Source organism: Mycobacterium stomatepiae, from assembly GCF_010731715.1.
Classification (GTDB): domain Bacteria; phylum Actinomycetota; class Actinomycetes; order Mycobacteriales; family Mycobacteriaceae; genus Mycobacterium; species Mycobacterium stomatepiae.
The window spans coordinates 3,497,342-3,555,012 of the sequence record NZ_AP022587.1; the positions used below are offsets into that span (position 1 = coordinate 3,497,342).

The 57,671-nt window shown below is 67.4% G+C and carries 49 protein-coding genes and 3 pseudogenes (2 of these 52 running past the window's edge); 24 read left to right on the forward strand and 28 right to left on the reverse strand.

The window, feature by feature from the left end:
• Together G6N54_RS16470 and G6N54_RS16475 are read right to left on the reverse strand one after the other, a co-directional pair.
• Positions 1-245, reverse strand: partial view of a flavin reductase family protein gene (locus G6N54_RS16470; RefSeq protein ID WP_163791046.1) — the 5' portion only. It extends 244 nt beyond the left edge of the window; only the first 245 of its 489 coding nucleotides appear in the window; the start codon lies at positions 243-245; the stop codon falls past the left edge of the window.
• Positions 242-1,291, reverse strand: a complete 1,050-nt coding sequence (locus tag G6N54_RS16475) for an isopenicillin N synthase family dioxygenase (RefSeq protein WP_163794777.1) — start codon at positions 1,289-1,291, stop codon at positions 242-244. The genes G6N54_RS16470 and G6N54_RS16475 overlap by 4 nt, the downstream gene beginning before the upstream one ends.
• Positions 1,292-1,501: 210 nt before the next feature.
• On the opposite strand from G6N54_RS16475, the gene G6N54_RS16480 reads away from it, so the two are divergent.
• The gene (locus tag G6N54_RS16480; protein WP_163791047.1) at positions 1,502-3,337 is read left to right on the forward strand and encodes an acyl-CoA dehydrogenase; all 1,836 of its coding nucleotides are present in this window, start codon (positions 1,502-1,504) and stop codon (positions 3,335-3,337) included.
• Between the two features lie 310 nt (positions 3,338-3,647).
• Here G6N54_RS16480 and G6N54_RS16485 read toward each other — a convergent pair whose 3' ends face one another.
• A complete protein-coding gene (locus G6N54_RS16485; protein WP_372513179.1) occupies positions 3,648-4,988 on the reverse strand; it encodes an acetyl-CoA C-acetyltransferase in 1,341 nt (446 codons plus the stop codon).
• A 129-nt stretch (positions 4,989-5,117) separates the two neighbouring features.
• Between G6N54_RS16485 and G6N54_RS16490 the strand changes: the two genes are divergently transcribed.
• Together G6N54_RS16490 and G6N54_RS16495 are read left to right on the forward strand one after the other, a co-directional pair.
• Positions 5,118-6,482 carry a 3-oxoacyl-ACP reductase gene (locus tag G6N54_RS16490; protein ID WP_163791049.1) on the forward strand — a complete coding sequence of 455 codons (1,365 nt, stop codon included), beginning with the start codon at positions 5,118-5,120 and terminating at the stop codon, positions 6,480-6,482.
• Between the two features lie 26 nt (positions 6,483-6,508).
• Positions 6,509-7,354: a MaoC/PaaZ C-terminal domain-containing protein gene (locus tag G6N54_RS16495; RefSeq protein ID WP_163791050.1), complete on the forward strand. Its 846-nt coding sequence runs from the start codon at positions 6,509-6,511 to the stop codon at positions 7,352-7,354.
• 8 nt (positions 7,355-7,362) lie between these two features.
• Here G6N54_RS16495 and G6N54_RS16500 read toward each other — a convergent pair.
• The 3 genes and pseudogenes from G6N54_RS16500 to G6N54_RS16510 all read right to left on the reverse strand — a co-directional run bounded on the left by G6N54_RS16500 (position 7,363) and on the right by G6N54_RS16510 (position 10,487).
• Positions 7,363-8,630: pseudogene (locus tag G6N54_RS16500) on the reverse strand (chloride channel protein).
• Between the two features lie 9 nt (positions 8,631-8,639).
• Positions 8,640-9,269: a TetR/AcrR family transcriptional regulator gene (locus G6N54_RS16505; protein WP_163791051.1), complete on the reverse strand. Its 630-nt coding sequence runs from the start codon at positions 9,267-9,269 to the stop codon at positions 8,640-8,642.
• 66 nt (positions 9,270-9,335) lie between these two features.
• Positions 9,336-10,487 (reverse strand): glycoside hydrolase family 3 N-terminal domain-containing protein, encoded by a 1,152-nt coding sequence (locus tag G6N54_RS16510; RefSeq protein WP_163791052.1) that lies wholly within the window; start codon positions 10,485-10,487, stop codon positions 9,336-9,338.
• A gap of 127 nt (positions 10,488-10,614) precedes the next feature.
• On the opposite strand from G6N54_RS16510, the gene G6N54_RS16515 reads away from it, so the two are divergent.
• From G6N54_RS16515 to G6N54_RS16535, 5 genes are all read left to right on the forward strand, one after another.
• Positions 10,615-10,875, forward strand: a complete 261-nt coding sequence (locus G6N54_RS16515; RefSeq protein ID WP_163791053.1) for a DUF2613 family protein — start codon at positions 10,615-10,617, stop codon at positions 10,873-10,875.
• 87 nt (positions 10,876-10,962) lie between these two features.
• Positions 10,963-11,169 (forward strand): DUF2613 family protein, encoded by a 207-nt coding sequence (locus tag G6N54_RS16520; RefSeq protein WP_163791054.1) that lies wholly within the window; start codon positions 10,963-10,965, stop codon positions 11,167-11,169.
• 85 nt (positions 11,170-11,254) lie between these two features.
• Positions 11,255-11,428: a DUF2613 domain-containing protein gene (locus G6N54_RS16525; protein ID WP_065443914.1), complete on the forward strand. Its 174-nt coding sequence runs from the start codon at positions 11,255-11,257 to the stop codon at positions 11,426-11,428.
• 118 nt (positions 11,429-11,546) lie between these two features.
• Positions 11,547-15,794: an alpha-(1->3)-arabinofuranosyltransferase domain-containing protein gene (locus G6N54_RS16530; RefSeq protein WP_179969077.1), complete on the forward strand. Its 4,248-nt coding sequence runs from the start codon at positions 11,547-11,549 to the stop codon at positions 15,792-15,794.
• 86 nt (positions 15,795-15,880) lie between these two features.
• A complete protein-coding gene (locus tag G6N54_RS16535) occupies positions 15,881-17,320 on the forward strand; it encodes a lipase maturation factor family protein (protein WP_163794779.1) in 1,440 nt (479 codons plus the stop codon).
• Between the two features lie 68 nt (positions 17,321-17,388).
• On the opposite strand, the gene G6N54_RS16540 is transcribed toward G6N54_RS16535, so the two are convergent.
• On the reverse strand, positions 17,389-17,856 hold the full coding sequence (locus G6N54_RS16540) for a PaaI family thioesterase (protein ID WP_163791055.1): 468 nt from the start codon (positions 17,854-17,856) through the stop codon (positions 17,389-17,391).
• Between the two features lie 146 nt (positions 17,857-18,002).
• Between G6N54_RS16540 and G6N54_RS16545 the strand changes: the two genes are divergently transcribed.
• Together G6N54_RS16545 and G6N54_RS16550 are read left to right on the forward strand one after the other, a co-directional pair.
• Positions 18,003-18,953, forward strand: coding sequence for a R2-like ligand-binding oxidase (locus G6N54_RS16545; protein WP_163791056.1), 951 nt, complete (start codon positions 18,003-18,005; stop codon positions 18,951-18,953).
• The gene (locus tag G6N54_RS16550; RefSeq protein ID WP_163791057.1) at positions 18,950-19,846 is read left to right on the forward strand and encodes an HNH endonuclease; all 897 of its coding nucleotides are present in this window, start codon (positions 18,950-18,952) and stop codon (positions 19,844-19,846) included. Before G6N54_RS16545 ends, G6N54_RS16550 begins: the two co-directional genes overlap by 4 nt.
• 28 nt (positions 19,847-19,874) lie before the next feature.
• On the opposite strand, the gene G6N54_RS16555 is transcribed toward G6N54_RS16550, so the two are convergent.
• The 3 genes from G6N54_RS16555 to G6N54_RS16565 form a co-directional block, all read right to left on the reverse strand.
• Positions 19,875-21,029, reverse strand: a complete 1,155-nt coding sequence (locus G6N54_RS16555) for an NAD-dependent formate dehydrogenase (protein WP_163794780.1) — start codon at positions 21,027-21,029, stop codon at positions 19,875-19,877.
• 97 nt (positions 21,030-21,126) lie between these two features.
• On the reverse strand, positions 21,127-22,044 hold the full coding sequence (locus G6N54_RS16560) for a LysR family transcriptional regulator (protein WP_163791058.1): 918 nt from the start codon (positions 22,042-22,044) through the stop codon (positions 21,127-21,129).
• A 5-nt stretch (positions 22,045-22,049) separates the two neighbouring features.
• Positions 22,050-23,696: an acetolactate synthase large subunit gene (locus tag G6N54_RS16565; RefSeq protein ID WP_163791059.1), complete on the reverse strand. Its 1,647-nt coding sequence runs from the start codon at positions 23,694-23,696 to the stop codon at positions 22,050-22,052.
• A 79-nt stretch (positions 23,697-23,775) separates the two neighbouring features.
• On the opposite strand from G6N54_RS16565, the gene G6N54_RS16570 reads away from it, so the two are divergent.
• Positions 23,776-25,152, forward strand: coding sequence for an NADP-dependent succinic semialdehyde dehydrogenase (locus G6N54_RS16570; protein ID WP_163791060.1), 1,377 nt, complete (start codon positions 23,776-23,778; stop codon positions 25,150-25,152).
• Between the two features lie 14 nt (positions 25,153-25,166).
• On the opposite strand, the gene G6N54_RS16575 is transcribed toward G6N54_RS16570, so the two are convergent.
• Entirely contained in the window at positions 25,167-26,102 is a 936-nt protein-coding gene (locus G6N54_RS16575; protein WP_163791061.1) for a R2-like ligand-binding oxidase, read from the reverse strand.
• Positions 26,099-26,788 carry a TetR/AcrR family transcriptional regulator gene (locus G6N54_RS16580; protein ID WP_163791062.1) on the reverse strand — a complete coding sequence of 230 codons (690 nt, stop codon included), beginning with the start codon at positions 26,786-26,788 and terminating at the stop codon, positions 26,099-26,101. Before G6N54_RS16580 ends, G6N54_RS16575 begins: the two co-directional genes overlap by 4 nt.
• Positions 26,789-26,929: 141 nt before the next feature.
• Here G6N54_RS16580 and G6N54_RS16585 point away from each other — a divergent pair, with 141 nt between their 5' ends.
• Entirely contained in the window at positions 26,930-27,547 is a 618-nt protein-coding gene (locus G6N54_RS16585; protein ID WP_163791063.1) for a TetR/AcrR family transcriptional regulator, read from the forward strand.
• A gap of 65 nt (positions 27,548-27,612) precedes the next feature.
• Positions 27,613-28,314 carry an MIP/aquaporin family protein gene (locus G6N54_RS16590; protein WP_332107600.1) on the forward strand — a complete coding sequence of 234 codons (702 nt, stop codon included), beginning with the start codon at positions 27,613-27,615 and terminating at the stop codon, positions 28,312-28,314.
• Positions 28,315-28,532: 218 nt separating this feature from the next.
• On the opposite strand, the gene G6N54_RS16595 is transcribed toward G6N54_RS16590, so the two are convergent.
• A complete protein-coding gene (locus tag G6N54_RS16595; protein ID WP_163791064.1) occupies positions 28,533-30,242 on the reverse strand; it encodes an acyl-CoA dehydrogenase in 1,710 nt (569 codons plus the stop codon).
• A gap of 120 nt (positions 30,243-30,362) precedes the next feature.
• Here G6N54_RS16595 and G6N54_RS16600 point away from each other — a divergent pair.
• From G6N54_RS16600 to G6N54_RS16610, 3 genes and pseudogenes are all read left to right on the forward strand, one after another.
• A pseudogene (locus tag G6N54_RS16600) lies at positions 30,363-31,342 on the forward strand (phosphotriesterase family protein).
• The gene (locus tag G6N54_RS16605; protein ID WP_163791065.1) at positions 31,335-32,816 is read left to right on the forward strand and encodes an AMP-binding protein; all 1,482 of its coding nucleotides are present in this window, start codon (positions 31,335-31,337) and stop codon (positions 32,814-32,816) included. The pseudogene G6N54_RS16600 and the gene G6N54_RS16605 overlap by 8 nt, the downstream one beginning before the upstream one ends.
• Positions 32,817-32,865: 49 nt before the next feature.
• Positions 32,866-33,345: a YbjN domain-containing protein gene (locus G6N54_RS16610; RefSeq protein WP_163791066.1), complete on the forward strand. Its 480-nt coding sequence runs from the start codon at positions 32,866-32,868 to the stop codon at positions 33,343-33,345.
• Here the strand turns inward: G6N54_RS16610 and G6N54_RS16615 are convergent.
• Positions 33,342-34,454 (reverse strand): acyltransferase family protein, encoded by a 1,113-nt coding sequence (locus G6N54_RS16615; protein ID WP_276056331.1) that lies wholly within the window; start codon positions 34,452-34,454, stop codon positions 33,342-33,344. The genes G6N54_RS16610 and G6N54_RS16615 overlap by 4 nt on opposite strands.
• Before the next feature lie 153 nt (positions 34,455-34,607).
• Between G6N54_RS16615 and G6N54_RS16620 the strand changes: the two genes are divergently transcribed.
• Both G6N54_RS16620 and G6N54_RS16625 read left to right on the forward strand, forming a co-directional pair.
• On the forward strand, positions 34,608-35,894 hold the full coding sequence (locus G6N54_RS16620) for a DUF3068 domain-containing protein (RefSeq protein ID WP_163791068.1): 1,287 nt from the start codon (positions 34,608-34,610) through the stop codon (positions 35,892-35,894).
• A 42-nt stretch (positions 35,895-35,936) separates the two neighbouring features.
• On the forward strand, positions 35,937-37,652 hold the full coding sequence (locus tag G6N54_RS16625) for a hypothetical protein (RefSeq protein ID WP_163794782.1): 1,716 nt from the start codon (positions 35,937-35,939) through the stop codon (positions 37,650-37,652).
• Here the strand turns inward: G6N54_RS16625 and G6N54_RS16630 are convergent.
• Positions 37,636-38,799, reverse strand: a complete 1,164-nt coding sequence (locus G6N54_RS16630; RefSeq protein ID WP_163791069.1) for a glycosyltransferase family 4 protein — start codon at positions 38,797-38,799, stop codon at positions 37,636-37,638. The genes G6N54_RS16625 and G6N54_RS16630 overlap by 17 nt on opposite strands.
• Before the next feature lie 40 nt (positions 38,800-38,839).
• On the opposite strand from G6N54_RS16630, the gene G6N54_RS16635 reads away from it, so the two are divergent.
• Positions 38,840-39,610: a class I SAM-dependent methyltransferase gene (locus tag G6N54_RS16635; RefSeq protein WP_163791070.1), complete on the forward strand. Its 771-nt coding sequence runs from the start codon at positions 38,840-38,842 to the stop codon at positions 39,608-39,610.
• Between the two features lie 92 nt (positions 39,611-39,702).
• Positions 39,703-41,172, forward strand: a complete 1,470-nt coding sequence (locus tag G6N54_RS16640) for an aldehyde dehydrogenase (RefSeq protein ID WP_163791071.1) — start codon at positions 39,703-39,705, stop codon at positions 41,170-41,172.
• Positions 41,173-41,244: 72 nt separating this feature from the next.
• On the opposite strand, the gene G6N54_RS16645 is transcribed toward G6N54_RS16640, so the two are convergent.
• Positions 41,245-42,069 (reverse strand): crotonase/enoyl-CoA hydratase family protein, encoded by an 825-nt coding sequence (locus G6N54_RS16645; RefSeq protein WP_163791072.1) that lies wholly within the window; start codon positions 42,067-42,069, stop codon positions 41,245-41,247.
• A 228-nt stretch (positions 42,070-42,297) separates the two neighbouring features.
• On the opposite strand from G6N54_RS16645, the gene G6N54_RS31130 reads away from it, so the two are divergent.
• Both G6N54_RS31130 and G6N54_RS16650 read left to right on the forward strand, forming a co-directional pair.
• Positions 42,298-42,429, forward strand: a complete 132-nt coding sequence (locus G6N54_RS31130; RefSeq protein ID WP_264078200.1) for a hypothetical protein — start codon at positions 42,298-42,300, stop codon at positions 42,427-42,429.
• Positions 42,430-42,485: 56 nt separating this feature from the next.
• The gene (locus G6N54_RS16650; RefSeq protein ID WP_232073793.1) at positions 42,486-43,094 is read left to right on the forward strand and encodes a TetR/AcrR family transcriptional regulator; all 609 of its coding nucleotides are present in this window, start codon (positions 42,486-42,488) and stop codon (positions 43,092-43,094) included.
• 3 nt (positions 43,095-43,097) lie between these two features.
• On the opposite strand, the gene G6N54_RS16655 is transcribed toward G6N54_RS16650, so the two are convergent.
• The 9 genes from G6N54_RS16655 to G6N54_RS16695 form a co-directional block, all read right to left on the reverse strand.
• Entirely contained in the window at positions 43,098-43,394 is a 297-nt protein-coding gene (locus G6N54_RS16655; protein WP_163791073.1) for a hypothetical protein, read from the reverse strand.
• Between the two features lie 17 nt (positions 43,395-43,411).
• Complete coding sequence (locus G6N54_RS16660; RefSeq protein ID WP_163791074.1) at positions 43,412-44,938, reverse strand: class I adenylate-forming enzyme family protein; 1,527 nt, start codon at positions 44,936-44,938, stop codon at positions 43,412-43,414.
• A gap of 69 nt (positions 44,939-45,007) precedes the next feature.
• Positions 45,008-45,787 carry a crotonase/enoyl-CoA hydratase family protein gene (locus G6N54_RS16665; RefSeq protein ID WP_232072852.1) on the reverse strand — a complete coding sequence of 260 codons (780 nt, stop codon included), beginning with the start codon at positions 45,785-45,787 and terminating at the stop codon, positions 45,008-45,010.
• A 148-nt stretch (positions 45,788-45,935) separates the two neighbouring features.
• A complete protein-coding gene (locus tag G6N54_RS16670) occupies positions 45,936-47,345 on the reverse strand; it encodes a WS/DGAT/MGAT family O-acyltransferase (RefSeq protein ID WP_163791076.1) in 1,410 nt (469 codons plus the stop codon).
• 44 nt (positions 47,346-47,389) lie between these two features.
• Positions 47,390-48,595, reverse strand: coding sequence for an alpha/beta hydrolase (locus G6N54_RS16675; protein ID WP_163791077.1), 1,206 nt, complete (start codon positions 48,593-48,595; stop codon positions 47,390-47,392).
• The gene (locus G6N54_RS16680; RefSeq protein ID WP_232072853.1) at positions 48,592-49,221 is read right to left on the reverse strand and encodes a hypothetical protein; all 630 of its coding nucleotides are present in this window, start codon (positions 49,219-49,221) and stop codon (positions 48,592-48,594) included. The genes G6N54_RS16675 and G6N54_RS16680 overlap by 4 nt, the downstream gene beginning before the upstream one ends.
• A 1-nt stretch (position 49,222) precedes the next feature.
• Positions 49,223-50,467, reverse strand: a complete 1,245-nt coding sequence (locus tag G6N54_RS16685; RefSeq protein WP_163791078.1) for a molybdopterin-dependent oxidoreductase — start codon at positions 50,465-50,467, stop codon at positions 49,223-49,225.
• Positions 50,464-51,120 carry a class I SAM-dependent methyltransferase gene (locus tag G6N54_RS16690; protein WP_163791079.1) on the reverse strand — a complete coding sequence of 219 codons (657 nt, stop codon included), beginning with the start codon at positions 51,118-51,120 and terminating at the stop codon, positions 50,464-50,466. The genes G6N54_RS16685 and G6N54_RS16690 overlap by 4 nt, the downstream gene beginning before the upstream one ends.
• Positions 51,121-51,348: 228 nt before the next feature.
• Entirely contained in the window at positions 51,349-52,179 is an 831-nt protein-coding gene (locus tag G6N54_RS16695; protein WP_232072854.1) for an alpha/beta fold hydrolase, read from the reverse strand.
• Positions 52,180-52,266: 87 nt separating this feature from the next.
• On the opposite strand from G6N54_RS16695, the gene G6N54_RS16700 reads away from it, so the two are divergent.
• Complete coding sequence (locus tag G6N54_RS16700) at positions 52,267-53,160, forward strand: alpha/beta hydrolase (protein WP_163791080.1); 894 nt, start codon at positions 52,267-52,269, stop codon at positions 53,158-53,160.
• Here G6N54_RS16700 and G6N54_RS16705 read toward each other — a convergent pair.
• The 3 genes from G6N54_RS16705 to G6N54_RS16715 are packed head-to-tail and all read right to left on the reverse strand — an operon-like array spanning position 53,157 to position 56,667.
• Positions 53,157-54,458, reverse strand: a complete 1,302-nt coding sequence (locus G6N54_RS16705; RefSeq protein WP_163791081.1) for an amidohydrolase family protein — start codon at positions 54,456-54,458, stop codon at positions 53,157-53,159. The genes G6N54_RS16700 and G6N54_RS16705 overlap by 4 nt on opposite strands.
• Entirely contained in the window at positions 54,452-55,639 is a 1,188-nt protein-coding gene (locus G6N54_RS16710) for a CoA transferase (RefSeq protein WP_163791082.1), read from the reverse strand. The genes G6N54_RS16705 and G6N54_RS16710 overlap by 7 nt, the downstream gene beginning before the upstream one ends.
• 11 nt (positions 55,640-55,650) lie before the next feature.
• Complete coding sequence (locus tag G6N54_RS16715) at positions 55,651-56,667, reverse strand: MaoC family dehydratase (RefSeq protein WP_163791083.1); 1,017 nt, start codon at positions 56,665-56,667, stop codon at positions 55,651-55,653.
• Between the two features lie 75 nt (positions 56,668-56,742).
• On the opposite strand from G6N54_RS16715, the pseudogene G6N54_RS16720 reads away from it, so the two are divergent.
• A pseudogene (locus tag G6N54_RS16720) lies at positions 56,743-57,671 on the forward strand (acyl-CoA dehydrogenase family protein) (it continues 198 nt past the right edge of the window).

Genomic DNA, 57,671 nt, shown 5'->3' on the forward strand with positions numbered 1-57,671 from the left:
TCGTGCGCCTCGCCGAGCACGCTGATGCCCAACATCGGCAGGTCCTTGAGCTTGGGCCAGGTGGTCGACGTGTTCTGCACGCAGAACGACACCAACGGCGGCTCCAGCGAGACGGGGACAAAGGTGCTGGCGGCCAGGCCCACCCGGACTCCCGCAACCTCGGCGGCGATCGCCACCACGCCGGACGGAAAGTGGCCGAAGGCCTCACGCAGTGAGGTCGGAGTCAGCTTGTTCGATGCATTCACTGGACTTCATTCGCCCCTTGATCCGACGACGGATTCGCCTGTCTGACCCTACCGTTCGAATATCCGTGCGCGTCGGCCACATCCGGGTGCGCCCGCAGCCTGCTCTTCCAGGCATTTCGCCCGTAAACCGAGAAGATCGGGTCCGACGGGTTGTCGGTCGGTGTCCACGACTTGTCGGTACGCGCCGCGAGTGCCAATAGCTCCGGGGGGAGCGACAGCACCGGTAGCTGCGCGTCCAGCCGGGGATTGAAGAAGAACGGCACCGAAATCCGCTCGGCGACCTGGCCGTCCAAATTTACCCGGTGCTCGATGGCCCGCAGATAGCCGCCGGTCGCGACCTCGAGCAGCTCGCCGATGTTGACGATGAATGCCCCCTCCAGCGGCGCGACATCGACCCAGCGGTCGCGGCGTCGCACCTGCAGCCCCCGACTGCCGGGCTCGGCCAGTAACAACGTCAGCACCCCGGAGTCCCGGTGCGCGCCCACGCCCTGCGGGCTCGCCGCGCGGGCGGGATAGCGGATGACCTTGATCAGGGTGGCCGGCGTCTCGGCGAAAGCGGCGTCGAACACCTCGGGCGGACTGCCCAGCGACGCCGCCCAGTGCCGTAGCAGGGTGCGGGCCACCACCGACAGGGCGGCGTCCCACTCGGCGATGACCGCCGGCAACTCGGGCAGCGCTGCCGGCCACTGGTTGGGGCCCTGCAACCAGAGGTATTCCGGCCGTCCGGGCCCACCCACGGGCTGGCGTTCGGGCCCAATATCAATCTGCATATCAATCTGCTCGCGCCAATCCACCTCGCCGAGCGTGAGCTCGCCACCCAGCCGGGTGTAACCGCGGAAATGCGGGCTGCGCACCATCGCCACGGCATCCTTATCGGCTTGCGGTAGCGAGAACAACGCGCGGGCCGCCGCGAGCACCCGCGCGACGAGCGCCTGAGGTACGCCGTGGCCGGTCAGGTAGAAGAAACCCACCTCATGTGCGGCCTCGCGCAACACACCGGTATCGGCCGTCAAGTCCACGACAGGCAAGGCGGTGACGCTCTTCACACTTGTCACGGTTCCATTATCGCCGCAGGTAAAGCACCTGTCGAAGCCGTGACCTGGGACTTCCCAACCGGTTGGTTAATTAGGCAATGAAATCTAGCTCACATTGACTTGCGCCGACCGATCCAGCAGCTATATTTAGCGGTGTTACTGGTGGGTAACTTAGCCGAAGCACCCAACCACACCGTGGCATTCTCAACGAGGAGGAGAGTAGTGAGCCACTACAAGAGCAACGTCCGCGACCAGGCATTCAACCTGTTCGAGGTGTTGGGCGTCGACCAAGCGCTCGGCCAAGGCGCATTCAGCGACCTGGATGTCGACACCGCCCACGAAATGCTGACCGAAATGAGCCGGCTGGCCGAGGGGCCGATCGCCGAGTCGTTCGTCGACGGCGACCGCAATCCGCCGGTTTTCGACCCCAAGACGCACACGGTGACGCTGCCGGACTCGTTCAAGAAGTCGATGCGCGCTCTGTTCGACGGCGGCTGGGACAAGGTCGGCCTGAAAGAGGAGCTCGGCGGCATGCCGATGCCCCGCGCGCTGCAGTGGGCCCTGATCGAGCACATCCTCGGCGCCAACCCCGCGGCCTACATGTACGCGATGGGCTCGGGCATGGCCGAGATCTTCTACAAGAACGGCACTGACGAGCAGAAGAAGTGGGCCGTGCTCGCTGCCGAGCGCAATTGGGGCGCCACCATGGTGCTGACCGAGCCGGACGCGGGCTCCGACGTCGGCGCCGGCCGCACCAAAGCGGTCCAGCAGGAGGACGGCACCTGGCACATTGACGGCGTCAAGCGGTTCATCACCTCCGCCGACTCCGACGACTTGTTCGAGAACATCATGCACTTGGTGCTGGCCCGCCCCGAGGGCGCGGGACCTGGGACCAAGGGGTTGTCGCTGTTCTTCGTGCCGAAGTTCCACTTCGATCACGAGACCGGCGAGCCGGGTGAGCGTAACGGCGTGTTCGTCACCAACGTCGAGCACAAGATGGGTCTGAAAGTCTCCGCCACCTGCGAGCTCTCGCTGGGCCAGCACGGCGTGCCCGCAGTCGGCTGGTTGGTGGGCGAGGTGCACGACGGTATCGCGCAGATGTTCGACGTCATCGAGCAGGCCCGAATGATGGTGGGCACCAAGGCTATTGCCACCCTGTCGACCGGCTACCTGAACGCACTTGAGTACGCCAAGGAGCGCGTGCAGGGTGCCGACATGACGCAGATGACCGACAAGACGGCTCCGCGCGTAACCATCACGCACCACCCGGACGTGCGGCGCTCGCTGATGACCCAGAAGGCGTACGCCGAGGGTCTGCGCGCGCTGTACCTGTTCACCGCGACCTACCAGGACGCGGCCGTCGCCGAAGCGCTGCACGGCGTGGACGCCGACCTCGCGGTCAAGGTCAACGACCTGATGCTGCCGATCGTCAAGGGCGTCGGCTCCGAGCAGGCCTACGCAAAGCTGACCGAGAGCCTGCAGACATTCGGTGGGTCCGGTTTCTTGCAGGACTACCCGATCGAGCAGTACATCCGCGACGCGAAGATCGACTCGCTCTACGAGGGCACCACGGCGATCCAGGCGCAGGACTTCTTCTTCCGCAAGATCGTCCGCGACAAGGGTGTGGCGCTGGCGCACGTGTCCGAGCAGATCCAGAAGTTCGTCGACGCCGAGACCGGTAACGGCCGGTTGAAGACCGAGCGCGAGCACCTGGCCAAGGCTCTGGAAGACGTCCAGGCCATGGCGGCCACCCTGACCGGTTACCTGATGGCCGCGCAGGAGGACGTCACCAGCCTGTACAAGGTGGGTCTGGGCTCGGTGCGCTTCCTGATGAGCGTCGGCGACCTGGTGATCGGCTGGTTGCTGCAGCGTCACGCCGCGGTGGCCGTGGCCGCGCTTGACGCCGGCGCCAGCGGCGCCGAGCGGTCCTTCTACGAGGGCAAGATCGCGGTGGCGTCGTTCTTCGCGAAGAACTTCCTGCCGCTGCTGGCCGGGACCCGCGAGGTGATCGAGACGCTGGACAACGACATCATGGAGCTCGACGAGGCCGCCTTCTAAGCGACTCGCCTGAGCAGGCAAAATCCCCCGCTTCCACGCTGAAGCGGGGGATTTTGGGTCGTGGGGACGGGATACGAAAAAGACCGCCGCTGGATCCCCTCAAACCAGCGGCGGCCCTTTTCGTACGCCCGTCGTTTTTCATACCGGCGGTCGAATCAGGGATGCCCCGTGTTGCCGTCGGGGTCGGGGGGTCAGACCACAACACGGGACAATCCGCAGGAACGGTTACCCATCCCTTGCCATTGCTAACCCGCTGTGACGAACGTCATCGCCGCCGCGGTGCGCCGACAGGCCGCCTGCGGGGCGTAGGTCAGGCCTCCAAAATGGCGGCCACACCCTGCCCGCCGGCCGCGCAGATCGAGATCAGCGCGCGCACCGGACCAGTACTCTCCGCCTTCTTCTCGGCCAGCTGCTTGGCGGCCTGGGCGAGAATCCGCCCGCCGGTGGCTGCGAACGGGTGGCCGGCGGCCAGCGACGAGCCGTTGACGTTGAGTTTGGACCGGTCGATCGACCCCAGCGCGGCGTCCAGCCCCAACCGCTCCTTGCAGTACTCCTCGGACTCCCACGCCTGCAGATGCGCCAGCACCACCGACGCAAAGGCCTCGTGGATTTCGTAGAAGTCGAAATCCTGCAGCGTCAGCCCGTTGCGGGCCAGCAGCCGCGGTACCGCGTACGTCGGGGCCATCAGCAGCCCGTCGCGTCCGTTGACGTAGTCGACCGCGGCGGTCTCGGAGTCCACCAGGTAGGCCAGCGCGGGCAACGAATGCTCGGCGGCCCACTCCTCGGTGGCCAGCAGGGCGACGGAGGCACCGTCGGTCAACGGTGTCGAGTTACCGGCCGTCATCGTCGCGTCGCCGGCCTTCACCCCGAAGACCGGGCGCAGCGTGGCGAGCTTCTCGGCGCTGGAGTTGGCCCGCAGATTGTCGTCGCGGTACAGCCCCAGGAAGGGTGTGACCAGGTCGTCGAAGAAGCCGCGGTCGTAGGCGGCGGCCATGTTGTGGTGGCTGGCAACGGCCAACTCGTCCTGGTCCACCCGCTTGATCCCCATCTGCTTGGCAGTGATGGCGGCATGCTCGCCCATCGACAGCCCGGTGCGGGGCTCGCTGTTCGCCGGAATTTCGACGCCCAGGGTGGCGGGCAGCGTGCCCACCAGCTTCAGCCGTTGCAGGTTTGACTTGGAGCGGCGCAACTTCAGCAGGGTGCGGCGCAGGTTGTCACCCAGCCCGATCGGCGGGTCGGACGTGGTGTCCACGCCGCCGGCCGCGGCGACGTCGTAACGGCCCGACGCGATCCCGTCGGCCGCCGCAATGGCTGCCTGCAGGCCGGTGCCGCATGCCTGCTGGATATCGAATGCCGGTGTGTAAGAAGACAATTCGGCGCCCAGCACGCACTCGCGCATCAGGTTGAAGTCGCGGCTGTGCTTGAGCACGGCTCCGCCGACGACCACGCCCAGTCGCTGGCCACCCAGTCCGAACCGGTCCACCAGCCCACCCAGGGCCGCGGTGAACATGTCCTGATTCGACGCCTCGGCGTAAGCGCCGTCTGATCGCGCGAACGGAATGCGACTGCCGCCCAGCACGGCGACCCGGCGCCGGGACTTCACACTCGCCTGAGCAACCGAATCACTTGTCGCAGAACTTGCAGGGGCCACGTTCATCTCCAATTTTCAGTTTGGGGGATTGGCCGTTGGGGCCCATACTACCCACGGTTGTTACTCTGCAGTAAGTTCGTCCTCGATACGGTTGCCCTGTACGGCACTCAAGAAACGGAAGGCAGCTCAGTGGCTCCCAATCGTTCGTCCGATCTGTTCTCGCAAGTCGTCAACTCCGGCCCCGGATCCTTCCTGGCAAAGCAACTTGGTGTTCCACAACCCGAGAACCTGCGCCGTTACCGAGCCGGTGATGCGCCGCTGTCCGGATCGTTGCTGATCGGGGGTGACGGCAGGATCGTCGAGCCGCTGCGGGCGGCGCTGGACAACGACTACGACGTGGTCGGCAACAATCTGGGTGGCCGCTGGGCCGACCGGTTCGGCGGGCTGGTTTTCGACGCCACCGGCATCACCGCGCCCAGCGGGCTGCGTGCGCTGCACGATTTCTTCACACCGCTGCTGCGTAATCTTGGCCACTGCGCCCGCGTCGTCGTGGTCGGCACCACACCCGATGCCGCGGGCAGCACCGACGAGCGGATCGCGCAGCGCGCACTGGAGGGCTTCACCCGATCGCTGGCCAAGGAGCTGCGCCACGGCTCTACCGTGGCGCTGGTTTACCTGTCGCCGGAGGCCAAACCGGCCGCGACAGGCCTGGAATCGACTCTGCGGTTTATCCTTTCGGCGAAATCGGCCTACGTCGACGGCCAGGTCTTCTACCTGGGAGCCGACGACGCCACTCCGCCGGCGGACTGGGACAAGCCGCTGGATGGCAAGGTTGCGATCGTGACCGGCGCCGCCCGCGGCATCGGCGCGACGATCGCCGAAGTATTCGCCCGCGACGGTGCCCGCGTCGTCGCGATCGACGTGGAATCCGCCGCCGAGGCGCTGGCCGAAACCGCGAGCCGGGTGGGCGGCACGGCGCTGTGGCTCGACGTCACCGCCGACGATGCCGTCGACAAGATCACCGAGCACCTGCGCGACCACTACGCCGGGCGTGCCGACATCCTGGTCAACAACGCCGGCATCACTCGCGACAAGCTGCTGGCCAACATGGACGACGCGCGCTGGGACGCCGTCCTGGCCGTCAATCTGCTTGCTCCGCGACGTCTTACCGAAGGCCTGATCGAAAACGGCAGCATCGGAGAAGGTGGCCGGGTGATCGGTTTGTCGTCGATGGCCGGCATCGCCGGCAACCGCGGGCAGACGAATTACGCCACCACCAAGGCCGGGATGATCGGCCTCACTCAGGCGCTAGCGCCGGGACTGCACGAGAAGGGCATCACGATCAACGCCGTGGCGCCGGGCTTCATCGAAACCAAGATGACAGAAGCCATTCCGCTGGCCACCCGCGAGGTGGGCCGCCGGCTGAACTCGCTGTTCCAGGGTGGGCAACCGGTCGACGTCGCCGAGACGATCGCCTATTTCGCCAGCCCGGCGTCAAACGCGGTGACCGGCAACGTTATTCGTGTCTGCGGCCAGGCCATGCTGGGCGCGTAGGTTTCTCAAGGCTTGAGGAGAACGCGATGAATCAACCAAGCGGCCTGCGTAACATGCTGCGAGCGGCCGCCGGGGCGCTTCCGCTGGTGTCCCGGTCGGATCAGCTGCCCAGCCGCATCGTGACCGTCGACGAGCTGCCTATCGACCAGACGAACGTGGCCGAGTACGCCGCGGTTACCGGTCTGCGCTACGGCAACAACGTGCCGATTACCTATCCGTTTGCGTTGACCTTCCCAGCGCTGATGTCTTTGGTGACGGGGTTTGACTTCCCTTTCGCCGCAATGGGTTCGGTGCATACCGAGAACCACATCACGCAGTATCGTCCGATCGCGGTGACCGACACCGTCGGGGTGCGGGTGCATGCCGAGAATCTGCGTGAGCACCGCAAGGGCCTGCTGGTCGACCTGGTGACCGACGTACGTGTCGGCAACGAAACCGCGTGGCACCAGGTGACGACCTTCCTGCATCAGCAGCGCACCAGCTTGTCCGACGAACCCAAACCGCCACCCCAGAAACAGCCAAAGCTGCCGCCGCCGCCCACGGTGCTGCGCATCACGCCGGGCCAGATCCGCCGCTACGCCGTCATCGGCGGCGATCACAACCCGATCCACACCAATCCGATCGCCGCCAAACTATTCGGGTTCCCGACCGTCATTGCGCATGGAATGTTCAGTGCCGCAGCAGTATTGGCTAATATCGAAGCTCGAATCCCGGACGCGGCGAAGTACTCGGTGCGGTTCGGCAAGCCGGTGATCCTGCCCGCGACCACGGGCCTCTACATCGACGAAAACGACCAGGGGTGCTGGGAGCTTTCGCTGCGCAATATCGCCAAGGGCTATCCACATCTGACCGGCAACATCCGGCCCCTGTAGTACTCGGCTCAGCCGGCGCGTTCGTCATGCTTCTGCGCGCGCACACTCAGCAGCTTTTTCAGTCCGTGCGCACCGGTGGCGGTCAACAGAAAAACAAAGAACAGCCATAGCGGCGGCCGGGCCAGCTCCCAGACGAAGATCGCGGCCCAGATCGGTGAGCCCTGGGTAACCGCGAGCACCCCGGCGGCACCGGCCAATGACACCGCCGGCACGTGCAGGTGTGTCCCGGCAAGCCAATTGATCGTCAACACCAGCAGGGTGCCCGTTGCAGCGCCGGTGGCCAGCGACGGTGTCAGCATGCCGCCGGCCCCGCCGGCGCGCAGGAACAGCGCGGTCAACAATGGCTTCAACACCAGGATCGCGGCCGCCGCCGTCAGCGTCAGACCGCTGGCCAGGCTGACCGTCAGGATGCTGCGGCCATTGCCGGGCAGTTCGGGCCACCAGTGCGAGCAGATGCCCATCACCAACCGGCGCCGGCCAGCCCGGGGATCAGCACCCAGCTGCGGATCTGTGGGGCGGGGCGCGCCGCCTCCATCAGCCGGTTGAACGCCAGCCCCACCGCGAGAGCGAACGGGGCCAGCAGCAGCCCGTGCGCGGTCAGCAGGTAGGTGGACTCCCCGATCGGCCAGTTCAGGTTGGGCTGATCGCGGGTGTCGGCCGAGCCGATCGCGACGGCCAGGCTGGAGGTGAGGACGGCCGCACCCAGCGCCCTGGGATGCCAGGTGTTGAGCATGATCCGCGCCGAGAACAGCGCGCCGGCCAGCGGCACGGCGTACACCGCGCCCAAGCCGGCGCCGGTCGCGCAGGCCAGCAGGATCTCGCGGTCGCGTACCGACAGCCGCTTGAGCCAGCCAGTCGCGAAATCGCCGAGCGCCGCGGCTAATTGGCGGGGAGCCCCCTCCCGGCCCAGCGATGCCCCCGAGCCGACCAGCAGCACCTGCAGCATGGCGTCGATGCTCCAGGACAGCCGCGGTATCGAGTCATGGCGGGCGATGGTTCCGGCCAGTGGTGGCACGTCGGCACGGCGCCGCAGGATCCACCAGCCCAGTCCGGCCAGCCCGGCACCGACCATCGGCCCTAGCACTCGGCGCACCGGACTGCTGCCGGCGACTCCGGCCAGCAGGGTGCCGAAACCGTAGTTGTAGGTCAGGTGCTCAACGAAGCGCAGCACGAACGTCGTCGACAACCCGGCGACCCCGGCCAGCAACCCAACAATGACCACGGCACAGAAGAAGTCGACATTGCGGCCCGAGCTGGCGGCGGGGACGCGGGGCACTGCATGAATCTAGCCCGCGGTGCGGGTCGAAGCGCTGACGTCCGGATCCACCGGCACTCCACGCAGGCCGTGCCAGAACAGGTCGATCATCAGCTCCGCGGCCTCGTCGACGTCGATGTCGCCGGTGGACAGCCGGTTGGCCATCGCCTCGCCGGCGCCCACGAGCGCAACGGCCATCATCTGGTGCTCGGCGTCGGTCCGCGGCGCGCGGCTGTTCTCCCGCACCAGACCCGCAACCAGCTCGATGATCTGCTCGCGTCCCTCGCGCACGGTGTGGGCGAACGCCTGCGAGCTGATGGCCTGGGTATACATCACGATCCAGGACGCCCGGTTGGCGTCGATGTAGCGCAGGAATGACCCGATGGTGTTCTGCAGCAGGTCGCGCGGGCTCTGGGTGAAATCGATGTCGGCGCGCACCGCCTCGATGAACCGGGTCAGCTCGCGGGTCAGGCAGGCGCCGAACAAGTCCTCTTTGGAGCCGTAATACAGGTACAGCATCGGCTTGGAGATCTCCGCCGCGGCGGCGATGGTGTCCATCGAGGTCTCGTGGTAGCCATTGACCGAGAACATCTGCACGGCGGCGTCGAGCATCTGCTGTTCCCGGACAGCGCGCGGTAGCCGCTTGGTACCACCTGCCATCGCTGCGCCCTTTCGAGCCCTTCGGGCTCTGCCAATCTGACTACAGGGTAACGATCGGGCAGCGGATCAGTGTCCACACGTCCGAGCGGGTCCCTTCATCGTCGCCACCCGCACCAGCGATTGGTCGACCGCCGGCAACGCCAATTCGCCTGCGGATACCGCCTTTTCGAGCCGGTCCAGGACGGCGGGGACTTCGTCGGTTGTCACCCACAGCGCGACGTCGGTGCCCGCCTGCAAAGTCCGCAGCACCGCTTCGGCCACGCCGAACCGGTCGGAGATCGCCGCCATGCTGGACAGGTCGTCGCTGAACACCGGACCGTTGAAGGGCGGTGCCCCGTAGCCGATGCCATCGCGCAGCAACTGCACCGCCGGACGGCTCAGGCTGGCCGGGTCGTCGCCGGTGAGCCCGGGAACCTGCAGGTGACCCACCATGACGGCGACCGGTGTCACGGTGGTCAGCGTCCGGTACGGCACCAGATCGCTGGTTTGCAGGTCGGCCAGCGACGGCGTGAGCACCCCGCCCTTGTGCGAGTCGCCGGACCCGTGCCCGTGGCCGGGGAAGTGTTTGAGCACCGGCAGCACTCCGGCGTCGCGCAAGCCTTGCGCGTAGGCCCCGGCGTAGGCGGTGACGGTCGCCGGGTCATTGCTGAACGAGCGGTTGCCGATCACGGCGTCGTCGGGCTCGTCGGAGACATCGACCACCGGCGCGAAGTCGATCGTGATGCCCAGGTCGCGCATCTTCTTGCCGCGCTGTGCCGCCTGTTCGCGGACCTGCTCGACGGTCTGGGTCTTGGCCAGCTCGCGCGGCGACGGCGCCGTGCCGATCAGCGACTTCAGCCGGGACACCCGGCCACCTTCCTCGTCGACGCTGACGGCCAGCGGCAGCGGCCCCGCGCTGCCCGCGATCTCTGCCAGCGGGCCCTGATAGATGCCCAGGTCCGTCCAGCTGCCGATGAAGATGCCGCCGACGTGGTAGCCGTTGACCACGGCGCGGGCGTCATCGGCGTCTTTCACACCAACCATCAGCAGCTGGGCCAGCTTGTCGCGGATCGACAGTTTGCCTGGCAGCGACGTGGGGTCGGAGCAGACCGGCGGCGCCGGCGGTGCGGCGAGCACCTTGCTGCTGGTGGTCGCGGGGGGCCGGGCGGCGTCGTGGCCACATGCGACCAACAACGCCGAAGCCGCGGCCAGCACGGCCAGAGTGCGCGGAAAAGCCATCGGAACATGGTGTCACGACGGGTACGCGCATCGGTCGGCCCCATCGGGCGGATTCCACGCGCACCGGCGCCGGCCGGGGTTAGGTTGGCGACAAGGCCATCACCGACCGGTAAGGGAGGAGCCAGCGATGACCGCTTTCACGCTGGCAGCCGCGGCAGGCATCGCCGCGGGTCTGGCAATCGGCGCCGTCGCCACCGTTGGCGTCACACTCACCGCCGAGGACCGCACCCTGGTCCCGGCCCGAGCCCCGTCCAGCCCGTCCTCGCCCTATCTCGTGCAGTACGGCGACCGCTGCGTCGGTGGGTATTGCCTGCCGTGCAACAGTCCGGAGGACTGCCTGAACCAGATACCGCCGGTGCCGGGACTGCCGCCGGAACTGCAGCCCTGACGCGACTCGCGGTTCGGCGGACAACGGCGCTCGTCGCCCGGCGCGGTTAGGTTGGCCACAGACTCACTGGCAAGGGAGGAGCCAGCGATGGCGGGTTTCGCGCTGGCCGCGGCGGCCGGTATCGCGGCGGGGCTGACGATCGGAGCCGCCGCGACCGTCGGCGTCACGTTCGTCGTCGAGGACCACCGGGTGGTGCCGGTGCAGACCGCACCGGCGACTCTGAACCCCGCGGGCCCGTATCTGGTGAACTACGGCTCTCGGTGTTGGCACGGACATTGCGTGCCGTGGCCGTGAGTCGCCGGCCGGGAGGCGAACAGCCCTTCTGCTAGGTTGACTTTTGGGTAGTCCCCCGTGACCACCGCGAAACCCGAGGAGACCGATGAACCGGATCATTGCGCCCGCCGCCGCGAGCGTGGTGGTTGGTTTGTTGCTGGGCGCGGCCGCGATCTTCGGAATCACCCTGATGGTGCAACAGGACACGAAGCCGCCACTTCCCGGGGGCGATCCGCAGTCGTCAGTGCTCAACCGGGTCGAATACGGCAACCGTAGCTAGCGGCGATCGCAAGCGCGGCCGTGGCGATCGCAAGCGCGGCGTAGCCGGGCGCAGCGGGTCGTCGCCATCCGGCCCAGCGGAGGCCCGTACTCCGCCTGCGGCGGACTCGGCCGCGGGCTTGTCGGTTACTCCACTGTCGCGGCGCTGGCTCTTTCTGGTCGGCGCAATCTCCCTGGCGCTGACGTTCGCGCAGTCGCCCGGTCAGGTGTCCCCCGATACCAAGCTGGACCTGACCGCCAACCCGCTGCGCTTCCTGGCCCGCGCCACCAACCTGTGGAACAGCGAGCTGCCGTTCGGCCAGACGCAGAATCAGGCCTACGGCTACCTGTTTCCGCACGGCGCCTTCTTTGCGATCGGCCACCTACTCGGCGTGCCCGGCTGGATGACGCAGCGGCTGTGGTGGGCGTTGCTGTTGACGGCCGGCTTCTGGGGATTGCTGCGGGTCGCCGAGGCGCTGGGGATCGGTAGCCCGTCGTCGCGGGTGATCAGCGCGGCCGCGTTCGCACTGTCCCCGCGGGTGCTGACCACGCTCGGCTCAATCTCGTCGGAGACCTTGCCGATCATGCTGGCGCCGTGGGTGTTGCTGCCGACGATCCTCGCGTTGCGAGGGACCCCGGGCCGGTCGGTGCGCGCGCTGGCCGGCCAGGCCGGGCTGGCGGTCGCGCTGATGGGCGCGGTGAATGCGATCGCCACGCTGGCGGGTTGCCTGCCTGCGGTGATCTGGTGGGCCTGTCATCGGCCCAATCGGTTGTGGTGGCGCTACACCGCGTGGTGGGCGTTGAGTCTGGTGCTGGCGATGCTGTGGTGGGTCGTCGCGCTGGTGATGCTGCGTAACGTCAGCCCGCCGTTCCTGGACTTCATCGAATCCTCGGGGGTGACGACGCAGTGGTCGTCACTGGTCGAGATGCTGCGCGGCACCGACAGTTGGACGCCGTTCGTGGCCCCGAATGCGACCGCGGGCGCGCCGCTGGTGACCGGCTCGGCGGCCATCCTGGCGACCTGCCTGGTCGCGGCGGCCGGTTTGGCCGGACTGGCCAGCGCCGCGATGCCGGCCCGCGGACGGCTGGTGACGATGCTGCTGGTCGGGGTGGTGTTGATGGCCGTCGGCTACAGCGGCGGGCTGGGCTCGCCGCTGGCGCATCAGGTGCAGCTGTTCCTGGACGCCGCGGGCGCACCGCTGCGCAATGTGCACAAGTTGGAATCGGTCATCCGGATCCCGATCGTGCTGGGTGTCGCGGCGTTGCTGGGCCGGGTGCCTCTTCCTGGTTGGGGGCCGGGCAGTGCGCCGAGAGCGCAGTGGCTGCACGCGTTCGCCCACCCCGAGCGCGACAAGCGGGTCGCCGCGACGGTGGTAGTGCTGACCGCGCTGACGGTGAGCACCTCGCTGGCGTGGACCGCGCGGCTCACTCCGCCGGGCACGTTCAGCGCCATCCCCCGCTACTGGCACTACGCCGCCGATTGGCTTACCGCGCACAACACCGGGGCGCCCACCCCCGGGCGAGTGCTGGTGGTGCCGGGGGCGCCGTTCGCCACGCAGACGTGGGGCACCACCCACGACGAACCTCTGCAGGTGCTCGGCAGTGGCCCGTGGGGTGTGCGCGACTCGATCCCGTTGACCCCGCCGCAGACCATCCGGGCGCTGGATTCCGTGCAACGCCTGTTCGCCGCCGGCATCCCGTCCGCCGGGCTGGCCGATACCCTTGCTCGCCAAGGAATTTCGTATGTCGTGGTGCGCAACGACCTGGATCCCGACTCGTCGCGTTCGGCGCGCCCGATCCTGGTGCACCGCACCCTCGACGGATCGCCGCGACTGGAGAAGGCGGCGCAGTTCGGTGAGCCGGTGGGCCCCGGGACGCTGCCCGGGTTCGTCGCCGACAGCGGTCTGCGCCCGCGCTATCCGGCCGTCGAGATCTACCGAGTGGTGACCCCCGGCAATCCCGGCGCACCCTACTTCGCCGACATCGACGGATTGGCGCGCGTCGACGGCGGGCCCGAGGTGCTGTTGCGTCTCGACGAGCGGCGCAGACTGTTGGCCCGGCCGCCACTGGGTCCGGTGCTGCTGACCGCCGATGCCCGCGGCGCAGGGCTGCCGGCGCCGGTCGTGACCGTGACCGACACCCCGGTGTCGCGTGAGACCGACTACGGCCGCGTCGACGAGCACTCGTCGGCGATCAGGGCCGAGGGCGACGCCAGGCACACCTTCAACCGGGTGCCCGACTATCCGGACCCCGGCGCCGACGTGGTGTACGGCGCCTGGAACGGCGGGCGGATCACGGTCTCGAGTTCGTCGTCGGATTCCACCGCCATGCCCGACGTCGCCCCGGCGACCTCCCCCGCTGCGGCGATCGACGGCGACCCGGCCACATCGTGGGTGACCAATGCCCTGCAGGCCGCCGTCGGGCAGTGGCTGCAGGTCAACTTCGACCATCCGGTGACCAACGCGGCGCTGACCCTGACACCCAGCGCGACGGCCGTCGGCTCCCAGGTGCGACGCATCGTGATCGACACCGCCACCGGCAGCACCACGCTGCGCTTCGACCAGCCCGGTAAGCCGCTCACCGTGGCGCTGCCGTACGGCGAAACACCGTGGGTGCGAATCACCGCCGCCGGCACCGACGACGGATCCAGCGGCGTGCAGTTCGGCGTCACCGACCTGTCGATCACCCAGTACGACGCCTCCGGTTTCGCGCATCCGGTCGACCTGCGGCACACCGTGCGGGTGCCCGGGCCGCCAGGGGGTTCGGCGATCGCGGGCTGGGACCTGGGCTCGGAACTGCTCGGCCGGCCGGGTTGCGCCGCGGCCGGCGACAGCGTGCGCTGCGCGCCGTCGATGGCGCTGGCCCCGGAGGAGCCGGTCAATTTCAGCCGCACGCTGACCGTTCCCGCGCCGATATCGGTGACCCCACGGTTGTGGGTACGGCCTCGGCAGGGCCCCAACCTCGCCGACCTGATTGCCGAGCCGAATACCACTCGTGCCCAGGGCGATTCGGATACTGTCGACGTCCTCGGCTCGGCTTACGCGGCCACCGACGGTGATCCCGCCACCTCCTGGACCGCGCCGCAGCGGGTGGTGCAACACAAGAGCGCCCCAACCCTGACGCTGATGCTGCCGCGACCGACCGAGGTCACGGGGCTGCGGCTGCTGCCCAGTCGCTCGACGTTGCCCGCCCAGCCGACGGTGGTGGCCGTCAACCTCGGCGACGGCCCGCAGGTCCGCAAATTCGCGCCGAGCGAACCGGGGGGCGAGCCGCACACGCTGTCGCTGTCGCTGCGACCCCGGGTGACCGACACCGTCACCGTCAGCCTGCTGGACTGGCAAGACGTCATCGACCGCAATGCGCTGGGCTTCGACCAACTCAAGCCGCCCGGGCTGGCCGAGGTCGCGGCGCTGGGACCCGACGGCAACCCGATCGCCCCCGCCGACGCGGCGCGCAACCGGCCGCGCGAGATCGTCGTCGACTGCGACCACGGCCCGGTCATCGCGGTCGCGGGCCGGTTCGTGCACACCTCGATCCGGACCACCGCGGGTTCGCTGCTGGCCGGCGAGCCGATTCCCGTCAGCGCCTGCGATTCCACTCCGATCGCGCTGCCGGCGGGGCAACAGGAATTGTTGATCAGCCCCGGCGCCCGGTTCGTCGTGGACGGGGTGCAGCTTTCTACCCCGAACACCACCGAATTGCCCTGTGGCACAAGTCTTTCGGCGGTGCCCGCCGCGACCGGCGGGTGGGGACCCGACCGTCGCGAGGTCCGGGCCCCGGCGTCGCCCACTTCCCGAGTGCTGGTCATTCCCGAGAGCATCAATCCGGGCTGGGTGGCCCGCACCAGCACCGGCGCCCGGCTGACGCCCGTTGCCGTCAACGGGTGGCAACAGGGCTGGGTAGTGCCGGCCGGAGATCCCGGCACGATCACGCTGAGCTTTGCGTCCAACTCGCTGTACCGGGTCGGCCTGGCCGCGGGCCTGGCCTTACTGCCGCTGCTGGCCGCGCTCGCGTGGTGGCGCCGGCGCGGAGGTTCCGACGACCCACCCGCATCGCCGTGGTCGCCCGGCCCCTGGGCGGCGGTGCCATTGCTGGCGGCCGGAGCGCTGATCGCCGGCGTTGCCGGGGTCGTGGTGATCGGCAGTGTCATCGGCCTGCGGTACGCGCTGCGCCATCGCGAGGGGCTACGCCACCGGGTCACCGTCGCCGCCAGTGCGGGCGGATTGATTCTGGCCGGGGCGGCACTGTCGCGACAGCCCTGGCGATCGGTCGACGGGTACGCGGGCCATTCCGCGAGTGTGCAACTGCTTGCCTTGATTTCGTTGGCTGCGGTCGCCGCCTCGGTGGTCGCGTTGCCGGATCATGGACGGGCGGCACACAACGAGTAGCCTCTGCGGCTTTGGCTATCCGTTTATCGGCTGGTTGACTGGATACGCGGAATGGTGTGACGGTCACCATCCGGGGAGCTATGGCCATGGAATGGTTTGCGGCATCCGACGACTGGTTGGGCAGATTCGTGCTCGAGCGCGGCGTGGCGGCCATCTACCTGATCGCGTTCGTCGCGGCCGCGCTGCAGTTCCGCGCACTGATCGGCGAGCACGGAATCCTGCCGGCACCAAGGTATTTGGCACAGCAGTCGTGGTGGCGGACCCCGAGCATCTTCCAGCTGCACTACTCCGACCGGCTATTCGCCGGCGTCAGCTGGTTCGGGGCGGCGTTGTCGGCGGCCGTTGCCGGTGGCGTGGCCGACGCGGTTCCGTTGTGGGCCGCGATGTTGGTGTGGCTGACGCTGTGGGTGCTCTACTTGTCGATCGTCAACGTCGGGCAGGCGTGGTACTCGTTCGGCTGGGAATCCCTGCTGCTGGAAAGCGGCTTCCTGATGATCTTTCTCGGCAACGATCGAGTCGCGCCGCCGGTGCTGACGTTGTGGATGGCACGACTGCTGCTGTTTCGGGTCGAGTTCGGCGCCGGCCTGATAAAGATGCGCGGCGACCCGTGCTGGCGCGACCTGACCTGCCTGTACTACCACCACGAAACCCAGCCGATGCCCGGGCCGCTGAGCTGGTTCTTTCATCACCTACCCAAGCGGTTGCATCGAATTGAGGTGGCGGGCAATCACTTCGCGCAGCTGGTGGTGCCGTTCGGGTTGTTCGCGCCGCAGCCGGTGTCCAGCGCGGCCGCGACGATCATCGTGGTCACGCAGCTGTGGCTGGTGGCCTCCGGCAATTTTGCGTGGCTCAATTGGCTGACGATCATCCTGGCGTTCGGCGCCATCGACGACTCTCGCGCGGCGCAGCTGTTGCCGATACCCGGACATTCGCCGCCGCCGGCGCCGCCGTTGTGGTTCGTCGGCGCGGTGGTCGCGTTCGCGGCTTGTGTGCTGTTCCTGACCTACTGGCCGGTGCGCAACATGTTGTCCCCGCGCCAGCGAATGAACATGTCGTTCAACTCCTTTCATTTGGTGAATGCCTACGGCGCGTTCGGCAGCATCGGCCGGGTCCGCCGGGAGGTGGTAATCGAGGGAACCGACGAGCCGCGACTCACCGCGCAGACGGTCTGGAAGGAATACGGATTCAAAGGAAAGCCCGGGGCGGTCGGACGGGTGCCGCGCCAATGGGCGCCCTATCATCTGCGGCTGGACTGGCTGATGTGGTTCGCCGCGATCTCGCCGGGCTACGCCCAGCCGTGGCTGAAGCCGTTCTTGCAACGGCTGCTGCGCAATGACCGGGCCACGCTACGGCTGTTGCAGCACAATCCCTTTCCCGACTCACCACCACATTACGTGCGGGCGCAGCTCTACCAGTACCGCTTCACCACACCGGCCGAGCTGCGGAGCGATCGGGTGTGGTGGCATCGTGCGCTGGTGAGCCAATATGTTTCGCCGATGACGCTGGCTTCTCCCCCTGCCGGCTGAGCCGCCGATCCTGACACGCTCCGGCAGCAGTATGGCCGCTAGCCCTGAGCCATCAGTTGCACGTGCGATCAGCCAAGTCTGCTGATGTCCGTAATGAGCTGGGACACCACCGAGATCGTGGCAATTCGCCGACCCGTATCGTCATCGAGGTCCGCGCCCAGAACGGCGTTCGTCTTCGTCAGCTTCAGCACTCGGCCTGTCGCCAGATAGGATTTCGCCGTTCCGCCGCGCAGGATCGTGACCGTCATGCTCAACGTCGGGCACGGGCAGCCTGTCACCAGCGAGCCGCAATGGGTGGCCGTCTGATCCAGCATCTCGGCCATCGACCCGCCGCTGAGTTGAGCGAAATTGAAGGCGCCGGGCCCCGGTTCATAAGACATACGCAGCCATCGCTCCTCGCGGCTGCCGTCGAGAAACCTCGCATTCAGCGCCGAAAGGTTCGGTGTCAGGTGTTTGTTGGCATGCGCAACCCAGTCCGCATCGGACAGCGCGGCGCCGGGTTGGCCGAATAGACCCAGGTATCCAGTGACATCCACGTCTGTCAGGTTAGAACGATTGAACTTTCCGCCGTGGCTGATGCGCTTGACGTATCAAGTCGTGCGTGTTCTGTCCAAGCGCTTGGCCATCGTCCCGGCCCGGCGTCACCATCGAATCACAGCACACGGCTGAGGGGGTCTGTCAGATGACACGTAGACATTCGGGCTCGCTGCTGGCGGGCGGATTCAACTGGGATAGCTTGCCGTTACGGCTATTCGCCGGGGGCAACGCCAAGTTCTGGGATCCCGCCGACATCGACTTGTCCCGTGACCGCGCTGACTGGGAACAGCTGACCGATGAGGAACGGCGCCTCGCCTTGCAACTGCGCGTCCAATTCGTTGCCGGGGAGGAGGCGGTGACCGAGGACATTCAGCCCTTCATCGCGGCCATGCGGGCCGAAGGCCGGCTGGGTGACGAGATGTATTTGACGCAGTTCGCCTTCGAGGAGGCCAAACACACCCAGGTGTTCCGCATGTGGCTCGATGCCGTCGGAGAGACCGACGATCTGCAGGCCTACCTCGAGCCGCTGTCCGCGTACCGGCGCATCTTTTACGAGGAGCTGCCAAAATGCCTCAACGCGTTGACAATCGACCCGTCACCGGTCGCGCAGGTAAGGGCATCCGTGACCTATAACCACGTCGTCGAGGGCATGATGGCGCTAACCGGCTACCACTCGTGGCACAAAATCTGCGCGGGACGCAACATTCTTCCCGGCATGCGGGAACTGGTTCGGCGCATCGGCGACGACGAGCGACGGCACATGGCCTGGGGCACCTTCACCTGCCGGCGCCACGTCGCCGCCGACGACGCCAACTGGGCCGTGTTCGAGGCGCGGATGAACGAGCTCATCCCGCTGGTCATGCAAGCGACCGAACAGGCGTATGCCACGTTTAGCGATCCCGTCCCGTTCGGCTTGGACCTAGACGAGTCGCGCCAGTACGCCTCCGACAGGGGTATGCGACGGTTCGGCACCATCGCCAGTGCCCGCGGCCGACCGCTCGGCGAGATCGACGTCGACTACTCGCCGCTGCAGCTAGAGAACGCCTTCGCCGACGAGGACGAAAAGGCCCTGACGGCAACGGCATCGGTGAGATGAGAGTCATCGGGATTGCGGCGGCGGCCGCCATTGCGTTGGCACCGTTCTCGGTGTTGGCAACGGCAGCCGGCGTGGCGCAGGCGGCGCCGGTTGCGCAATATCGCATACCGACCGGCCCCACACTGCCGACGCCCACCGACTACCGTGACGCAGGCGCAGACCCTACCGGTCATTCCGCCAACTCCTCGGCGCCCGAATACAATTCCGACGGGCACGCTGAAGAGGATACGAGTCCGTCCTGGTGGCCCTCGGCGCTGCACTACGGGGTATTGATGACAGCGGTGGGCCTTGCCGCCTGGGCTATCGGATTGTCGTCACATCGCGCCGCTGGCACACCTCGGATCCGGCCCCGACCGGAGCGCCGCCGGGCGCCCAGTGCTGCATCGACCGTCAGACCCGCGCCCGCGTTTCCGACGATTGATCCGCCGGACTCGGAGACAAAGAGAAGGGTGCTGGTCGAGGCGGCCCATCGATGCGCGATCCCCACCTGCCGGCGTCCAACGACCGAGATAGCGCACATCGTGTCTGAGTCGCAGCGCCGTGGCGAGTCGTTCGAAAACCTCATCACGTTATGCCCGGACTGCCAAGAGAAAGAAATCGATCCGCGGTCGATCCGCATGTACAAGCGCAATCTCGGGATCTTGAACAGTCGCTACTCTGATTTCGAACGCCGGTTGTTCGATCAGATCGCGGAGACCGGCCGGACATCCTTCGTCGTCCAGGCGGGCTTGGAGATCCCTCTGCTGCACGCGGTCAATGATGGGATTTTGAAACAAGTCGAACTATCGCCCGTACCGGCCCAACGCGGTGAACCGATCCAGTATCGATATGAAGTCGTCGATGCTGGGCTGGACTTCGTCGGCCGATACATGCGGGGCGAAGACATTTCATGAGGTCCCCCGGCCGCCGTACGAAAAGGCCTTACTTCTGGTAGGACAGCGCTCCCGTCCCGGCGAGCTTGCCGCCCTCGACGATCAAGTACTCCGGGCGGATCGGCGTGCCGGCGAACCAGTTTTCCAGGATCTCCCGGGTGCCCGCGGCGTACCGGGCCTGCGCGGACAGCGTGGTACCCGAAACATGGGGCGTCATCGCGTTATTCGGCATGGTCCGCCACGGGTGATCGGCCGGTGGCGGCTGCGGGAACCACACGTCGCCGGCGTAACCAGCGAGCTGGCCGCTGCGCAATGCGGCCGCGATCGCCTCGGGTACGGTTTCCTCGCCGCGGGCGGTGTTGACGATGTAGGAGCCGCGCCGCATCGTTCCCAGCAGCCGCTCGTTGAACATCCGGCGGGTCGCCTCGTACAGCGGTGAGTGGATCGACACGATGTCGACCGAGCGAACCAGCGACTCGACGTCCGGGTGGAATGTGACGTTGAGTTCCTTCTCGACCTCCGGCGACAGCCGTCGTGTGTCGGTGTAGTGCAGATTGACGTCGAACGGCGCCAGCCGGCGCAGCACCGCACGCCCGATCCGCCCGGCGGCGATCAGCCCGACGTCCATGCCCTCCAGGTCGTAGGCACGCTCCACGCAATCGGCGATGTTCCATCCGCCCTCGGTGGCCCACCGGTGTGACGGGACGAAATTGCGCACCAGCGTGAGGATCTGCATCACCGTGTGCTCGGCGACGCTGATGCTGTTGCTGTAGGTCACCTCGGCGACGGTGATTCCGTGCTGCTGGGCGACGTCGAGGTCGACGTGGTCCGAGCCGATGCCCGCGGTCAGCGCGAGCTTGAGCCGGGGCGCCTTCTCGATCCGCTCCTTGGTCAAGTAGGCCGGCCAAAATGGTTGGGAAATCACGATATCGGCGTCGGGCAGCTCGCGTTCGAACTCCGAATCCGGCCCGTCCTTGTCCGACGTCACCACGAGTTCGTGGCCCGCGTCTTCGAAGAACTTGCGCAGCCCGAGCTCGCCGGAGACGCAACCGAGGAGCTCGCCGGGAGTGAAGTCGATGCTCGACGGGGTCGGCACGGTGCTGCCGTCGGGATAGCCCTGGATCGTCGGGATGCTGTCGCGGGCGTACTTCGACGGGTATCCGTCGACCGGGTCCGGGTAGAGCACCATCACGCACTTCGCCATCGGCTTCTCCTCTTGCTGGGTGACTGCGTTCCAGCTTTCGCCGCCGGCATCGGCGGTGTCCAAGACGGAGTTCCGACCGGCCGATAGGCCGCACCGATCAGGCCTGGTGAGGTCGGCCGAACATGTCACCGATGCTGGCGTCCCGCGCGGTCTGGACCAATGCGCGCGTCACCACCGAACCGGGTTCTTCCGCATTGGTGACCAGCACCATCGGGGCGGTGATCGACGGCTCGTGCAGCCTCAGCACCGAAGCCCCGGCCGGCACACCCAGGGCGCGAATCCAGGTCTGCGGCACGATGCTCGCCCAACGGCCGGTGCCGACGTGGGCGAAGAGTGTGGCGACAGAATCGGTTTCGAGTTGTGGGGTCACCGCAAGGCCCTGCCCGGCCAGTGCGTCGTCGATGACACGGCGACCGCGCATCCCGACGGTGAGCAGGCACAGCGGAAAGGCCAGCGCGTCGGACCAACTGATGGAGTCGGACTTGCCCGCGAGCAGGTCGCCGCCCACGATCAGCACCTGGTGCTCCTGGTACAGCGGGGTGACCTGCAGCGCATCCGTATCGTGACGATCCGGATACAGAATCCCCGCATCCAACTCGAACCGGCGGATTCGTTCGATGATCCCCGCCGAGCGAAGATTGGTCTCCGCCCGTACCCGCACCAACGGGTGCGCGGCACAAAACGAATCCGTCAGCAGCGCAACAGTAGTGGCCGCGTTGGGCACCACTCCCAACCGCAGCTCGCCGACCAGGCCGGTCTGCAATGCCGTGACCTCCAGCGTGAGTGCGTCGCGATCGGCCAGGATGCGCCGGGCCCAATGGACGAGCCTTTCCCCTTCCGGGGTGAGCCCCTCGAACTTCTGACCACGCCGGACCAGCGGGACCTTCAGCTCGTGTTCGAGCTTGCGGATGGCCTCCGACAACGCCGGCTGAGATACATGACAGGCATCCGCGGCGCGAGCGAAATGACGCTCCCGGGCGAGCGCTACGAAGTACTCAAGCTGGCGAAACAGCATGAACGCTAAAGCGTTTCGTCCAACTCGCCGAGCCGGTCGGTCAGTCGTAGGTTCTCCGAGTAATCCACCGGGCAGCAGATCAGCGACACCCCGTCGTCGGCGAGCGCGGTCTGCAGCGTCGGCAACAGCTCGTCGGCGGTGTTAATCCGATACCCTTTGGCACCAAAGCTTTCGGCGTACTTGACGATGTCGGGGTTGCCGAACTTCACGTAGTAGTGGGCGCCGAGCTCGAGGTCCATCTTCCATTCGATCAGCCCGTAACCGCCGTCCTCCCAGATCAGCACCACCAGCGGTATCTTCTCCCGCGCGGCGGTCTCGATTTCCTGCGAATTCATCAGGAAGGCGCCATCGCCCACCACGGCGAGCACCTTCGACTCGGGTCGTGCTAGCTTCACGCCGAGCGCCCCCGGCAGCGCAAAAGCCATGGTGGACAATCCATTCGAGACCAAACAGGTGTTGCGCTCGTAGGTGGGGTAGAGCCGCGCCATCCACATCTTGGTCGCTCCGGTGTCGACCAGCACGACGTCGCTACGGCCCAGCGCGGCCCGGATGTCGGCGACCACCCGTTGCGGCGCCAACGGGTAGCGCGAATCCTGTTGTCCCCGAGCGAATTCGTCGGCAAGCAGACCGGACCCCGGCACGTCGGTCTCGTCGGCGCAGTGGTGGCCGGCCAGCGCCTCGGTCAGCGCTCTGAGCGAGGCACTGATGTCGCCGATGATCCCGACGTCGACCGAGTAGTGCATGTCGACCTCGGCCGGGAAGCGGTGAATGTGGATGATCTTCTTGTCGGCCTGCGGGTTGATCCGAATGGGGTCAAATTCCTGCAGTTCATAGCCGACCGCGACCACGACGTCGGCGTTGTCGAACCCGAAGTTGACGTAGTCGTGCCGCATGAACCCGATAGTTCCGATGCTGTTGGGGTGATCGTCGGGCATGACGCCCTTGCCGTGGAAGGTATTGGCGACCTGGAAGCCGAACTCCTCGGAGAACCGGACCAGGGCCGCGGTGGCGTCGGCGCGCGCAGCGCCGTGCCCGGCCAGCACGACCGGGCGCTTGGCGTTGCGCAGGATGTCGACCGCGCGTTCGATCTGCCCGGGAGCCGGCGCCTCGGCGCGGACCACGTTGCGCGGTAGCGGGGTCAGGTCGTAATCGGCCTCGTCGGCGTCGATTTGCTCGGGCACGGCGAGGTACACCGCCGCCGGACGCTCGGCCTCGGCGACCTTGAACGCCTTGCGGAACATCTCCGGGATCGCGCGCGCGGTGGGCACGCCGTCGGCCCAGCGGGTGATCGGGGCGAACATCGAGACCAGGTCGACGTACTGATGCGACTCCTTGTACTGGCGGTCCTCGCCGACCTGCGCGGAGATCGCGACCATCGGCGTGCTGTTGGTCGTCGCGTCGGCGACCCCGAGCTGCATGTTGATCGCACCCGGACCCAACGTCGCCGAGACCACTGCAGCACGGCCGGTCACGCGGCCGTACATCTCGGCCATGAACGCCGCGGCCTGCTCGTGCCGGGTGAGCACGTAGCGGATCTGCGAAGACGCCAGGGCCTGCACGAATCGGATGTTCTCCTCACCCGGCAGCCCGAACACCACCGAAACGCCCTCGTTTTCCAGGCACTGAACCATCAGCCGAGCGGCTGTACTCATCCGCCACCTCCCTCCAGGAACGATAGTGGCAGGCTAGGGGTTGGACTTTCCGTAACCATCGCAAGCGAGGGGTGTGAGCATGGCGATCGCGACCATCAACCCGGCCACCGGCGAAACCGTAAAGACGTTCACGCCGGCTACCGACGACGAAGTCGAAGCGGCCATTGCCCGCGCACACGCGCGGTTCCTGGACTACCGCCACAACACCACCTTCGCCCAGCGCGCGGAGTGGGCCAACGCCACGGCTGACCTGCTGGAGGCCGAGGCCGACGAGGTCGGGGCCATGATGACCCTCGAGATGGGCAAGACCCTGAAATCGGCCAAGGGCGAAGCACTCAAGTGCGCTAAGGGTTTTCGCTACTACGCCGAGAACGCCGAGAAGTTGTTGGCCGACGAGCCCGCGGAAGCTTCCAAGGTCGGCGCGAAAAGGGCCTACACCCGGTGGCAGCCGCTCGGTGTGGCGCTGGCCGTGATGCCGTGGAACTTCCCGCTCTGGCAGGCCGTGCGGTTCGCCGCGCCGGCGTTGATGGCCGGCAACGTCGGTCTGCTCAAGCACGCCTCGAACGTGCCGCAGTCGGCGCTGTATCTGTCCGACGTGATCGCCCGCGGCGGGTTCCCGGCCGACTGCTTCCAGACGCTGCTGGTGTCGTCCAGCGCCGTCGAGCGCATCCTGCGCGACCCCCGGGTCAAAGCGGCCACCCTGACCGGCAGCGAGCCGGCCGGCCAATCCGTCGCCGCGATCTGCGGTGACGAGATAAAACCCACCGTGATGGAGCTCGGCGGCAGCGACCCGTTCATCGTGATGCCGTCGGTGGACCTCGACGAAGCGGTCAAGACCGCGGTCACCGCACGGACGCAAAACAACGGCCAATCTTGTATCGCCGCCAAGCGATTCATCGTGCACACCGACATCTACGACGCCTTCGTCGACAAGTTCGTCGAGCGGATGGCCGCGCTCAAGGTCGGTGACCCGACCGACCCGGACACCGACGTAGGACCCCTGGCCACCGAGTCGGGCCGCGACGAGATCGCCAAGCAGGTCGACGACGCCGTTGCGGCCGGTGCCAAGGTCCGTCTCGGCGGCAAGACTCCCGACCAACCGGGCTGGTTCTACCCGCCGACGGTGGTCACGGATATCTCCAAGGACATGGCGCTCTACACCGAGGAGGTGTTCGGCCCGGTCGCCTCGATGTATCGCGCCTCGGGCATCGACGAGGCCATCGAGATCGCCAACGCGACCACGTTCGGCCTGGGATCCAATGCTTGGACCAACGACGAGGCCGAGCAGCAGCGGTTCATCGAAGACATCGAGGCCGGGCAGGTCTTCATCAACGGGATGACGGTGTCCTATCCGGAGCTCGGGTTCGGCGGCGTCAAGCGGTCCGGCTACGGCCGCGAGCTGGCGGGCCTGGGCATCCGCGCTTTCTGCAACGCCAAGACCGTCTGGGTCGGCTAAACGACCGCCTTCGGCTAAACGGTCGCCAGCGCCCGCTCGTCCTCCTCGGCGAAGGTGTCCTCGAGCTGCAGCGGCGAATAGTCCAGGTCGATCTCGCCGAGCGGGCGACCGCGGGCGCTGGAGATGGTGCCGAACCGGCGCATGCCCTTGTCGGAGGCGTACTGCATGGACACGTCCGTCGACAGCCCGAAAGGCATCGGGTCGTACAGGGCGAAGCCCTCCTCGATCAGGCGCAGGCCGAGCGGCATCAGCTCGTTCATCCGCGTTTCGAAGACACCCCAGTTGGCGTCGTCGGCGGCGACGTGGCGCCGGCAGGTGAAGGTGCCCCACGCCATGTGGCGTCGCTCGTCGTCGCCGATGCGCCGGACCAGCTCCTGCATGCCGGGCAGGATGCCGCGGTCGACGCAGATCTTGTGCCAGATGTAGTAGCCGGTCAGCGCCAGCATGCCTTCGACCATGTGGTTGTAGGTCACCGACGCCCGGACCTGCGCGGCCGGCGACGGATCGACTGACAGCGCACTCAGACACTCCGGCAGTTCGTCGTAGAAAATCGTGCGGTAGGTCGGGACGTCGTCGAGGAGGTCGTTCAGGTCCTCGGTGACGCCGACGGCGTCGAGCCACATGCGAAACACCTGGACGTGCTTGGCCTCCTCGAAGGCGAACTGCGTCAGGTACATCTCGTCGCCGATTCGGCCCTCGGCCCGCATCGCGGCCATGAACGGCTGGATGTCCTGGGTCACCGATTCCTCGCCGGCGATGAACTCGGCGCACAGCAGGGTGGCGTAGCTGCGTTCGTCGTCGGTCAGGCGTTCCCAGTCCTGCCGGTCACGGGAAAAGTCGATGTCGGCCGGATTCCAGAATTTTGCATTGCCTCCCGCAAACAGCTTGAGCGGCAAGCTATCCCAGTTGAGACCGCCTTGGGTCATTGAGGCAATTCGGGTGCGGTTCATGTGACCTCCTCAGATCGCATTGGGGCTGGGTTATCGGAGGTATTCGGTGTCGCGAACGCGGCGATCAGCACCGCGACCAGCCTGCGCACGGCTAGCGCCGGCTGTTCGGGGCTGGGCTCGTCGAGGCCGAGAATGGGGTCCAGGCCGCGCATGTAGGGGGCCAGCGCCAGGTGCGGAAAGATCAGCAATAGCAGCGACAGCAGCGCGTCGGTGTCGGCGTCGGTGCGCAGATCGCCGCGGGTTTGGGCGCCGTGCACCAGCGGCCGCAGCACCTCCAGGTAGTGGCGGTGGATGACGCTGCGCACGCTGATGCGGGCGTCGGTATCGACCTCCAGGGTCGCCGCGGCGTGCAGCGATCTTTCCCGCGGGTGCTCGGCGAAGTAGGCGACCCAGCCGTCGAGCAGCTCGGTGAGAAATTCGAAGAACGGCCGGTTCGGGTCGAGCTCGCGGATCAGACCTTCCATGTAGCCGCGCATTCGCTGACTGCCGATGTCGGCGATGAACGCGAACAGGTCGCGCTTGTCCGCGAAGTACTGGAACAGGCTGCCCTTGGCGACCCCCGCGCGGCGTGCGATGACGTTCAAGCTGCCACCGGAAAACCCGTGCGCCCCGAACTCGGCCTCGGCGGCCTCGATGATGGCCGTGCGTCGAGCGGGGTCGACCCGCGCCCAGGTAACCGTCGGCATCTCGCCTCCTTGCGTCGATGACCAGTGGTCATTCTACGGTGAGCTACGTCACAGTCAAGCGCCTAATCCCGGCATCGGATCACCGCACGGGCGGACTACGACGTGGCCGAGCGTCCCGCCGGAGCCATAATTATGAACGTCATGTTCAGTAATGAGGAAAAGGCACCGATACCGGTGGACCAACCCCGGGCCCGCCCGGGCCGACCACGCAGCCAGGAGTCCCGGGTGGCCGTGCTGAGTGCGACGTCGGAGCTGATGCACGAGGTCGGCCTGCGAGCGATGACGACCGAGGAGATCGCCGCCCGGAGCGGGGCAAGCAAGGCAACGATTTACAAGTGGTGGCCCAACAAGTACGCCCTGGCCGTCGAGGCCTTTCTGTCGGAGATGGCGATCGAGTCGGCCGATCACGACACCGGATCGGCACGCGAGGACTTTCGCCTGGCGCTGCGCGGCATGACCCGCTTGTATACCAGCGAGAGCGGCCGCGCCTACGCCCAACTCATCGGTGAAGCGCAATTCGACCCGCAAGTCGGCGCGCAGCTGCGCGAGTATCTGGTGGGCTCACGGCGCAAACTGGTCCGGGCGATTTGGGATCGCGGTGTCGCCAGGGGCGAATTGCGCGCGGACATCGACCCCGAGGTCGCGATCGATCTGATCTTCGGGCCCGCGATGTATCGACTAGTCGCCGGCCACGCTCCCCTTGACGACGCCAGCGCCGACGCGATCGTCGACGCGGCGATGCGCGGACTGGGCAACTGAGACCGAGGTCACTAGCTCTGGCCGGAAACTGCGATTAGTTTAGAAACTAAACGTTCAGTATTTGATTGGAGCAGCGCCATGGCGTTCACCGCCCCGCGTGCCGCCACGCACGCGCAGACCTCGAAAGCACGCCCCGGACGGTGCACAAACTTCTCGTCGAGTTCATCGGGACGTTCTTCCTGGTGTTCACCGTCGGCGCCACTATCCGCGCCGCCGCGCCGCTGGCCCCGTTGGCAATCGGCGCGGTGCTCATGGTGATGGTCTACGCCGGCGGCCACATTTCCGGCGGCCACTACAACCCGGCGGTGACGGTGGCGGCGCTCGTCCGCCGGCGAATCGGTGCCGCTGAAGCGGCGGGCTACTGGGCAGCGCAACTCAGCGCGGGGCTCCTCGCGGCTGTCGTCGCCGGTGCGACGATCAGCGCATCGCCAGTCCACACGGTTGCACCCCGCGGTCATGGCATGACGAGTGCGCTCATCGTCGAATTCCTCTTCACCTTCGCCCTGGCCTATGTCGTGCTGAACGTCGCAACCAGCAAGGACCACCCCCACAACTCCTTCTACGGGCTGGCGATTAGTTTCACGGTGGTCGTCGGCGCGGTGAGCGTGGGTGATATTTCCGGCGGTGCGTTCAACCCCGCCGTGGTAGTGGGAGGGGCAGCGATGGGGCTGCTCGGCTGGTCGACGCTGACCTACCTCGTTCCGGAGCTGATCGGCGCCGTGGCCGCCGGCCTCGTCTTCCGCGCGCTCAACCCGGCCGATCGGTGACCGGCACGCAATGAGTGACGACGGACCCGAATACAAGGCAGCACAAGCGATTTCGACAATCACACTCGCACTGGACGACCCCTTATCTGACCCCACTGTAAGGACGAACGAAATCGCAATCACAACCAGGAGATCGACCAGCCCGCTCGAATGCGCGGCCAGCCGCGCCGTGTGCCTCGAAAGCGCGGCCAGCCGCACACTCGGCGACTGCCGATGAGCTACGGCCGCATCTGGTAGGCGCCGTTGATCGGCAGGACGTGGTCCTTCCACACCTGGTCGTAGCGCGCCTGGTCGAACACCGGGCGGCGGATCATCCGCATCGCGAAGCGGGCCTGCGCATCGGTCGTCGCCGACTTGTCGCTCAATTCGACTGCGTAGGTATTGAAGTCGCGCACCAGCACCGCGAAGATCTCGTCGATCAGCGCCTCGTCGCAGCCCTTTTCGGACCCGGACAGCGGGGCCTCCTCCAGGATCAGCTGCGCGTAGGGCACCGTGGCGAACAACTGGCCAACCCCGAAGGCGAAGTCAATATCTTTCTGCTGCACCGCATCTGGCGTAGCCGAGGCCAGCATCTCGGCCAGCACGTCGATCTGCTCGCGCAGCAGGGCGACGTTGGGCAGGTGCGCGAAGCTGTCGAACGGCGCCCGCCAATCGTGGAAGCGGACCTTGCCCAATCCCCCGGTCGGGCCCTGGTTGAACAGGAACGAGTCGTCGGCAGCCTCGTCGCGGCGACCGATCAGCGGCAATCCGCTGTGCGGCGCGAACAGGTAGTTGGGCATGAACTTGGCCAGCAATCCGATGTTGATATGCACCGTGCCTTCCAGCCTGGGCAGCAGCCCGATCTCGCGGGCCATGGCCTCGAAGATGGTGTCCTTCTCGACGCCCTTGGCGGCGATGACGTCCCACAGGGCGGTGATCACCCGCTCGCCTTCGCTGGTGATCTTCGCCTTGGTGAGCGGGCTGTAAAGCAGGTAGCGACGGTCGTCCGGCGACGCGCTGCGCATGTAGTCGGAAGCGCGAGTGGCGACCATCTTCATCGCGATCAGGCGTGCGTAGGCGTCGGTGAGCAGGCGCCGCACATGGGTGAAGTCGGTGACGACGGTCCCGTACAGGTAACGGTTGGACGCATGGGTGACGGCCTCGTACATCGCGTGGGTGCACATGCCGACCGCACCCCAGCCGAGGTTGTACTTGCAGATGTTGACGGTGTTGAGCGCGGCGTGGAACGCCCCGGGGCCACGGTGCAGCAGGTCGGCCTCGGTGACCGGATAGTCGCGCAGCCCATAATTGGCGACGTAGTTCTGCGAGTTGACCACGTTCTTGATCAGCTCGTAGCGGTCGTGCTGGGAGTCGGCGGCGAAGAACACGTACTCGTCCGTGTCGCCGATCTTGCCGAACGTCGACACCATCCGCGCGACGTTGGCGTTGCCGATGTAGTACTTCTCGCCGCTGGCGGTCCAGCCGCCCTCGGCGGGCGTAAGGATCATGTCGGTCTGGTAGACGTCGGCGCCGTGGCTTTGCTCGGACAAACCGAACGCGAACACCTCGCCGGCTTCCAGCTGGGCGGCGGCCTTGCGCTTGGCGTCCTCGTTGTCGCTCATCCAGATCGGCCCCAGGCCAAGGGCGGTGACCTGGAAGGGGTACCAGTAGTTGAGCCCGTAGAACCCGACGATTTCGGCGAACTCGCTGATCCGGTAGGTGTCCCAGCGGCAATCCGAAGCACCGTACTCCGAGGGCGTCAGCAGCGAGGCGAAGATGCGCTCGCGCCCGATGTGGTCCAGGAAGTCGGAGTACCAGGCCCGCGCGTGATCGTCGGCCTTCAGCCGCGCCTTGCCCCGGGACTCGAAGAAGTCCACGGTGGCGGCCATGATCTCCCCGGATCGAGCATCGGGATACTTACGGTTCAACTGGTTGGGGTTGAGCAGCATGCGCCAGACGGTACGCCGATGTGCGGACTCGCGGTATCAGCCGGCCGACGGCCAGGAAATCCGGGTTGTCGCCCCAATTGCCTCTGTTGACAACAGCCACCCCGGCCTAGCATCAGCGACGTGTCCGAACTAAATACCGCGCGCGGATCCATCGATACCGCCGATCTCGGCGTGACGCTGATGCACGAGCACGTGTTCATCATGACCACGGAGATCGCGCAAAACTATCCGGAAGCCTGGGGCGACGAGGAGAAACGGGTCGCTGACGCCATCGAGCGCCTCAACGAGCTCAAGTCCCGGGGCGTGGATACCATCGTCGACCTCACCGTGATCGGGCTCGGCCGCTACATCCCCCGCATCGCCAGAGTCGCGGCGGCTACCGAGCTGAATATCGTTGTCGCAACCGGGTTTTACACCTACAACGACCTGCCGCTGCGGTTCCATTACGAGGGCCGGGCGGGTTACTCGGCGGCCCGGAGATCATGGTCGACATGTTCGTTCGCGACATCGAGGAAGGCATCGCCGACACCGGCATCAAGGCCGGAATCCTCAAATGCGCCACCGACGAACCCGGCGTCACCCCCGGCGTCGAGCGAGTGCTGCGTGCCGTCGCCCAGACCCACAAGCGCACCGGGGTGCCGATTTCCACGCACACCCACGCCGGATTGCGCCGGGGCCTCGAGCAGCAGAAGATCTTCGAAGAAGAGGGCGTCGACCTGAGCCGGGTGATCATCGGGCATTCGGGCGACAGCACCGACATCGGCTACCTCGAGGAACTCATCGCGCCCGGGTCGTACATCGGGATGGACCGGTTCGGCATCGACGCGTATCTCCCGTTCGAGGACCGGGTGAACACGGTGGCGCAAATGTGCGAACGCGGTCACGCCGACAAGATGGTGCTCTCGCACGACGCCAACTGTTACTTCGACGCGCTGCCCGAAGAGATGGTCGAGCAGATCATGCCGAACTGGAACTACCTGCACATCCACAACGACGTGATCCCCGCCCTGAAGGAGCGCGGCGTCACCGACGAGCAACTGCACACCATGCTGGTGGACAACCCGCGTCGCATCTTCGAGCGTCAAGGCGCATATGAGTGAGCCGGTCCCGCCGATCGGTACCCAGATTTCGGCGCTCGCCGAACTAGCCCCCGACGAGCCGGCAGTCACCTGTGACGGCCTGACCATCACCCGAGGCGAACTCGACCGCTCGACAAACCGGCTGGCCCGCGCCTATGCCGAGCGCGGCGTCGGCGTCGGCGATTACGTGACGATGGTGCTGCCCAACTCGGTCGAGTGGATCCAGGCCGCCGTGGCGTGCTGGAAGCTCGGCGCGGTACCCCAGCCGCTGTCGGCTCGACTGCCGGCCGCCGAGCTGGCCGGCCTGCTGCAGTTACGCCCGCCCACCTTGCTGGTAGGTCCGGAAAGCCACGAAATCCCCAGTGTGCCAGCCGGTTTCATACCCGACCCAGCATTGTCCGACGCCGGCTTACCCGAAGCCGTCTCACCGGTGTGGAAGGCGATGGGGTCAGGTGGCAGCACGGGCCGCCCCAAGCTGATCGAATCCGGCGACGACAGCCGGATACCGGCGGCGATTGGGTATCCGCTGGGCGCACAGGAGGGCGACACGTCGCTGCTCCCGGTTCCGTTGTCGCACAACACCGGTTTCACCACGGCGACGATCGCGTTGCTGATGCGCCACCACCTGGTGCTGATGAGCCGGTTCGACCCGCACCAATTCCTGCGGCTGATCACCGACCACCGCGTGACGTTCCTGACGACCGTGCCGACGATCATGCAGCGGACACTGCCGGTGTATCAGGCCGACCCGTCGGCCTACGACCTCTCGTCGATCCGACGGTTCTGGCACCTGGCGGCGCCTTGCCCGCCGGCGATCAAGCAGGCGTGGATCGACCTGCTGGGTCCGGAAAAGGTCTGGGAGCTCTACGGCGGCACCGAATTACAGGCACTGACCTTCATCTCGGGTGACCAGTGGCTGACGCACCGCGGCTCGGTGGGCGTCGTCGTCGCCGGCGAGATGAAGGTGCTCGACGACGACGGAAACCCCTGTGCGCCCGGCGTGGTGGGCGAGATCTACATGCGCCCGAGCCCGGGCAGCGCGCCCACGTATCGCTACGTCGGGGCGAAAGCGAAAAGCCGCGACGGCTGGGACTCGCTGGGCGATCTGGGCTACTTCGACGACGAGGGGTTTCTGTATCTGTCCGACCGGCGGGTCGACATGTTCACCGTCGGCGGCCGCAACGTGTATCCCGCGGAGATCGAGAACGCGCTGTCGGCACACCCGGAAGTGTTGTCCTGCTTGGTCGTTGGCGTCCCGGACCCGAACGCCGGCGATTTGGGCCAGGTGCCCTACGCGCTGGTGCAGACGACCGACAGCTCGACGTTGGACGCCGCCGGCGTGCAGGAGTTCCTGCGCGCCAACATCTCCGGCTACAAGGTGCCGCACACCGTCGAGTTCGTCGACGCGTCGTTGCGCGACGATGCCGGCAAGGCCCGGCGATCGGCGGTCCGGGCCGAGATCATCGCGCGAATACCGGCCGCCGAAGCGGGCTGACCAGAGATCACCAAGAATCCTCCAAGCCCGTCACACCACCATCTGGGCCATGGAGATCGAGCCTTTGAGTACCGAGCTGATCGAACGCTATCTGCGGTCGCGACACTTGCGATTCTTCTGCAGCGACGACGGCGAGGAATTCATGATGGTGTTGTCCAACTACGAGCGGGGCAAGCTGCACGTGAACCTGCGGATCAACGGGTTGCGGCGCGACATCCTGGAGATCTCGGTCAGCCCCGCCGGGTACTACCCGGCCAGCGACCGTCCGCGCCTGATGGAACTGGTGAACGACTGGAACCGCGATACCCATTGGCCCAAGGCGTTTGTCCGCGAGACGGCGCAGCCAAGCCACGTCAGCGTGGTCGGTGAGAGCGCCTACCTGCTGACCGATGGCATCCACCTGGATGGACTGGGCAACTTCATCAAGTCCACCGCCGAATACGGGACCGACCTGATCGAGAAGATCGAACGGGCCATCAGCCTGCCCTCCGCCGATGCCTTGGAAGAATGGATGGACCGCACCAGCTAGGGCGCTATGGCGTCCGCCTCGGCATCCATCGCCTGCGCGGCCGGCCTCTCCCGTTTCTCCCAGCGCCGCAACGCCTCCCGGCACGGCGATTCGACCAGCGCGTAGCTCACCGCCGCGATCGCGAAACCGAAGATCAGCGTCAGCATCAACACCGTCGGCATGTGGCCGGTGAACGGGAAGATGCCGATCACCGGGAAGACCATGGCCAGGGCGGCCAGGTGCCAGATGAACAGGCCGTAGGACCAGCGCCCCAGGGTGACCATCCCGGTGGTGCCCAACAGCCGGTGCCGGGTGTCGACCCGATCCAGCACCAGCGGCGCGACCAACGCGAACGCGACGATCGAGCCCATCGAGGTCTTCACCGCGAACTGCGTGGCGGTCCCCGGGATCAAGCCCTCGGGACCCGCCAGCGGCGAGGCAGCCACCAGGAACGCGGCCAACGCGATGACGGCCATCAGAACCCGGCGGCGCGCTATGCGCACTGCCAGCCCGACCGGGCTGTAAACCCACTCGGCCAGCAGCATGCCGGCGGCGAACCAGGAAAAGAAGGCCGGCGGCCAGTTCAGCGGGTTCCCGGATTCCGTGTGCAGCGGCACCCAGCCCCACGCCCAGCTGAGCGCACCCAGCGCGGCGATCACCGGCACCCGGGCCCGCACCGGAATGCGGCGGGCCAATAGCGCGAGAATCGGCAGCGCCAGATAGAAACTGACCTCCACCGACAGGCTCCACATCTGCGTCAGACCGCCGGTCAGGGTGAGCGGCACATAGATCTGGGTGAGCGCCAGGTTTGCCAGCCACACCGTGAGGCTGGCGTGGTCCGCGTCGGGCAGCAGGGTGAGGATCACGACGACGGCCACCAGATAGGCCGGCATGATGCGGACCCCCCGCGATCGCAGGTAGTGGCCGGTGGGCGGGCCCTTGGAACCATCTGGTCCCAGATCCCGGGCCGCCGCCGCATGGCCGCGCCAGAGCAGGAACCCCGACAACGCGAAGAACACCGCCACGGCGAGGTCGAAGCGGCCGAACAGCCTTCCGTCGACACCGCTGGAGTGACCGGTCTGGAAGGCCACGTGGGTGATGACCACGCCCATGGCCGCGCAGGCGCGCATACCCTCGACAGCGGGCAGGAAGCTGCGGGTTCCGCCCACCGGGTGGCTATCGGTCACGATCACAGTCTGCCTCCGCGCTGTTACCTGCCGAATCGGGTACTGCTGTTAGGGTCGAACGGATTTGCCTCGAGCATTAAGGGAGGGCACAGCAACGTGAACCGAGCGGTTATGTTGCGGTTCGCCGCGTGCGGAATCATCGGACTCGGGGCTGCCCTGCTGATTGCCGCGTTGCTGCTGGCGACCTACACCACCAGCAGGATCACCAAGATCCCCCTGAACATCGACACCACGCTGGTCGGCGACGGCACCGGCACCGCACTCGACACCGCGTCGCTGTCCGGCGATCACTTCATCATCAACCAGAACGTGCCGCTGGTTTCCCAACAGCAGATCAGTGTCGAGTCGCCGGCCAACGCCGACGTGGTCACGCTGCAGGTCGGCAGCACGCTGCGGCGCACCGACAAGCAGAAGGACACCGGGCTGCTGCTGGCGATCGTGGACACCGTCACGCTCAACCGCAAGACGGCGATGGCCGTCTCGGACGACACCCACACCGGCGGCGCGGTCCAGAAACCGCGCACCATGAACGACGAGAACCCGCCCACCTCGATGCCGGTGCGCCACGACGGCCTGTCCTACCGATTCCCGTTCCACACCGAGAAGAAGACCTACCCGTATTTCGACCCGATCGCGCAGAAGAGCTACGACGTCAACTACAACAGTCAAGAGGACGTCAACGGCCTGACTACCTACAAGTTCACCCAGAACATCGGGTACAGCGCCGACGGCAAGCTGGCGGCGCCGGTGAAGTACCCGTCGCTGTACGCCGGCGACGAAGACGGCAAGGTGACGGCCTCCGCCGCGATGTGGGGCCTGAAGGACGTCGACCCGGCAGAGCAGGTCACGATGACCCGCTACTACGCGGCGCAGCGGACCTTCTGGGTGGACCCGGTCTCGGGCACGATCGTCAAGCAGGCCGAGCACGCCAACCACTTCTTCGCCCGCGATCCACTGAAGCCAGAGGCAACGCTGGCCGACTACAAGGTCACCTCCAACGAAGACACGGTGGAGTCCCAGGTGAACGCGGCCCGCGACGAGCGCGACCGGCTCGCCCTGTGGTCGCGGGTCCTGCCGATCACGTTCACCGCGGTCGGCCTGATCGCGTTGGTCGGCGGCGGATTGTTCGCGTCATTCAGCCTGCGGACCGAGAGCGCGCTGACCGATCCCGGCCTGGACCGCGGCGACGAGGAGTTCTTCGGTCGCAGTGGGCTCGAGGAACGGGTGCCCGGCGCCGAAGCCGAGACCGAGAAGCTGCCGGCGCAGCCCTCCGAATCACATGACGACCCCGATCCGCCGCCCGGCTCCGATCCGCCCCACAGCGAGGCGTCCGAACCCGGGCCGTCGGAACCCAATCCTTCCGGCCCGCCCGACCGGGACTAGCCCGCGGTTGCGCCGACGGTGACCGCACCATGGCGCCGGGCGGTGCAATGGGCTCTTCCCGGATATGCGCTGACCCTGGCGCTCCTGGTGCTGGCGCCGTTGCTGCGGCCGGGGTATCTGTTGCTGCGCGACGCGGTGTCCACGCCGCGCTCGTACCTGTCGGATACCGCGCTGGGGCTGACGGCGCCGCCGCGGGCGACGCCGCAGGACTTCGCGGTGGCGCTGGCCTCGCACCTGATCGACGGCGGCGTCGTGGTGAAGACGCTGCTGGTCCTGGGCCTGTGGTTGGCGGGCTGGGGAGCCGCACGACTCGTCGCGGCCGCGCTGCCCTGCGCCGGAATGGCCGGCCAGTTTGTCGCGGTCACGCTGACGATCTGGAATCCCTACGTCGCCGAACGCCTTCTGCAGGGGCACTGGAGTCTGCTGGTCGGCTACGGCTGCCTGCCCTGGGTGGCGACGACGGTGCTGAGGCTGCGCGCCGGCGATGCCGGCTTTTTCGCGCTGGCGTTCTGGATCGCGCTGGCCGGCCTGACACCGACCGGACTGATGCTGGCCGCTACCGTCGCGCTGGTCTGTGTCGCCGCACCCGGGACCGGGCGGGGCCGCTGGCTGTGCGCCGCCGCGGCGTCGGGTGCCGCGCTGGTCGCGGGGCTGCCGTGGCTGGTGGCCGCGGCGACGGGGTCGTCGTTGTCGGTGCCCAAGGCCGCCTCCACGATCGGGGTTCTCGCGTTCGCGCCGCGCGCCGAGCCCGGCCTGGGGACGCTGGCCAGCCTGGCCAGCCTCGGCGGTATCTGGAACGGCGAGGCCGTACCCAGCTCGCGCGCAACGCTTTTCGCGGTGCTTTCGGCGCTGGTATTGCTGGGCTTGGTGGCGGCCGGGCTGCCGACGGTGCTCCCCCGGCCGGCGGTGGTACCGCTGTTGGTGCTCGCGGTGGGATCGGTGGTGATACCTGGCGCGCTGGCCACCGGCCCAGGCCTGCATCTGCTGGCGGCCGTGGTCGACGCCGCGCCCGGCCTCGGGGTACTGCGCGACGGGCAGAAGTGGGTCGCGCTGGCGGTGCCGGGCTACGCGCTCGCGAGTGCCGGTGCGGTGGTGACGCTACGACGGTGGCTGCCTCCCCCGGCCGACGTCGGCACGGCGCTGGTCGGCTGTCTCGCGCTGATCGCGGTGTTGCCCGACCTGGCGTGGGGTGTCGGAGCGAAGGTCGAACCGGTGCACTACCCGCCGGGGTGGGTGGCCGTGACGGCGGCGATCAACCGTGCGCCCGCGCCGGTCGCGGTGCTGCCCGCGGGCTCGATGCGGCGCTTTACCTGGTCGGGTGCGGCGCCGGTGCTGGACCCGCTGCCCCGCTGGCTGCGCGCCGACGTGCTGAGCACCGGCGACTTGGCGATCTCCGCGCGGGTGGTGCCCGGCGAGGGCAACCGCGCCCGGGCGGTCCAGGAGTTGCTGCTGTCCGGGCCTGCGCCGGCGGCGCTGGCGCCGGCGGGTGTGGGGTGGCTGGTCGTCGAATCGGACAGCGCGGGTGACATGGGCTCGGCCGCGCGCACCCTCGCCGGGCTCACGCCGGTGTACCGCGACGACGAATTGACCCTGTACCGAATCGGCGGCAACACCGCCGGGGTGCCGGCGGCCCGGCGCCAGGCAACCCTGATCGCGCACCTGGCGTGGCTGGGGCTGCTGCTCGTCGGTGGCGGCGGCGCGGTGGTCGCCACTTGGCGGCGCAGGCGCGGCCGCGAAGCGGTTAAACCAGGCCGCTGACGAACTCGCCGGCTTGCACGCCTTCCAGCACGGCACGCATCGCGTCGGCGCTCTGCGTCCAGGAGAACTCTCCGCTGCGCGCCTGCGCCTTAGCCCCGAGCTGATCGCGCAGCACCGGATCGCAGAGCAGCTCTTCGAGGCGATCCACCAGCTCGGCGCGGTTGTCCACCAACACTCCGGTCACGCCGTCGACGACCGAGTCGCACAAGCCGCCCGAGGAGCGGTAGCCGATGGTCGGCACCCGGTGCTGTGCGGCCTCGACGACCGCCAGGCCCCAGCCCTCCTTGCGCGAGGGCAGCACATGCACCCAAGCCCCTTGCAGCACATGGTGTTTGGTCATGTCGTCAACGTGCCCATGGAAAGTCACCGCGTCGCTGATGCCCAGGCTGCGAACATGGTCGACAAGGCGCTGGCGCCACCAGCCGTCGCCGACGATATCGAGATGCAGTTCCGGCAGCCCTGGAACACGCCGTCGCAGCTCGGCAACCGTCTCCAGGGCGTCCTCGATCTGCTTGTGCGGCACCAGCCGCGAGAGCACCACCACCCGCGGCACGGGCGAGCGCGGGCCGTCCAACGACCGCGGCGGCGCCTCGTCGAGACCGTTGCGCACCACCGCGATCCGTTCGTTGGCCGCGCCCAGGGCGACCAGGTCACGCGCCGACGGCAGCGACACCGTCAGGTACTGATTGCGCCGGTGCAGCCGCGGCGACAGCCACGACTCGACAAACCAGCCCAGCCGGCCGAACAGCGGCCCGGCCACCGGCCACTGCTCGCGATGGCAGTGGTGTACCAGCACCACCACGCGGCGGCCGTAGAGCAGCCGGGCGCAGAACGGCAATCCGTTCTGCGAGTCGACGACCACGTCGGGCCGCACTGCCCGCAGCGGTCCGAGCCCGATGCGCGCCAGGGCCATCGCCAGCAACGCGAACACGTAGACGGAGTAGCGCCCACCCGAGCGGCTGATCCGCACGCCGTCGACCACCTCGCGGCGGGGCGCTCCCGGGTAGCGGGCGGTGCGCAGCGTGACCGCGACTCCGGAGGCGGCCAGCTGCGCACCGATACGCTGCAAATACGCTTCGCTGCCGCCGCCCTGCGGGTGGCCGGTGTCGCGCCAGCACAACAGCAGCACCGAGCGCAGACCAGACATCCTGGTCAGCCTAGCCGCTACCCGACGTAGGGTCTTTCCGGTGGCGGTGACCGACCTCTTGGCGCGACGGGCCACGCTGGCGCGCTCGGTGCGGCTGCTGTCGGAATTCCGCTACGAACAGCCCGACCCGGCCCGGTTCTACGGCGCGCTGGCCGCCGATACCGCGGCGATGGTCGGCGACCTCTGGCTGGCCGCACGCGGCGAACCGCCGGCCGGTCGCACACTGCTCGACGTCGGCGGCGGGCCCGGGTATTTCGCCGAAGGATTCACCAATGCAGGTGTGCACTACCTAGGCGTCGAACCCGATCCGAGCGAAATGCACGCCGCCGGACCTTCGCGAACAGGGGCAACCGACACCTTCGTCCGCGCCTCGGGCATGGCGCTGCCGTTCGCCGACGACTCGGTGGACATCTGCCTGTCGTCCAACGTCGCCGAACATGTGCCGCGGCCGTGGCAGCTCGGCGCCGAGATGCTGAGGGTGACCAAACCGGGCGGGCTGGCCGTGCTGTCCTACACCGTGTGGCTGGGTCCCTTCGGCGGGCACGAGATGGGCCTGACCCACTACCTGGGCGGCCGGCGCGCCGCTAGACGATATGCGCGCAAACACGGCCATCGCGCGAAAAACGACTACGGGTCGTCGTTGTTCGCGGTGTCCGCGGCAGACGGGCTGAGCTGGGCCGAGAACACCGGGGCGCTGCTGGCCGCATTCCCGCGCTACCACCCGCGATGGGCCTGGTGGTTGACGTCGGTGCCGGTGCTGCGCGAGTTCCTGGTGAGCAATCTCGTCCTGGTGCTGTCACCCCAAGAATGAAACATGTTCTCGTTTTGCGCTCGCTTATGTAGGGTGGCGCCATGCCCGCCGGCGACGATGCAGAGCGGAGCGATGAGGAGGAGCGGCGGAATATGACCGACATCAAGACCGAATACGACAAGCTTTTCATCGGCGGCAAGTGGACGGAGCCGTCGACCTCTGAGGTGATCGAGGTGCACTGTCCGGCGACCGGCGAGTACTTCGGCAAGGCGCCGCTAGCGGCGGCGGCGGACGTCGACGCGGCGGTGGCCGCGGCCCGCGACGCGTTCGACAACGGCCCCTGGCCCTCGACTCCGCCGAAGGAACGTGCGGCCGTCATCGCCAACGTCGTCAAGCTGATGGAGGAGCGCAAGGAGCTGCTGAGCGCGCTGCTCGCCGGCGAGACCGGCCAGCCGCCGACCACCATCGAGACCATGCACTGGATGGCCTCGATGGGTGCGATGAACTTCTTCGCCGGCCCGGCCGTCGACCAAGTCAAGTGGCGCGAGATCCGCAATGGCGCCTACGGGCAGACCATCGTGTACCGCGAGCCGATCGGCGTGGTCGGCGCGATCGTCGCCTGGAACGTGCCACTGTTTCTGGCGGTCAACAAGCTGGGCTCAGCGCTGCTGGCCGGTTGCACCGTGGTGCTCAAGCCCGCCGCCGAAACCCCTTTGACCACAAACGCTTTGGCGGAGATCTTCGCCGAGGCCGGCCTGCCCGAGGGCGTGCTGTCGGTGGTGCCCGGCGGTATCGAAACCGGCCAGGCGCTGACGTCGAACCCGGACGTCGACCTGTTCACCTTCACCGGCAGCTCGGGCGTCGGCAAGGAGATCGGCCGGCGCGCGGCCGAGATGCTCAAGCCGTGCACGCTGGAGCTCGGCGGTAAGTCGGCGGCGATCGTGCTCGAGGACGTCGACCTGGCGTCCGCAATCCCGATGCTGGTGTTCTCCGGGATCATGAACGCCGGGCAGGCCTGCGTCGGCCAGACCCGCATCCTGGCGCCCCGCTCGCGCTACGAGGAGATCGTGGAAGCGGTAAGCCAATTCGTGCAGGCACTGCCGGTCGGACCGCCGTCGGACCCCGCCGCCCAGATCGGTTCGCTGATCTCGGAGAAGCAGCGCGCCCGTGTCGAGGGTTACATCGCCAAGGGCATCGAAGAGGGCGCCCGGCTGGTGTGCGGCGGTGGCCGTCCCGAGGGCCTGGACAACGGCTTCTTCGTCCAGCCGACGGTGTTCGCCGACGTCGACAACAAGATGACGATCGCCCAGGAGGAGATCTTCGGGCCGGTGCTGGCCATCATCCCGTTCGACACCGAAGAGGACGCGATCAGGATCGCCAACGACTCCGCCTACGGCCTGGCCGGCAGCGTGTGGACCACCGACATCCCCAAGGGCATCGAGATCTCGGAGAAGATCCGCACCGGGACCTACGCGATCAACTGGTACGCGTTCGACCCGTGCTGCCCGTTCGGCGGCTACAAGAACTCCGGCATCGGTCGCGAGAACGGGCCCGAGGGTGTCGAGCACTTCACGCAGCAGAAGAGCGTGCTGATGCCGATGGGCTACACCACCGAGGGCTAACCCTTTCGCGCCGAGTGCCCGGCTAGCCGCACACTCGGGCTCGAGCGCCCGGCTGTCCGGGCATTCGAGGGGCTAGCGACCCTGGAAGTGGGCGTCGCGTCGCTCGATGAACGACTGCACGCCCTCGGCGGCGTCCTCGCTGGTGAAGAGTTCGGTGACGACCGGGCGTAACCGCACGGTCGCGGCGGCCTCACCCCGAGTGCGTGCCAGGTGCGCCGAAGCCAGCGTGGCCTGCACGCCCAGCGGAGCGGCGCGGTCCGCGATGGTGTGCGCGATATCCCGGGCCCGGGCCAGCGCGGCGGCCGCATCGCCGGCCACCTCCTGAACCAGCCCGATGCGGTGCGCCTCGGCGGCGTCGAATTCGTCGCCGGTTAGCAGCCACCGCATGGCGTTGCCCCAGCCGGCCTCGCGGGGCAGCCGGACCGTCGCGCCGCCGAAGGGGTAGATCCCGCGCCGTACCTCCAGCTGGGTGAATCGGGTGCCGGCGGCGGCGATACGGATATCGGCGGCCAACAACAGCTCGATGCCCAGCGTCATGCACCAGCCGTGCGCGACGGCGACCAGCGGTGTGGTCCACGTTCCGTCCAGCCGCCACGGGTCCCGGCCGTCGTCGGGGAAGGGATCATCCCCGGCCGCGATTCCTGGGCCGACGTCGGCGAGATCCAGCCCTGCCGTCAAGTGGTCGCCGTGCGCGAACAGCACCCCGGCCCGCAGCGAGGCATCGGACTCCAGCGCCGCGTAGGCCCGGGACAGATCCGCGAGCATCGCGCGGTCGAATGAATTGCGTTTGTGGGGTCGATTCAGGCCGATCAGCAAAACGTGCCCATCACGTTCCAGGGTCACGGTGTCGAGGGCGGGAAGGATCTGAGCCTCAGTGCTGTTGGACGTGTGTGCCATGCCACAGTGAAACTCAAAACCCAGAATTATGCAATGAAGCATAATCCCTGAGGTTTGCTCAGCTCGTTGTTAGACAAGATCAATGACCTAGATCACACTATCCCCTGGTCTGCGAGTTTAGATCCGCTAACAACTTGCTTAGTAGACCAATGTCTTATATGCTTCTCAGCATAATCATGAGCCGCCGGCCCCGGCGCATGAAAGCACCACTAGGCCGGGAGAAAAATCATGTGGATCATCGAACTCAACGTCGCCGGCTATCACTACACCCGCGAGGTGCCCGACCTGAAACGCCCGTCTTTCCGGTTCAGCCCGCGTAATATGCACTGGCCGGTATCGCGGCATTCGCACGCTGCATGACGTCCGCCCTAGGAGGTGCGAAAGTGCCGACCACGAGCGACGTCGACCCGGAACCCATGCCGACGAAGCGCGGCGGCACCCGCACCAAGATGCTCGTCAGCGCCGCCGAAGTGATGCGTGAGCGCGGAGCCGCCGGCGTCACCATCGACGCCGTGCTGGCGCGTAGCGGCGCCCCGCGCGGCTCGGTCTACTACCACTTCCCCGAAGGTCGCAATCAGATCCTGAGCGAGGCGCTGCGCTATTCGGGGAATTCCATCACCGCCACCATCGACGCGGCCGCCAACCACGGCGCCCGCACCCTGCTGCGCGAGTTCATCGAACTCTGGGAGCGTCTGCTGACCGACGGCGACTTCCTCGCCGGCTGCCCGGTGGTCGCGGCCGCGATCAGCTCGGACGAAAGCGATCAGGACCTGACCGGCGAGGCCGGCATGATCCTGGGCCGGTGGTGCACGGCGTTGACCCGTGCGTTCGCGAAGGACGGTTTCGACGACGACGATGCCGCCTCACTGGCGGTGATGTCGATTTCAGCGCTCGAGGGCGCGATCGTGCTAGCTCGCTCGACTCGCTCGGTCCGCCCGCTCAGTCAGGTTGGCGAGCAGCTCGAATTCCTGATCAAGGCAAGGGAATTCGTTACTCGTAACGGGATGCCCGGCAAGAACGAGTAGCCGTCAGTCGCTGGCCGGAAGCGGCTTGACCTCTTTGAGCGCAAGCGCGGTCTGCCCGATGCTCAGGCTCCCCGCGCCCGGCTTGGTCACCAGCACCTCGGCGCCGGCCTCGTCGACATAACGCTTGCCCATGACGGTGCCGTCGGAAAAGGCCGGGTCGAGTTCGCCCGAGCGCTCGCCGCCGATCGGCACCATCGGCATGCCACCGCAGCGCAGGTCGTCGATGCTGTCGGAGCTCCTGACGACGATCACCTGGGTGTCACACACCTGGCTGGCAAGGCGGGTTCCGTTCTTGATCATGATCTTTCGTCCTCTGTTCACTGCTCGGCCGGCGCGGCCTGCAACCCTGCTAAGTCTGCCAAGTCTTTGATGATTTCCCGCCTCAGCACCTTGCCCGTGGGTGTGGTCGGCAGCTCGTCGCGAAACACTACGCGGTCGGGGGTACGCGAACCGCGCAAACTCTGGCGCACATGCTCCCGCAGTTCCTCGGGATCGGGTTCGGCGCCGGGCCGCGGTACCACCACGGCGACGATCGCCTGCCCCCACTGCGGGTCTTCGACGCCGACGACGGCGACGTCGCGCACGTGCGGATGCTCCACGAGCACCTCCTCCAGCTCGGCGGGTGCGATGTTCTCGCCGCCGCGGATGATGGTGTCGTCACTGCGCCCGCCGATGAACAGGTAGCCCTCTTCGTCGAGCATCGCGATGTCTTTGGTGGGGAACCAACCGTTTTCGTCGAGCACCGAGCCGATCCCGGTGTAGCGCCCGGAGACCTGCTCGCCGCGCACGAACAGCTCGCCGGTCTCACCGGCGGGCAACACCTTGCCCACGTCGTCGCGGATCTCGATCTCGATGCCCGGCACCGGGCGGCCCACCGAACCCAGCCGCCTGATCACGGCGTCTTCGGACGCGGATTGCGCCGCGCGGTGATCGTCGGGCGTCAGCACCGCGATCGTCGAACTCGTCTCGGTCAGCCCGTAGGCGTTGACGAAGCCGACGCCGGGCAACAGCTCGAGCGCCCGACGCACCAGGGGCAGACCAACTTTCGAGCCGCCGTAAGCCAGGTTGCGCAGCGACGTCAGATCATGATCTCCGGATTCGAGCACGGTGACCACCCGGTCCAGCATCGTGGGTACCAGCGTCGCGGTGGTCACGTGCTCGGCGCCGATCAGCCGCACCCATTCGGTCGGATCGAAGTTGGGCAGGTAAACCATCTTGCGCCCGGCATATAGATTCGACAGTGCGGCACCCACCCCGGCGATGTGATACGGCGGCACACAGATCAGTGCCGCGTCTTGCTCTGCGGCCGAATCGAATTCGACGGTACCGGTGACGTAACTGGTCATGTTGTTGTGCGTGAGTTCGACGGCCTTGGGCTGCGAGGTGGTGCCGGAGGTGAACAGCACGATCGCGACCGACTCCGGGTCGGCGAACTCGGCTTCGAATTCAGAGGGCTCGGCGGTGCGGGCGGCGGTCAGGAAGTCGTCGGAATCCATCACCCGATTGGCCGAATCGCCGAGCATGTCCCGGTAGCGGCTGTCGACGATCACCAGCGGTTCAGGCAGCCGACCGATCAGCGTCTGGATACCCTCGGCAGACAGCCGGTAGTTGAGCGGCGTGAAGGGCAGCCCGGCGCGTGCCGCGGCGAAGATCAGCACCGGCAGCATCGCACCACCGACGCCCACGTAAGCCACGTGCGCCGCCCCCGATTCCGCGATGACGCCCGCTCCGCCGTCGGCCAGGTCGCTGAGTTCTTGGGTCGTCAGCCGGCTTTCCCCCGAGACAACGGCAGTGCGATCGGGGTTGCTCGACGCAGCCATCTCGAGAAGCAACGAAATGCTCATACTCGATCCCCGTGAACCCCAATCCTTTTGTGTCCCAACGCGGACTCTACGAACATAGTGTATCGAATCTCAGGTGCCAGTCCACTGGGGAGCGCGCTTCTCGGCGAAGGCGATCGCGCCCTCCTTGGCGTCGTTGGACCCGAACACCGGGGCCAGCAGCTTGCCCTGCTCGGCGAAGAAGTCTTTCGGGTTCCAGCTGCGGGACTCCACGATGATTTTCTTGGTGGCGGCCACCGCGAGCGGCCCGTTGGCGGCGATCCTTTCGGCCAGGTCGATTGCGGCGTCCAGCGCCTTCCCGGGCTCCGCCAGCACGTTGACCATGCCCAGCGCGTGCGCGCGCTCGGCGCTCAGGTTCTCCGCGGTCAACGCCAGTTCCATCGCGATGGCCGACGGGATGCGCTGGGGCAGGCGTAGCAGCCCGCCGCCGCCGGCCACCAAGCCGCGCTTGACCTCAGGAATGCCGAAGGCCGAGTCCTTCGACGCCACGATCAGGTCGGTGGCCAGCGCCAGCTCGGTCCCGCCGGCCAGTGCGTAGCCCTCGACCGCCGCGATCAGCGGCTTGTCCGGCGGACGTTCGGTGAATCCCATGCCCCGGCCCTCGACGATGGGAAACTCGCCGCGTGCGAATGCCTTGAGGTCCATGCCCGCGCAGAACGAGCCACCCGCGCCGGTGACGATGCCCACCGAGAGGCCGGGTTCGGCGTCGAGCCGGTCGACCGCCGCGGCCAGGCCTTTGGCTACCGCGAGGTTGACCGCGTTCTTGGCCTTGGGCCGGTTAATCGTGATGATCAGGATCCGCCCGCGTTCTTCGACCAGGACTTCGGGCTCGTTGGCTTCGTCAGTGCTCACGGTGGGGTGCCCATCTCCTTCATAAAGCGGCGACATCGCTGCAAACCAGTGGCTGTTACCGATTGATGGTAGCCGCACACGGAAATGGCGTTAGCGCCAGGCGAGAGTATCGTTACCAGATATGGGGCCGTCGTCGCAGCCGGACCGGTCAAGCCGGCGCCATCGCAGCCTCGATGGGCGTTAGCTCTTCGGAAAGCCCTGCGGCCCTGCGTAATTCGATGAAGTCGGCAACCATCGCCTCGGTCACCTCATGGGGGTCCTTGACGGTGGCGCCATCGGACAGCACCGAGATGTTGAGCTGATCGACGTAACTCCACACGGTGACGTTGAGCCCGCTGCCCGCGGTCAGTGGCCCGACCGAGTAAATCTCGGTGACCTGCGCACCCCCGACCCGACCGCGTTCGCGAGGTCCGGGCACGTTCGAGATCGGCAGGTTGAGCACCTTGTTCTGGCCGTCGCGGTTGGAAGCCCAGCGGAAAAACGACTCGGTGGCCAGCGGCGGCATATAGTTCGACCAACGGCTGATCAATTCGGGGCCGACCAGGTGAAACGCCTCCTTGGCGGAGTTGGCGTTGTCGTGGCAGGCCGCCAGGCGGGCCAACGGATCGTCGAGGTCGGCCGGTAGCGCCACCATCATCCCGGTGAAGTAGTTACCCGATATCCGCTCCGGCGAGAAGTCGAAACTCGCCGGGACGGAGGCCAACAGCGGTTCGGCCGTGCCGTCGTAGCGCAACAGCAGGGTGCGCAAGGCCCCGGTAGAGATGGCCAGCACCACGTCGTTGATCTTAACGCCCTGCTTCTTGCCGGTTTCCTTGACGTCGGAGAGCGCCAGGGTGGCCGTCGCGAAACGGCGTTCCGGGGTGATCCGGTGATTGAGGAAGGTGGGCGGCGGGGTGAAGGGCATGGTCAGCTCCGGCGAGAGCTTGCGCGAGCTGCGCCGGACCCGGTTGATACCGCTGGCGGTATAGCTGAACGTCCCGGGCAGCTTGCGGGCCTGGCGGAGGTGATCGAAGAACGCCGTGCGCACCAGTTGCGGTTTGGCGGGCGCCGGGTCGGTGATCTGCGGGCCGCTTTCCGGCGTAGGCAGCAGGTCCATACCGCGGGCCATCAGGTTGGCCGACGCCACGCCGTCGGCGAGCGCGTGGTGGATCTTGCCGACGACCGCGACCCGGTTATTGGCCAGGCCCTCGATGAAGTACATCTCCCACAGCGGACGGTCGCGGGCCAGCGGCGTACTGGCGATGCGGCCGATCGCTTCGTCCAGCTCCCGACGACCGCCCGGCTCGGGCAACCGCATCGGGCGGATGTGGTAGTCGAGGTCGACCTCGCAGTGCTCGCGCCACATCGGATGGTGAAACTTCCACGGGATGTCGACGAGCTGATACGTGAAGGGCTCCAGCTTGTTCAGCCTGGCGCCGATGACCTGGCGAAATGAGGCCACGTCGAAATCTCGCCGATCCGGGTCGATCTCGACGACGGCGACCTTGATCGTGTGCATATGCACGTTCGGGGTCTCGCTGTACAGCAGTACCGAATCCCAGCCGCTGAGCCGTTTCATCGCTACCCCTTCCCCTCAAGCAGCGACCTTACTCAGCGACCGAGCTAGATAACCTCTTTTGACCTGATCTGCACCTTGGTGCGGTAGATCTGGTTGAGGAACAGTGAAGTCGCATGCGCCGCCACGCCGGCGCGCTCGCCGTCGATCATGTCGAAGCCGTGTCCAGCCCCCGGCAATTCCACGTAGCCGACTATCGAATGCGAGACCGCTCGCAGCCGCTCGACGAAGCTGCGCGCCTGCTCGACCGGGATGACGCTGTCCTTGCTGCCGTGAATCACCAAGAACGGCGGGGCATTCCGGTGCACCCGCGCGATCGGCGACGCGTCGCGATACAGCTCGGGGTGACGGGCGATGGACTTCTTGACCACCACGCGCTCCAGGAATTCGACGAACCGGTCCCGCTCCGGGGTGGAGCGGTCCTCCCAGTCATAGCGGCCGTAGATGCCGACCACCGCTTCTACCGAGCTGTCGGCGCCCTCCGGCAGCCTGCGCTCGAACTCCGGGTCGTCGGGGGTCAGTCCGGCCAGAGCGGACAGGTGCCCGCCCGCCGAACAGCCCGCCACCGCAACGAAATCGCGATCCCCGCCGAACTTGTCGACGTTGGCGCGCGCCCACGCGATCGCGGTCTTGACATCGGTGATGTGACGCGGCCAGCGGTGGTATGGCGCGACGCGGTAGTCGATCGCCAGGCACACCCAGCCCTGCTCGGCCAGGCGCGACATCAGGGCGGTGCCCTGCATCATGGCGCGTCCGTGCACCCAGGCGCCGCCCGGGACGAAGATCAACACCGGCGCGGGTTGGGCCGGTAGATCCTTGCGCCGCCACACATCGAGCACCTGTGCCGGCTGGTCGCCGTAGTGCACGCCCCGGCGGTACAGGTAGCGGCGCTGCCGCAACGCCTCCCAGATCGGCGGCGTCTTATCCGGCGCCGGCCATTCGGCATCGAGGTCCGCGGCGGTGACAACTCCACGCAGCGCCGCGACGGAGACCTCGTGCGTCCTTTCCCGCTCCCGGCGGCGCACGTCGTTGATGCCCGGTGTCAGGAAGTCTCGCTTCATGGCAGAAAAGGCCTCTGGTGCGTGCCGCGCGCCCCAGACGCCCATCGCGGTCACGCCGCCCAGCGGTTCGAGGTGCTTACCCACCACTGGCAGCGAAGCCCCGGCGTTGCTTAACGCCAGCGTATAGTCGGCGGGACGGGCGCGCAGCAACCATTTCAAACACGGTGTCATGCTCGGGAGCTTCGCCGTCATGTAGGGGACTGTACCCCCCCTCGTGATGGAGGAAACTGACGTTTATGTAGAAGTGGCGCAGATGACGCCAAATCGCCCGGAAAGATGTTTGCTAAATTGCTGGATTTGCGTTCGTAGTAAGGAATTGCGGCTTCGCTGGGCGAGCCGCGCCGACGCGCCGCGGCGAGGCTGATCGTGTAGCAGATGGCGCTCGTCCCGAACATCGCCGCGGTGAGCAGCAGCCACCGGCCCAGGAAGGGCTGCTGGGTCTGCCCGGTCGCCGCCAGGTAGGTGGGCCCGCCCTGCTCGACGATGCCGGGTAAGAAGATCAGCAACGTCAGCCCGGCCCCCATTGCCGGAACACGAATGTAGTTGCGGGCAAGCACCTTTGGGCGGACCCGCGGCTGGCGGGCAGACAGCACCCGGTCGGCCAGCGCGTAGAGCGGGAAGAACAGCAGATCGTGGACGATCACGGCGGCGGCGAACCAAACGGCGATCGACTGCCACCAGGTGCCGGGATTCCACAGCGTCACCGGCTTGAAGGTGGCCAGGATGTAGCCCATCAGCGCGAACCCCGATAGCATCGTCAGCAGGTGCAGTGGATGCGAGCCGTAGATCGTCGCGAAACGTGTTGATAGCTTCGCCATCTCAACCGCCGTCGAATTCGATGGCGGCCACCCATTTGGTGTTGTGCACACCCGGCAGCGCGGGCACGATGATGCGGGCCGGATAGCCGTGGTCCAGCGACAGGTCGGCGCCGTTGACCCGCAGCGCCAGCAGCGCCTCGGGATCGCGAATCTGGTTGGCCTGCAACGTTGCCTGACCGAAGGCGCCGCCTTGCTGCAGCGACACCACCCGGGCCGAGCGCGGCGCGGGTACGCCCGCGATACGGGCCAGCTCGGCCAGCCGCACACCGCTCCAGGTCTGTACGGTCGACCATCCTTCGACGCAGGCGATCGGTAGGCGCGCGGTGGTTTGCGGCATACCGGCCAGTGTGGCGCGGTCCAGCGTGACGTCCGTATGACCGCCACGCAAGACCAATGCCCAACTCGCGCCGACACTTTCGCGTTTGATGCCCGCGGCGACGGCGGTCTTGTTGACCGGGAAATCATCGCGGCCGCGCCCGCGTGGCAGCAGCAGCGCGGCGCCGCGGGCGGCTCCGCCGACGGTCTGGCCGACGGTCAGCGCCGCGATCAGCACCACGCCGCTGCCGACCAGCGCGAGCGCGCCGCGCCTGCTGATCGTCGGTTCGGCCGGATCGGTGGCCACCAACCCGTCGGGATCGGGAGGCTGGGGTCGGGTGTCGGCGCGGTTGGTGCGCAGGACGTCGCGCAGCGGCAGCGACCGCAGCCCGGTGACCATGCGCGGCAGCTTGACCGCGATGTGCATCAGGAACCCGGTGATGAAGACCCAGGCGCCGAAGTAGTGCGCGTCGTAGAAGCTGAACCCGAAGATGTAGTCGTACTGGATGTTCAGCACTCCGGTGACGATCTCGAACAGGATCCCGCCGACAAGCAGCGCCAGCGACAGGCGCTCCAGCAGCTGGGCGACCGACCGCGCGGGCGGCCAGACGAACAGCCGCGGGATCACCGACCACAGCTTGGCCAGCACCACCGGGATGATCACCAGCCCAAGGCCTACGTGCAGACCCTGGGTCAGCCGGTACAGCCAGGACGGTCGGGTGGGCCAGACGAACAACGGCAGGTGCAGCCAGCCGACGTCCGCGGGGATAGCCTGGCCGAGCTGCGGCGCGTAGGCGATGTAGGACAGCAGCCCGGTGATCGCGATGATCGGCAGAGCCACCAGCAGCACCAGCCCGAACACCGACGTCAGCCACGGGCCGCGCAACGGGCTCCGAAAGCGGCTGGTCAAACGGGCGTCCAGGCCGCTCATGGCGCCACCAGGCTCGCAATCACCCGGCCGCTGATCAGCCGAACGCCGGTCAACGTCAGCCCGACCTGCGTCGCGAGCGCGGCGGCGCTGTCCACCCCGACCGACGCCCAGCGAAACCACGGCCCGACATCACAGGCCGACTCCAACCGCACCCAGCGCCTCCGGATGCCGATGGCGTCGGCCTCGAACTCGGCCAGGCAGCGACCACCGCGGCGCAGCAGCTCGGCGGCGCGCGCCAGGATCCGTCCCGGGTCCCCGCCGAGGCCGACATTGCCGTCGACCAGCAGCACCGTCTGCCACTGGCCCATGCCGGGCAGCGGCTCGAACACGTCGCTCAGCAGGGCCGGCGCCCCGCCGCGACCGGCCAGCCGGATCGCGGTCGCGGACCGGTCGATGCCCAGCGCGGGGATACCCCGCTCGAAGAGCCGCGCGACCAACCGCCCCGGTCCGCAGCCGAGCTCGATCGTGGGCCCGCTGCACATCCGGGTGACGGTCTCGTCGAAGACCTCGTCGAGGGCGTCGGCCGATCCGCCGACGTGGGCGTTTCGCGTGCCGAGCCAGCGGTGTGCGGGCAGCGCCCGAACCTCGCCGTCGTCATGGCGAATCCAACAACGCTCGCCGCCCAGTGCCTGGTCGTACAGATGCCCCAGCATTTCACGCCTTTCGCATCGCGTCCGACCAGAAAGTTGAGACAGCACCCGCACGACCGTGTACACGGATTACGCCAGCGTTTGGATCATTCCGATCGATACCCTCATCCTGTATCTGCTAATCAAGCCGATCAAGCCCCGACAAATCGACGGGCGTGGTGCGTCATCCTGATTATTCGGAGCCCGAGTGGGCTTGGACGGATACCAATCCGCCGGGAAGTTTCGGCGGGCTCAGCCAGCGCCGTCGAACAAGAACTCCGCCAGCAACCGGTTCACCCGAACGGGCTCTTCCAGTGCCGCAAGGTGCCCGACGCCGTCGAGAACGGTGAAGCCAGAACCGGGAATGGAATCGGCCATGGCCCGCGTCTCGGCCACCGGGAAGGTGGCATCTTCGGCGCCGGCGACCACGTGCACCGGGGCGGCGATGCGCCCGAGCAGAGCGTGCTGATCGAGCCGGGCGGGTACCACGCTGCGCACCGCCCAGCTGGTCGAACCGATGTCGAGACCGTGCAGGCGGCCGCGCAGGTCCTCGACGACGTCGGGTCGGGTGCGCAGGGTGGTGGGCCCGAGGAAGCCGCGTACTACCTCCCGGGTCAGCGGCGGCCGGACACCGCCCAAGATCCTCGCCATCCGCAACATGGCGCCGTACTTCACCTTTTGGCCGAAACCGGCCTTCGAGGCGGTGCAATTCATCAGGACGGCCCGCTTGATGCGGTCAGGATGTTGAGCGGCGAACGTGGCCCCGATCATCCCGCCCCAGGAATTGCCGACGAAGTGCGCCTGGTCGATGCCGAGCCCGTCGAGCAGGTCGACGACGCAGCGCGCGCATTCGGTGAAGCTGAACATCGCCTTGAGCGGCTCGCTGCCGCCGTGGCCGGGCGGGTCGATGAGCACCACGCGGTGGTGTGCACCGAAACGGGCGGCTTGGCCGGCCCACAGGTCGCCCGTCATCAACAGGCTGGGCCACATCAGCACGGCGGGCCCGGTTCCCAGGCTCACCTGAACGCGAATCCTGCCGAGGACCGTGTCGACAAACTGCGGAACCAAAGTCTCCATATTCATCGGCAAGCCTAAGCACCGTCGCGGAGCCGACCTTGCCGGACCGCCGGCCGACAACACCCGATGCCAAGCTCTCGGCAATACTGAACCGTGCCGAACAGCGACGTTCACCCCGATTTGCGCCGGATCGCGCGCATCGCCCCGCGACAACTGGTCACTCCCCGCAGCCTGTCCCTGATCCGGGCACTGCTCCCACTGCGGACGCTCCGCAAGTCCGAGGCCGCCGAGACGATCACCCTGGGCTCCGGTGCCGGCGTGCGGCTGTTCCGGCCGGCCGGCGCCACCGAACCCGGAGCGGCGCTGCTCTGGATACACGGTGGCGGATACGTGATAGGCACTGCCGCACAAGATGATCGGGTGTGCCACGACTTCTGCACCAGACTGGGCATCACGGTCGCGTCGGTGGAGTACCGGCTGGCGCCCGAGCATCCGTATCCGACCCCGGTCGAGGACTGCTATGACGTGCTGACCTGGCTGGCCGGATTGCCCGCGGTGGACCCGACCCGGGTGGCGATCGCGGGCGCCAGCGCCGGCGGAGGTCTGGCGGCGGCCCTGGCGTTCCTGGCCCGGGACCGCGGCGAGGTCGCGCCGCTACTGCAGATGCTGGTGTATCCGATGGTCGACGACCGCAGTTCACTGACCGCCGAGAAGCCGGAATACCGGCTCTGGAGCGCCCGCAGCAATCGATTCGGCTGGACGGCGTATCTGGGCGACGCCGACCCGCAGGTCGCCGTCCCGGGCCGCCGCGACGATCTCGCCGGCCTGGCGCCGGCCTGGATCGGGGTGGGGACACATGACCTGTTCCATGACGAAGACCTCACTTACGCCGAGCGCCTTCGGGCCGCCGGAGTGCCGTGCGAGGTCGAGATCGTCCCCGGCGCCTTCCACGGCTTCGACTTGGTCGCACCGAAACTGCAAGTGTCGCGGCGCTTTTTCGACAGTCAATGTGAGGCGCTGCGCGCCGCGTTGGCCGTGGCGCGCTAGTCCGCCGGGTGGGCGACGATGCCGCCGATGATCGTCGCGGCAACCAGCCCGGCGTCCAACTCGGCCAGCACCGTCGCCGGCGGCGCGGCCAGTACGCATAGGTCCCCCGGCTGGCCGACGTCGACGGACCTGGCCCGGCCCGGCCGATCGGCATAACCCAGAAACATCGTCAAAGCCTCTGGCGCCGAGACACATTCGTCGACACCGAGCACCGCGCCGCTGGGCGTGGTGCGGTCCACCGCGGCGCGCATGGCGGCCCACGGGTCGCCCCGGCCGAACGGCATGTCGGTCGATAGCGCCACGCGCACCTTGGCTTTTCGCAGCGAGGCGACCCGCCATAGCGTGGCGTGCTCGGCGGCGGGAATCTCGGCGAGGTACTGATCGCCGCGTTCGGCAACGAAGTTGGGCTGGGTCACCACGGTGACTCCGAGCTCGGCGAGATCGGTCAGATTGTCGTCGTCGACGACCGCGGCATGCTCGATACGATCCAGTGGGTGGCTCCCGGCGGCGCGCAACGCCGCGATCGTCACCACCAATTGCGCCGCGGTCACGCAGTGCACGGCAACGGGCCGCCCGTCGGCGTGCTGATCGGCGATCCATCCGATCAACGAATCCAGGTCGAGACGATCGTCGTGCAGGATCTTCTTACCCGGGGCCAGGAAAGACAACTGCGGCCGGAACTCGCCGTGCCGGTGCGCCACCAGCAGCGACACCATGTCATCCGCGTCGAGATCCGGGGTGGCGTCGGTAACGCCGGTGATGCCGAGCGCGCTCAGGCGCCGACTGAGTTCGGTGAGGTCGTTGTGGTGACGCTGCAGCGCCTCGGACCAACGGTCGCTGGCGCGCAGCCGCCCGTCGGGATGCTCGGCCATCCCGAGTCGGTGCAGCGCCGCCGAATTGAGGATCCACAGGGCGCCGCTGCGGTGCTGGACCCGCACCGCGGCGCCGGGCACCATAGCGTCGAGCGCGGTCCGATCCAGATCACCGGCTACGGATTCGTGGTAGCCGATCGCCCGAATCCATCCGTCGACGTTCGGCCTGGCTCGGGATAGTTCCTGTGCCAGTTGTTCTTTGGTCCGGATGCGGGGCGGGCCGAGCATGACCGAGTCCATCGCGGAGGCGGCCGACCGCAGGTGCACATGGTGGTCGTGTAGACCGGGCAGCACCGTCCCGCCCTGCGCGTCGAACACCGTTTCCCCGGGTCGGGGTTCGAGTTCTGGACCCAGTTCCTCGACCCGCACGCCGACCCGGATGTCGGTCTTCGTGCCGTCCAGCAGTGTTGCCCGCTGAATCAACACGAGAGCAACCGCTTTTCGGCGACCAAGCAGCGTACCGCGTCGTTGTCCACGCCCAGCTCGGCGGCGCGGCGCTGTGAGGGGGGAGCACCGGGCGGTGGGGCCGGGCATTCCGACACCGGCGGCGTCGTGGGCAAGCCTGCGTAGCCCGCGGCGATCCCCGCCATCGACACGTGGATCAACTCGCCGCCGCCCCGGGTCAGCGACTCGGCAAGGGCCGCGGCCGCTTCCAGACCCGTGAGGGGATCGGCGATCGCGTCGCCACAGAACACCGGGCCTGCGCCGACCAGGCCGCCGGCCACCGCGGCGTCGTCTCCGAACGCGGGCCTGCCGGGGTATTGGTCATAGCCGTTGATACGCAACCAGATTCGTCCCGTTCCCGGTGCAATGTGGTCCGTGCCGAGCCGCCGCCGGGTCAGCGCGGCGGGTCGCGAACCCTCGATCACGATGTCGGCAACCGCGAGCAGCTCACGCAGCTCGTCGGCCTGGTGGTCGAAATCAAGGCAGTAGGACAGCTTTTCGCTGTTCATCCAGTCGAAGAATTCGCGGTTACCCGCCCGGGTGCCGTCCGGGCGTTGTGTGCTTTCGACTTTGACGACGGTGGCACCGGCACGGGCCAGCAGCTGCCCGCACAGCGGGCCCGCCCACATCGACGACAGGTCTGCCACCAGCAGGCCGGCGGCACCGCGCGCCAAGCCGGGGACACCCCATCGCTGTATCCGCGGTGCCGCGGGGGCAGCCTCGCCCAGACCGGCCGCCGGCAGGTCGAGCAGGTTCGCCCGGTCGATGATCACCGACACGAGACGTGTGGTGGCCCACTGGTGCAGCACCGGCCAGGGGTCGGCGGGCACCTCGTCGACTTCCACCAGCGCGGGGACGGCAGCGATGTCGTCGGGGCGCGACAGCGTGAGCGCGCACCAGCCGTCGCGCGCCGAGAGCAGCCGGGTGCCGCCCCCGGCCGAAATCCGGCCGCCGCGGGTCAATCCGAGCAATCCGGCCCGCCCGGCCAGCAGCGTGGCCGCGTCGACCTCGAGGCCGAGATGACCGCCGACCGCCGTCGCGACCTGCTCGGCGCGGGCCAGCACCTCGGCGCGAGAGAAGTCCGGCGGCCCGTCGGGCGGGCCGGTCAGGCAGGCCAGCCCGCTGCTCCCCCACCGGGACACCGCGTTGCTCACCTGGACCATTGTCCTCCGCGTCAGAAGTGCAGCGCGCGCAATCGCCAGTCCAGCACCGCCCGGTCGGGCTCGTCGGCCCCGTCGCCGGCCGCGTAGACCAGCGACCGGAGCCCCAGCACGCCCCCGTGGTCGGTGGGCTCGGCCGACTCGACGTGCAGCTCGCTGTAGAGAGTGTCGCTCTCGTGCACCGGCCCGGTGTGATCGCACGATTCCCAGCCCAGCACCGTCCCCAGGTTCGGCAGCAGCCGGTTGGCCTGTGCGAGCGCCAGCCCGATGGTGTGTCCGCCGTACACCAGCCGGCTTCCACCTGCCCGCGAATCATGATGCGCCGCAGCGATGTTCAGCGTTAGCCGGGCCAGTTCCGGCGCATTGCTGACTACGTCGCCGGTGCTGTGCAGCACCGCGCCCACCATGGCGGCGTCGAAATGGGGTCCGGGCACTCGCTTTCGGTAGGCCTCACCGTCCCAGTGCGCAGCCGGCGGAACAGCCGGTGGCGCCGCGTCGGCGCCGATCGTGGACAGCTCGTCGGCGGGCGCGTCATCGGGATTGAAGTCCGGGCCGGCGGGCAGCATGGCGCAGTGGTAGAAATCGAGCACCAACTGATCGGCCTGGTCGATCGTGGTCATCCGCAACGCTGCCAGTCCCGTCGGCGCGCGGCCCGGTTTGGCCGAATTGGCGCGTAGCCCAACGACTTCGGTGCGGGTATAGAGGGAATCGCCGATCACCGGAAAGCGGTGGAAGGTCAGTCCGCGGTAAAACAGGTTGGCCTTGACCCGCTGGGTCGCCAGCGTGCTCTGCCCGATCGCGACATCGCAGACCAGCCCCGGATGCGCCAGCGGACCCGGCGCGCCGATCACCGCGGCACACAGGTCGGCGTCCAGCGCCAGGCGTAACCGGTCCCCGACGATCGCCTGATGCGCGGCCGCCAGGCCCGCCGAGAGCGTCACCACCGGCGCCCAGTCGAAGACCTGGCCCTTCGACAGATCGTCGAAGTACGGTCCCCCCTCGCGGATCCCCGCGTACCCATTACCCGTCACAACGCCACATGCTGGCAGGCTGTCGAATCGAGGGTTACGCCAGGAGGGTGATCGGACGTGGACGACGAGGAAGACATGCTGGTCGCCACGGTGCGGGCGTTTATCGACCGGAAGGTCAAGCCGACGGTCCGCGAAGTCGAGCACGCCAACACCTACCCAGAGGCGTGGATCGAACAGATGAAGCGGATCGGCATCTACGGCCTGGCCATTCCCGAGGAGTACGGCGGCTCGCCGGTCTCGATGCCCGGCTATGTACTCCTCACCCAGGAGCTGGCCCGTGGCTGGATGAGCCTGGCCGGGGCGATGGGCGGACACACCGTGGTGGCCAAGCTGCTGACGCTGTTCGGCACCGCGGAGCAGAAGCGGTCCTACCTGCCGCGGATGGCCACCGGCGAGATGCGGGCCACGATGGCACTGACCGAACCCGGCGGTGGGTCCGATCTACAGAACATGTCGACCACGGCGCTCCCAGACGGTTCCGGTGGCTTGCGCGTCAACGGCGCCAAAACCTGGATCAGCAACGCGCGCCATTCCGGGCTGATCGCGCTGCTGTGCAAGACCGACCCGAATGCCACACCGCGCCACAAGGGGATCTCGATCGTGCTCTTCGAGCAGGGGCCGGGTCTGACGATTTCCCGGGATCTGCCCAAGCTGGGCTACAAGGGCGTCGAGTCGTGCGAGCTGTCCTTCGACAACTTTCCGGCACCCGCGTCGGCCGTCCTGGGAAGCCGTATGGGCGAAGGCTTTTCGCAAATGATGAAGGGCCTCGAGACTGGCCGCATTCAGGTGGCGTCCCGGGCCCGGGGCGTCGCAACCGCCGCACTCGAGGACGCGCTGGCTTATGCCCAGCAACGAGAGAGCTTCGGCCGGCCGATCTGGAAGCACCGGCCGTCGGCAACTACCTGGCCGACATGGCCACCAAGCTCACCGCCGCGCGGCAACTCACGCTTTACGCCGCACGGCGTTACGACAGCGGCGAACGCTGCGACATGGAAGCCGGGATG

Coding starts and splice junctions, on each gene's coding strand:
- G6N54_RS16495 (WP_163791050.1), top strand. CDS start 6,509: ATGAATCAACCAAGCGGCCTGCGTAACATGCTGCGAGCGGCCGCCGGG.
- G6N54_RS16505 (WP_163791051.1), bottom strand. CDS start 9,269: ATGGCAGGTGGTACCAAGCGGCTACCGCGCGCTGTCCGGGAACAGCAG.
- G6N54_RS16510 (WP_163791052.1), bottom strand. CDS start 10,487: ATGGCTTTTCCGCGCACTCTGGCCGTGCTGGCCGCGGCTTCGGCGTTG.
- G6N54_RS16515 (WP_163791053.1), top strand. CDS start 10,615: ATGACCGCTTTCACGCTGGCAGCCGCGGCAGGCATCGCCGCGGGTCTG.
- G6N54_RS16520 (WP_163791054.1), top strand. CDS start 10,963: ATGGCGGGTTTCGCGCTGGCCGCGGCGGCCGGTATCGCGGCGGGGCTG.
- G6N54_RS16525 (WP_065443914.1), top strand. CDS start 11,255: ATGAACCGGATCATTGCGCCCGCCGCCGCGAGCGTGGTGGTTGGTTTG.
- G6N54_RS16535 (WP_163794779.1), top strand. CDS start 15,881: ATGGAATGGTTTGCGGCATCCGACGACTGGTTGGGCAGATTCGTGCTC.
- G6N54_RS16545 (WP_163791056.1), top strand. CDS start 18,003: ATGACACGTAGACATTCGGGCTCGCTGCTGGCGGGCGGATTCAACTGG.
- G6N54_RS16550 (WP_163791057.1), top strand. CDS start 18,950: ATGAGAGTCATCGGGATTGCGGCGGCGGCCGCCATTGCGTTGGCACCG.
- G6N54_RS16555 (WP_163794780.1), bottom strand. CDS start 21,029: ATGGCGAAGTGCGTGATGGTGCTCTACCCGGACCCGGTCGACGGATAC.
- G6N54_RS16560 (WP_163791058.1), bottom strand. CDS start 22,044: ATGCTGTTTCGCCAGCTTGAGTACTTCGTAGCGCTCGCCCGGGAGCGT.
- G6N54_RS16565 (WP_163791059.1), bottom strand. CDS start 23,696: ATGAGTACAGCCGCTCGGCTGATGGTTCAGTGCCTGGAAAACGAGGGC.
- G6N54_RS16570 (WP_163791060.1), top strand. CDS start 23,776: ATGGCGATCGCGACCATCAACCCGGCCACCGGCGAAACCGTAAAGACG.
- G6N54_RS16575 (WP_163791061.1), bottom strand. CDS start 26,102: ATGAACCGCACCCGAATTGCCTCAATGACCCAAGGCGGTCTCAACTGG.
- G6N54_RS16580 (WP_163791062.1), bottom strand. CDS start 26,788: ATGCCGACGGTTACCTGGGCGCGGGTCGACCCCGCTCGACGCACGGCC.
- G6N54_RS16585 (WP_163791063.1), top strand. CDS start 26,930: ATGTTCAGTAATGAGGAAAAGGCACCGATACCGGTGGACCAACCCCGG.
- G6N54_RS16595 (WP_163791064.1), bottom strand. CDS start 30,242: ATGCTGCTCAACCCCAACCAGTTGAACCGTAAGTATCCCGATGCTCGA.
- G6N54_RS16605 (WP_163791065.1), top strand. CDS start 31,335: ATGAGTGAGCCGGTCCCGCCGATCGGTACCCAGATTTCGGCGCTCGCC.
- G6N54_RS16610 (WP_163791066.1), top strand. CDS start 32,866: ATGGAGATCGAGCCTTTGAGTACCGAGCTGATCGAACGCTATCTGCGG.
- G6N54_RS16615 (WP_276056331.1), bottom strand. CDS start 34,454: ATGCGCGCCTGCGCGGCCATGGGCGTGGTCATCACCCACGTGGCCTTC.
- G6N54_RS16630 (WP_163791069.1), bottom strand. CDS start 38,799: ATGTCTGGTCTGCGCTCGGTGCTGCTGTTGTGCTGGCGCGACACCGGC.
- G6N54_RS16640 (WP_163791071.1), top strand. CDS start 39,703: ATGACCGACATCAAGACCGAATACGACAAGCTTTTCATCGGCGGCAAG.
- G6N54_RS16645 (WP_163791072.1), bottom strand. CDS start 42,069: ATGGCACACACGTCCAACAGCACTGAGGCTCAGATCCTTCCCGCCCTC.
- G6N54_RS31130 (WP_264078200.1), top strand. CDS start 42,298: ATGTGGATCATCGAACTCAACGTCGCCGGCTATCACTACACCCGCGAG.
- G6N54_RS16650 (WP_232073793.1), top strand. CDS start 42,486: ATGCCGACGAAGCGCGGCGGCACCCGCACCAAGATGCTCGTCAGCGCC.
- G6N54_RS16655 (WP_163791073.1), bottom strand. CDS start 43,394: ATGATCAAGAACGGAACCCGCCTTGCCAGCCAGGTGTGTGACACCCAG.
- G6N54_RS16660 (WP_163791074.1), bottom strand. CDS start 44,938: ATGAGCATTTCGTTGCTTCTCGAGATGGCTGCGTCGAGCAACCCCGAT.
- G6N54_RS16670 (WP_163791076.1), bottom strand. CDS start 47,345: ATGAAACGGCTCAGCGGCTGGGATTCGGTACTGCTGTACAGCGAGACC.
- G6N54_RS16675 (WP_163791077.1), bottom strand. CDS start 48,595: ATGACGGCGAAGCTCCCGAGCATGACACCGTGTTTGAAATGGTTGCTG.
- G6N54_RS16680 (WP_232072853.1), bottom strand. CDS start 49,221: ATGGCGAAGCTATCAACACGTTTCGCGACGATCTACGGCTCGCATCCA.
- G6N54_RS16685 (WP_163791078.1), bottom strand. CDS start 50,467: ATGAGCGGCCTGGACGCCCGTTTGACCAGCCGCTTTCGGAGCCCGTTG.
- G6N54_RS16690 (WP_163791079.1), bottom strand. CDS start 51,120: ATGCTGGGGCATCTGTACGACCAGGCACTGGGCGGCGAGCGTTGTTGG.
- G6N54_RS16695 (WP_232072854.1), bottom strand. CDS start 52,179: ATGAATATGGAGACTTTGGTTCCGCAGTTTGTCGACACGGTCCTCGGC.
- G6N54_RS16710 (WP_163791082.1), bottom strand. CDS start 55,639: ATGGTCCAGGTGAGCAACGCGGTGTCCCGGTGGGGGAGCAGCGGGCTG.